At 33.5% G+C, this 45871-nt stretch carries 35 protein-coding genes and 1 pseudogene; 16 read left to right on the forward strand and 20 right to left on the reverse strand.

The window, feature by feature from the left end; translation table 11 throughout:
* Positions 1-1437, forward strand: a 1437-nt coding sequence (locus VKY41_RS09555) for a T9SS type A sorting domain-containing protein (RefSeq protein WP_500814224.1), incomplete at its 5' end; no start/stop codon positions are given.
* Between the two features lie 79 nt (positions 1438-1516).
* On the opposite strand, the gene VKY41_RS09560 is transcribed toward VKY41_RS09555, so the two are convergent.
* The 5 genes from VKY41_RS09560 to gcvP all read right to left on the reverse strand — a co-directional run bounded on the left by VKY41_RS09560 (position 1517) and on the right by gcvP (position 7851).
* The gene (locus VKY41_RS09560) at positions 1517-2359 is read right to left on the reverse strand and encodes a glycosyltransferase family 2 protein (protein WP_500814225.1); all 843 of its coding nucleotides are present in this window, start codon (positions 2357-2359) and stop codon (positions 1517-1519) included.
* A gap of 80 nt (positions 2360-2439) precedes the next feature.
* The gene (locus VKY41_RS09565; RefSeq protein WP_500814226.1) at positions 2440-2976 is read right to left on the reverse strand and encodes a class I SAM-dependent methyltransferase; all 537 of its coding nucleotides are present in this window, start codon (positions 2974-2976) and stop codon (positions 2440-2442) included.
* Positions 2976-3764, reverse strand: a complete 789-nt coding sequence (proC, locus tag VKY41_RS09570) for a pyrroline-5-carboxylate reductase (protein ID WP_500814227.1) — start codon at positions 3762-3764, stop codon at positions 2976-2978. Before proC ends, VKY41_RS09565 begins: the two co-directional genes overlap by 1 nt.
* 1 nt (position 3765) lies before the next feature.
* Entirely contained in the window at positions 3766-4824 is a 1059-nt protein-coding gene (locus VKY41_RS09575) for a 3-oxoacyl-ACP synthase III family protein (protein WP_500814228.1), read from the reverse strand.
* A gap of 177 nt (positions 4825-5001) precedes the next feature.
* Positions 5002-7851, reverse strand: coding sequence for an aminomethyl-transferring glycine dehydrogenase (gene gcvP / locus VKY41_RS09580; RefSeq protein WP_500814229.1), 2850 nt, complete (start codon positions 7849-7851; stop codon positions 5002-5004).
* A gap of 187 nt (positions 7852-8038) precedes the next feature.
* Between gcvP and VKY41_RS09585 the strand changes: the two genes are divergently transcribed.
* Positions 8039-8872 carry a UbiA prenyltransferase family protein gene (locus tag VKY41_RS09585; protein ID WP_500814230.1) on the forward strand — a complete coding sequence of 278 codons (834 nt, stop codon included), beginning with the start codon at positions 8039-8041 and terminating at the stop codon, positions 8870-8872.
* Positions 8873-9126: 254 nt separating this feature from the next.
* Here the strand turns inward: VKY41_RS09585 and VKY41_RS09590 are convergent, their stop codons facing one another.
* The 4 genes from VKY41_RS09590 to VKY41_RS09605 form a co-directional block, all read right to left on the reverse strand.
* Positions 9127-9681, reverse strand: a complete 555-nt coding sequence (locus VKY41_RS09590; protein WP_500814231.1) for a sigma-70 family RNA polymerase sigma factor — start codon at positions 9679-9681, stop codon at positions 9127-9129.
* Positions 9682-9721: 40 nt separating this feature from the next.
* The gene (locus VKY41_RS09595; RefSeq protein WP_500814232.1) at positions 9722-11758 is read right to left on the reverse strand and encodes a M3 family metallopeptidase; all 2037 of its coding nucleotides are present in this window, start codon (positions 11756-11758) and stop codon (positions 9722-9724) included.
* Between the two features lie 213 nt (positions 11759-11971).
* Entirely contained in the window at positions 11972-12454 is a 483-nt protein-coding gene (purE, locus tag VKY41_RS09600) for a 5-(carboxyamino)imidazole ribonucleotide mutase (RefSeq protein ID WP_500814233.1), read from the reverse strand.
* Between the two features lie 2 nt (positions 12455-12456).
* Entirely contained in the window at positions 12457-13611 is a 1155-nt protein-coding gene (locus VKY41_RS09605; RefSeq protein ID WP_500814234.1) for a 5-(carboxyamino)imidazole ribonucleotide synthase, read from the reverse strand.
* A gap of 92 nt (positions 13612-13703) precedes the next feature.
* On the opposite strand from VKY41_RS09605, the gene VKY41_RS09610 reads away from it, so the two are divergent.
* The 5 genes from VKY41_RS09610 (at position 13704) to VKY41_RS09630 (ending at position 18020) form a co-directional block, all read left to right on the forward strand.
* The gene (locus tag VKY41_RS09610) at positions 13704-14849 is read left to right on the forward strand and encodes an adenylate kinase (RefSeq protein WP_500814235.1); all 1146 of its coding nucleotides are present in this window, start codon (positions 13704-13706) and stop codon (positions 14847-14849) included.
* A gap of 79 nt (positions 14850-14928) precedes the next feature.
* Positions 14929-15927 (forward strand): GTPase ObgE, encoded by a 999-nt coding sequence (gene obgE, locus VKY41_RS09615; protein ID WP_500814236.1) that lies wholly within the window; start codon positions 14929-14931, stop codon positions 15925-15927.
* Between the two features lie 6 nt (positions 15928-15933).
* Complete coding sequence (locus VKY41_RS09620) at positions 15934-16647, forward strand: ion transporter (protein WP_500814237.1); 714 nt, start codon at positions 15934-15936, stop codon at positions 16645-16647.
* A gap of 43 nt (positions 16648-16690) precedes the next feature.
* Entirely contained in the window at positions 16691-17209 is a 519-nt protein-coding gene (locus VKY41_RS09625) for a DUF4136 domain-containing protein (protein ID WP_500814238.1), read from the forward strand.
* 85 nt (positions 17210-17294) lie between these two features.
* On the forward strand, positions 17295-18020 hold the full coding sequence (locus VKY41_RS09630) for an SDR family oxidoreductase (RefSeq protein ID WP_500814239.1): 726 nt from the start codon (positions 17295-17297) through the stop codon (positions 18018-18020).
* Positions 18021-18147: 127 nt separating this feature from the next.
* Here the strand turns inward: VKY41_RS09630 and VKY41_RS09635 are convergent, their stop codons facing one another.
* The 3 genes from VKY41_RS09635 to VKY41_RS09645 form a co-directional block, all read right to left on the reverse strand.
* The gene (locus tag VKY41_RS09635) at positions 18148-19542 is read right to left on the reverse strand and encodes a T9SS type A sorting domain-containing protein (protein WP_500814240.1); all 1395 of its coding nucleotides are present in this window, start codon (positions 19540-19542) and stop codon (positions 18148-18150) included.
* 4 nt (positions 19543-19546) lie between these two features.
* Positions 19547-20002, reverse strand: coding sequence for a hypothetical protein (locus tag VKY41_RS09640; protein ID WP_500814241.1), 456 nt, complete (start codon positions 20000-20002; stop codon positions 19547-19549).
* A 116-nt stretch (positions 20003-20118) separates the two neighbouring features.
* Positions 20119-26136, reverse strand: a complete 6018-nt coding sequence (locus VKY41_RS09645) for an alpha-2-macroglobulin family protein (RefSeq protein ID WP_500814242.1) — start codon at positions 26134-26136, stop codon at positions 20119-20121.
* A 139-nt stretch (positions 26137-26275) separates the two neighbouring features.
* Between VKY41_RS09645 and VKY41_RS09650 the strand changes: the two genes are divergently transcribed.
* The 3 genes from VKY41_RS09650 (at position 26276) to VKY41_RS09660 (ending at position 29896) form a co-directional block, all read left to right on the forward strand.
* Complete coding sequence (locus VKY41_RS09650; RefSeq protein ID WP_500814243.1) at positions 26276-27229, forward strand: tetratricopeptide repeat protein; 954 nt, start codon at positions 26276-26278, stop codon at positions 27227-27229.
* Between the two features lie 148 nt (positions 27230-27377).
* Positions 27378-28733: a UDP-N-acetylmuramate--L-alanine ligase gene (locus VKY41_RS09655; protein ID WP_500814258.1), complete on the forward strand. Its 1356-nt coding sequence runs from the start codon at positions 27378-27380 to the stop codon at positions 28731-28733.
* Between the two features lie 95 nt (positions 28734-28828).
* A complete protein-coding gene (locus tag VKY41_RS09660; protein WP_500814244.1) occupies positions 28829-29896 on the forward strand; it encodes a methyltransferase in 1068 nt (355 codons plus the stop codon).
* A gap of 23 nt (positions 29897-29919) precedes the next feature.
* Here the strand turns inward: VKY41_RS09660 and VKY41_RS09665 are convergent, their stop codons facing one another.
* Positions 29920-30372 (reverse strand): DUF1569 domain-containing protein, encoded by a 453-nt coding sequence (locus VKY41_RS09665; protein WP_500814245.1) that lies wholly within the window; start codon positions 30370-30372, stop codon positions 29920-29922.
* A 48-nt stretch (positions 30373-30420) separates the two neighbouring features.
* Here VKY41_RS09665 and radC point away from each other — a divergent pair, with 48 nt between their 5' ends.
* The 4 genes from radC (at position 30421) to VKY41_RS09685 (ending at position 34111) form a co-directional block, all read left to right on the forward strand.
* Positions 30421-31119, forward strand: a complete 699-nt coding sequence (radC, locus tag VKY41_RS09670) for a RadC family protein (protein WP_500814246.1) — start codon at positions 30421-30423, stop codon at positions 31117-31119.
* 117 nt (positions 31120-31236) lie between these two features.
* Positions 31237-32547 (forward strand): polysaccharide deacetylase family protein, encoded by a 1311-nt coding sequence (locus VKY41_RS09675; RefSeq protein ID WP_500814247.1) that lies wholly within the window; start codon positions 31237-31239, stop codon positions 32545-32547.
* Complete coding sequence (locus VKY41_RS09680; RefSeq protein WP_500814248.1) at positions 32528-33217, forward strand: YjjG family noncanonical pyrimidine nucleotidase; 690 nt, start codon at positions 32528-32530, stop codon at positions 33215-33217. The genes VKY41_RS09675 and VKY41_RS09680 overlap by 20 nt, the downstream gene beginning before the upstream one ends.
* 39 nt (positions 33218-33256) lie before the next feature.
* Positions 33257-34111: a hypothetical protein gene (locus VKY41_RS09685; protein WP_500814249.1), complete on the forward strand. Its 855-nt coding sequence runs from the start codon at positions 33257-33259 to the stop codon at positions 34109-34111.
* Here the strand turns inward: VKY41_RS09685 and VKY41_RS09690 are convergent.
* Positions 34108-35385 carry a replication-associated recombination protein A gene (locus tag VKY41_RS09690; RefSeq protein WP_500814250.1) on the reverse strand — a complete coding sequence of 426 codons (1278 nt, stop codon included), beginning with the start codon at positions 35383-35385 and terminating at the stop codon, positions 34108-34110. The genes VKY41_RS09685 and VKY41_RS09690 overlap by 4 nt on opposite strands.
* A gap of 203 nt (positions 35386-35588) precedes the next feature.
* On the opposite strand from VKY41_RS09690, the gene VKY41_RS09695 reads away from it, so the two are divergent.
* Entirely contained in the window at positions 35589-36371 is a 783-nt protein-coding gene (locus VKY41_RS09695; RefSeq protein ID WP_500814251.1) for a rhomboid family intramembrane serine protease, read from the forward strand.
* 65 nt (positions 36372-36436) lie between these two features.
* Here the strand turns inward: VKY41_RS09695 and rlmB are convergent, their stop codons facing one another.
* The 6 genes from rlmB to VKY41_RS09725 form a co-directional block, all read right to left on the reverse strand.
* Positions 36437-37171 (reverse strand): 23S rRNA (guanosine(2251)-2'-O)-methyltransferase RlmB, encoded by a 735-nt coding sequence (gene rlmB, locus VKY41_RS09700; protein WP_500814252.1) that lies wholly within the window; start codon positions 37169-37171, stop codon positions 36437-36439.
* A gap of 69 nt (positions 37172-37240) precedes the next feature.
* On the reverse strand, positions 37241-38104 hold the full coding sequence (locus tag VKY41_RS09705; protein WP_500814253.1) for a hypothetical protein: 864 nt from the start codon (positions 38102-38104) through the stop codon (positions 37241-37243).
* Positions 38105-38137: 33 nt separating this feature from the next.
* Complete coding sequence (locus VKY41_RS09710; RefSeq protein ID WP_500814254.1) at positions 38138-38998, reverse strand: hypothetical protein; 861 nt, start codon at positions 38996-38998, stop codon at positions 38138-38140.
* A gap of 14 nt (positions 38999-39012) precedes the next feature.
* The gene (locus VKY41_RS09715) at positions 39013-40452 is read right to left on the reverse strand and encodes a SusD/RagB family nutrient-binding outer membrane lipoprotein (protein ID WP_500814255.1); all 1440 of its coding nucleotides are present in this window, start codon (positions 40450-40452) and stop codon (positions 39013-39015) included.
* A 17-nt stretch (positions 40453-40469) separates the two neighbouring features.
* Entirely contained in the window at positions 40470-43616 is a 3147-nt protein-coding gene (locus VKY41_RS09720) for a SusC/RagA family TonB-linked outer membrane protein (RefSeq protein WP_500814256.1), read from the reverse strand.
* Positions 43617-43736: 120 nt separating this feature from the next.
* Complete coding sequence (locus VKY41_RS09725) at positions 43737-45446, reverse strand: POTRA domain-containing protein (protein WP_500814257.1); 1710 nt, start codon at positions 45444-45446, stop codon at positions 43737-43739.
* A 337-nt stretch (positions 45447-45783) separates the two neighbouring features.
* Between VKY41_RS09725 and VKY41_RS09730 the strand changes: the two are divergent.
* Positions 45784-45871 (forward strand): annotated as a pseudogene (locus VKY41_RS09730) (30S ribosomal protein S12); the annotation flags it as partial.

The following is a 45871-nucleotide window of genomic DNA, read 5'->3' on the forward strand; positions in this document are numbered from 1 at the left end:
ACTACGAATCCATTTAATTATAATTATTGGAGTTCACCTGTAAATAGAGGAGGAGCTTGGCAAATTGGAAATTTAGAGCAAAAAGAAGGTTCCGTAATTTTTAATGCTGCTCATACTCCCCCTGTGTCAACTACCAATCCAGTTACAATAAGTAGTAGATGGCTGTATACTTATGACGCATCTGAGCTCTATAATAATGGAATAACAGAGTGGGTTCGAATTAATAAAGATACACCAATTAAGCCTGGTATAGGTTATACTATGAAAGGATCTAAACGAGGAGACACGTATAATTCTAATTTAACTGAAGAATATGTCTTTTCTGGTCGAGCAAATAGCGGTGAATATATTCATGCAGCTGTTAATAACAACGATTTTTTAATTGGTAACCCATATCCATCTGCATTAAATGCTGAGCAATTTATTATTGATAATTTGGATGTAATTGATGGGACCTTACATTTTTATGAGCACTTTGATGCTAATAATACGCATGTTTGGAGGAATTATCAAGCAGGATATGCTTCTATTAACCTGATGTCAGAGACAGCTGCACCTAAATATACCGATGCAGGAGGGTCTAAAGGTGCGCCAACTAAGTACATTGCAGTCGGTCAAGGTTTTTTTGTAAATATTGACTATAAAGGTGTTGATAATGGTCTGCGAACAATCAAATTTAATAACGCTCAACGCGAATTTGCTAAAGAATCTAATGGAGGTTCTGTTTTTTACAAGAATGAAAATTCTAATGAAATTATAGATAACAGAACTAAATTTTGGTTGCATTTTACAGATGAAACAGGTAGAGCAAGAGAGATAGCTTTAGGTTATGATGAAAGAGCATCTATAGGTTTTGATAGAGGGTTTGATGCTATTGATTTTAGTGATTTTCCAGATAGTATGTTATGGTATACACCTGAAAACTTATTAGTCATTCAAGGTTTAAATAGTTTTAGTGTAGAAGATGAAATACCGTTAGCTATAAAAATTACAACTCCGGGCATCTATACTATTGGACTAGATAGAATGTTAAATTTCCCAGAAAATACACCAATTTATTTAAAGGATAACCTAAATGGTAGCTTTTATAATTTAAAAATTGATTCTGTGTCTATTCCTTTTGAAGCGGGCACATTTAATAATAGATTTTCTATAGTATACCAAAGAGATGCTTTAGGGATGCCAACCTTAGAGGAAAATCAGTCAGTATATGTGAAATTCAACAAAAACACCGATACAGTTACATTGTTAGGAATTGACAATTTAAATGAGGTTAAAACCGTATACATGTATGCTATGGATGGAAAGCAGGTTAGATTATATGAAAATATAGAGTCTAAAGCTTTTGATGTATCTCATTTAAATGATGGAGTTTACATTTTAAAACTTGAAATGTCCTCTGGGGCAATCAAAAACATCAAGTTTGTAAAGTATTAAAATATCAAATATCAAATATTTCAGACCTTTCAGATTCTTAAAATTTGAAAGGTCTTTTATTTTAGTTGTGTAAAATTGGTTATTTACCAATCATTCCCTGCCAACGAAGTTTTCTAATAAATTTGCCTTGTGCTTCAGAAACTAGAAAAGGAAGTTTTTCTCCTTTCGCTTTAAAAAAGCCTTCCATATAATCTATAAATAGTTTAGAGCTTCTTTTTTTATACGCCAATTTTAATGCCGAAATAAGTGTGATTATAAAACCATAACGCATTTTATACATGGCCTCGCCTTGTAGATGTTTAGAGGCTTTATTATAGCTGGTTCCTGTAGGTTTTAAATGTTTTACATGAAGCGTTTCGTCGGTTAGTAACTCCCATCCATAGAATTTAGCAAGTAGCTCATCAACGGTGTCCCAACCCATAGATGGTTTTAGTTGTCCTATTTGTTTAAAGCATTCTTTTCTGTAGGCTTTTAATGCACCACGAATATGATCTTTTCTAGTTAGATTTTCTAAAACCCATGTATTATTTTTTTCAATATAACAAAACCCAGAAGCCATCCCAAGTCTTTCATTTGAATTAAAATGAAATGCTAATCTTTCTAGATAATTAGGTGGGAATATTAAATCTGCATCGAATTTACAAATAACATCGAAGTCATCATCAAGAATTTCAAATCCCTTATAAAAGGCGTTGATAATTTTTGAACCAGGTAAATGCTTGTTAGAAGATGTGCTGTTTACTAGAGAAATCCAATGGTATTTTGAAGTAAATTTCTCAACAAGATCTTTGGTGTTATCTGTGGAATTATCGTTCACTACAACCACTTGTTTCGGCAATAGGGTTTGGCTTACCAAAGAAGCTAAAGTTTGCTTTATATAAGTGTCTTCGTTATGAGCAGGAATAATTATACAGAATTTCATTCAGTAAATCTCAATATAAAATATCCAAATTCCAAAGATTTAGAATATTCGATTAATAAAAGGTTCTGGAAATTGATAAGTTAAATGTTGGCTTTGTTTACTCTTTCAGCATAAACAATATAATATCTAGGAGTAAACCAACGTAAAATAGGTCTGAATCCAATTTTTTTAGTAGGATTGGTCCATTTTTGCCTAGCAATTATTTTCCATCCTGCTTTTTCTAGTAACCAATCAAATTGCCAATCTTCAAACTCGTGGTAGTGCCTGTCTCGCATATCTGTTTTGCTTCTGTATGCCGAAGAAAACCATAGGTTTAATGGAACACTGGCTACAAGTTTATCTGCTTTTATTGCTTTTAAAACAGTAAAAGGGGAGAGAAGATGTTCAAAAATTTCAAAAGCAGTTACTACGTTAGCTTTTGATTTTTCAATAGTTGAGGTGTTGACGTCTAAATCTTCGCCCTTAGTGTTTTCAACTTTAAAACCATGGTTTTTCATGATTTCTGTAAACGGATTTTCAACACCTAAATCTAGAATGTTAGAATTCGGTGAAATGTGTTTCTCTAAAAAAGTAGCAGTTAGTTTAAAACGCTTATTGGGATATGTTTTTTCGTACATTATTTTGAAATATTATCAAAAGAAGTTTTAATTCCTTTTATAAGTGCTGAGCTAAACCCACTATGCTCCATTTCATTTAACCCTGCAATTGTACATCCTTTAGGGGTGGTAACCTTATCGATTTCAGCTTCTGGATGATTTCCGTTTTTTATAAGTAATTCCGTTGCTCCTCTTACGGTTTGTGTGGCAATTTGTGTTGCGGTTTGTGCATCAAAACCAATTTCAATTCCACCTTGAATCATACCCCTAATAAATCGCAATACATAAGCAATTCCACAGGCGCCTAGTACTGTTGCGGCATCCATAAGTTGCTCATTAATTACAAGCGTACTTCCTAACGAATTAAAAATTTCAGAAACTTCTTTAAGTTCTTTTTCAGAAGCGTTTATAGACGCTAAACAGGTTATAGATTCATTAACTGAAGCAGCCGTATTAGGCATTGCTCTAATAATTGAAACCTTTGTTTTAAGTGTTTGAGATATGTTTTCAATAGAAAAGTCGCTCACCACAGAAACTAAAATTGCATTATTAGTAATATGAGAATCAATTTGTATTAGTACTTCTTTTATTTTGTATGGCTTGACCGCTATAATGATGATATCTGATTTTTTTACAGCCTCTAAATTATCACTATGGACAGTAACACCTTGAGTTTTTAAAAAGTTAAGATGCTCTGTTTTATTGCGAGTTACGGTAATATTTGAAGGGTTGTAGTTTTTGCTTAAAAGACCATTTACAATAGATTGACCCAAGTTTCCACCTCCAATAACAGTAATGTTTTTTGACATATTAAAACTTATAAGTGATAGCGTTTATATTCATGCCTGCACCAACACTAGCAAACATAACTATATCTCCTTTGTTGATAGAATGACCTTCAAGTTTTCCTTTTAATATTAAATCTAATAAGGTAGGAATGGTCGCTACACTTGAGTTTCCTAGCTTACCTATGGACATTGGCATAATACCCTTTGGCATTTCCATGTTATAGAGTTTATAGAAGCGCTGAACTATAGCTTCATCCATTTTTTCGTTGGCTTGATGAATAAGGATTTTTTTTAAATCACCAATTTGATATCCACTTTGGTCTAAACAGGATTTCAGTGCAGGTGGCACATGGTTTAAAGCAAATTCATAAATTTTTCTACCATACATTTTGATGTATTTACGTTGATCTGTAACTGCCTGATTGTTTGTTTCGCCGAAATAAATAAAATGAGCTTCATCTAAGGCATAGGTGGCGCTTTCATGATTTAATATACCGCCTTCTTCATTGGTTTCTTCAAGGACAACAGCTCCAGCTCCATCGCTATAAATCATGGAATCCCTATCGTGTTTATCCAGAACACGTGATAAGGCTTCAGCTCCAATTACCAAACATTTTTTAGCAATTCCGGCTTTTATAAACGCGTTAGCTTGGATAAGACCTTCGTTCCATCCTGGACAGCCAAAAAGTACATCGTAAGCTACGCATTTTGGGTTTTTAATTCCAAGAAGATGTTTAACTCTTGATCCAATACTAGGGACTGTATCGCTCTGTTCTGTGTTGTGTTTAACATCACCGTAGTTATGTCCAACAATTATATAGTCTAGATCTTCTTGATCTATTTTAGAATCTTTAATCGCTTTTTGGGCTGCAAAAAAAGCTAAATCTGAAGTGTTATGATGATCCTCAGCATAGCGTCGTTCACCAATTCCTGTTATAGCTTTAAATTTCTTTATTATAATATCGTTATGATGATTGATGGACGTACCATCTTCATTTAGAAATTCATGCTGAATAAAATCTTCATTCTTTGCTACATTATTAGGTATGTAACTGCCGGTTCCTGTTATTTTAATTGCCATTAAAATTCTATTAAATATTGGGCTAAAGCTAAATTAATTATAATATTAATGCTAACATATTCAATGATAAATTATTGTGAAGAATTTACCTTGATTCACGATTAATACAAACTTATTGTTTTTTTTAGTAAAATAAAAGCCCTCATTTTGAGGGCTTTTATGTGATTAATTTTAAAGTTATGCATCCATATACTCTTCAATAGGAGCGCATGTACATATTAGGTTTCTGTCTCCATAAGCATCGTCTACACGTCTTACAGTTGGCCAGAATTTATTATCTCTTACGTATTCTAAAGGAAAGGCAGCCATTTCTCTTGAATAAGGCATATTCCATTCAGAAGATGTTATCATCTCCATGGTATGAGGAGCGTTTTTAAGTACGTTATTCTCATCGTCCTTAGATGCTGAGTCTATTTCTTTTTTAATTGAAATCATCGCGTCACAAAAACGATCCATTTCAGCTTTACTTTCGCTTTCTGTTGGTTCGATCATTAAAGTTCCTGCAACTGGGAAGGATACTGTTGGCGCATGAAAACCGTAATCCATTAAGCGCTTAGCAATATCTGTTACTTCAATACCATTGGCTTTAAAAGGTCTGCAATCTACTATCATTTCGTGTGCTGCACGACCACATTCTCCAGAGTATAACGTGTCGAATTGACCTTGTAAGCGTTGTTTTATATAGTTTGCATTTAAGATGGCTGTTTTAGTAGCGTGGGTTAATCCCTCGGTACCTAACATTTTAATGTAGGCATAAGAAATTAAACATACTAAAGCTGAACCAAAAGGTGCGCTAGAAATAGCCGTAATAGCTTGATCTCCTCCAGTTTTTATAATTGGGTTTCCAGGTAAAAAGGGAGCTAGTTGTTTTGCAACACAAATTGGACCAACACCAGGACCACCTCCTCCGTGTGGAATAGCAAAGGTTTTGTGTAAGTTTAAATGACAAACATCTGCACCAATATTTCCAGGATTTGTTAATCCTACTTGGGCGTTCATGTTGGCACCATCCATATAAACTTGTCCGCCATTATCATGGATTATTTGGGTAATTTCCATAATTGCAGATTCGTAAACACCATGGGTAGAAGGATAAGTTACCATAAGACAAGATAAATTATCTTTATGTAATTCAGCTTTCTGACGTAAATCTTCTACATCTATATTTCCTTTGTCGGTAGATTTAGTTACAACTACTTTCATTCCTGCCATAACAGCACTTGCCGGATTGGTTCCATGAGCAGAAGAAGGAATTAAACAAATGTTTCTATGATGATCTCCACGTGATTCATGGTAAGCTTTAATAACCATTAATCCAGCATATTCACCTTGTGCTCCAGAATTAGGTTGTAATGAGGTAGCTGCAAATCCTGTGATTTCAGTTAGCTGATTTTCTAGTTCTTTTAAAATAGTTTGGTAACCTTGTGCTTGTTCAATTGGAACAAATGGATGAACATTCCCCCAGTTAGGAGAGCTTAAAGGCAACATTTCAGCAGCTGCATTTAACTTCATTGTACAAGAACCTAAAGAAATCATCGAGTGATTTAACGATAAATCTTTACGCTCTAATTTTTTAATATAACGCATCAATTCTGTTTCTGAATGATGAGAGTTGAAAACATCTAAAGTTAAGAAATCAGATGTTCTTTTAAGGTTTTCAGAAATGTAATTTGCTTCTAAAAACGATGTTACTTTTATAGGGTCTTTTACAGCTGCTTCAGCAAAAATGGCAATAATTTCATTGGCATCTTTTAGGTTGGTAGTTTCGTTAATTGAAATGGTTACCGTATTAGCATCTGGGTAAAAGAAATTAACTTCGTGTTTTTCAGCAATAGCTTTTATTTTTGAGGCGTTAGCTTGAATGCAAAGTGTGTCGAAAAATGACGTGTTTGTTTGCTTAAATCCAAGTTTTTCTACAGCATTTGAAACAGTTGAAGCTGTATTATGAACTTTATTAGCAATAAATTCCAAGCCTTTTGGTCCGTGATATACGGCATACATTCCTGCCATAACTGCTAACAACACTTGAGCTGTACAAATGTTAGAAGTAGCTTTATCACGTTTAATATGTTGCTCACGTGTTTGTAAAGCCATACGTAAAGCTCTGTTGCCATTTACGTCTTTTGTTACTCCAATTATACGTCCTGGAATATCTCTTTTGTAAATTTCTTTTGTAGCAAAATATGCAGCGTGTGGTCCGCCGTACCCCATTGGAATACCAAAACGTTGCGTTGTTCCAACTACTACGTCTGCACCTAGTTTTCCAGGAGCTTCAAGCATGACAAGACTTAAAATGTCCGCTGCAACAGCTACTTTTATTTGAGCGCTATTTGCTTTTTCAATAAAAGATTTCAGGTCGGTAATTTGACCGTTTTTTCCTGGGTATTGAAGGATAGCTCCAAAGTAATCTGAAGAAAAATCAAATGACTCTTCATTTCCAACCACTATTTCTACACCAATAGGAGTAGATCTAGTTTGAAGTAAGGATAAGGTTTGTGGCAAAACATTTTCTGAAACAAAGAATTTATTTACACCATTTTTTTTCTGATTTCTTTCTCTAACAGCAAACAGTAAGCTCATAGCTTCTGCTGCAGCTGTACTTTCATCTAGAAGCGATGCATTGGCAAGTTCCATACCTGTTAGGTCTGAAATCATGGTTTGGAAGTTTAATAAAGCTTCCAATCTTCCTTGAGCTATTTCTGCTTGATATGGCGTGTATGCCGTGTACCAACCTGGGTTTTCCAAAATGTTACGTTGAATAACTGGAGGCAAAATGGTTGGGTGATACCCAAGTCCGATATATGTTTTGTATGTTTTGTTTAATTTAGAAAGCTCATGAATATGTGTTAAATATTCATATTCACTCATTGGCTCGTCTAAGTCTAATGGTTTTTTTAATTTAATACCATCAGGAAGTGTTTCATAAATAAGTTGGTCTAAAGATTCAACTCCAATGGCCTTTAACATGAGCTTTTGGTCTTCTTCTCTTGGACCAATGTGGCGAAGTGCGAAATTAGTTGTGTTCATTAAAATTTAGTTGCGTTAAGTGACCGATTTCTCGGAAATTCCGTTGAAATATCCCATCAAATTAAATAAAATGATCGACTATTTATTAAACCGCAAAATTACGGAATAATTCATGTTTTAGTGTTAATGAAAACTAAAGTTTTTAACCAATTGGAAAGGTTATTAACACTTTGTGTACTTTTGTTTTATGGGTTTGTTGAAACAGATATTCAATTTTTATTTAGACAGTAGTGTTCACGTGGCTTTGGCTGTGTTTTCCTTGTCGTGGATAACGCTCCTTGAATTCCATATTCCTTATGACGAATCCGTACTTTTTTTTATTTTTTTTGCTTCTATATCTGGTTATAACTTTGTGAAGTATTTTGGTCGCGCTCGTTTCCATCATAGAAGTTTAATGAGCCGGCTTAAATTAATTCAGGTGTTTTCGTTGCTGTGTTTTTTATTGATGTGCTATTATGCTTGGCATTTAGAACTTAAAACCCTGCTTTATATAATTGGTTTTGGTTTGCTTACTTTTTTATATGCTGTTCCTGTTTTACCAAAAAATAAAATTGATGATAGACATAAAACACTGCGAAATGTAAGTGGAATAAAAGTGTATGTTATTGCTTTGGTATGGTCTGGAGTAACAGTTTTATTACCATTATTGAACAATGATTTTCCAGTAAATGCAGATGTTGTAGTGACGGTATGTCAGCGATTTGTTTTTATTATTGCTTTAATGATTCCGTTTGAAATTAGAGATCTGAGCTACGATAGTTTAAGGTTGGCAACTATTCCGCAGCAAATAGGAGTTAAGAAGACTAAAATAATAGGCGTTCTTTTATTGATGATGTTTTTCTTTTTAGAACTTTTTAAAGATGAAACAAATGCATACCAACTTTTAGCTCTAATGATGACTGCTTTTATATGCTTACTGTTTGTGGTTTTCGCTAAAACCAATCAGGGTAAGTGTTATAGTGCGTTTTGGACCGAAGGCGTGCCAATATATTGGCTAATTTTATTGCTTTTGTTTCTTTAATTCCTGTTGAAGATTTTGTTGTAAATTTTGTTTCTCAGAAGGAGCTAAACAGGTTATTTGAGACGATTTAATAACTTCAGTTAGCTTAACATTTCTATTTACGTAATTCCGTGTTATATGACACCAAAGGCAACGAAGCTTTAGTTTGAATTTCTCCCAAGCAGTTGCCTCGTTGTACTGGACTTTGTCACAAATATGTTTTGCCTCATTACAGGAAATAAATAAAAAAGATTTTTTCTCTACTTGTCTCATCGTTATTTAAACCAGTTTTTTTCCATACATTCTGCCATAGCTATTCTTGCTCTATGAACAATAACCCAAAGATTAGACGCCGTGATGTTCAAATCATTACAAATGGTTTCAGTTTCTAAACCTTCTATGGTTTTCATTCTAAAAACTGTGGCTTGTTTTGAAGGAAGCTTACTTAAGCAGTTGAAGATGGCGTCACCAAGTTCGTCGTTAATAATAGAGTCTTCGGCTGTTTTATAATCTGCATCTGCCACCCTTGTTTCCAACCAAGAGCCTTCATCGTCTTCGGAGTTGAATTCGATTTTAATTTCAGCTTGGCCTTTAATTGAATTTATTTTTCGATAGTGGTCAATTATTTTTCTTTTTAATATTGAAATAAGCCACGTCCTTTCGCTAGCTTCACCTTTGAAATTCTTCATAGATTTTAAGGCGGCAAAAAAAGTATCCTGAACTAAATCTTTGGCCTTTTCTCTATCATTTACACGTGAAATAGTGAAATTGAAAAGATAATCGGAATACTTGTCAATCCATTTGTTTGGATTTATAAAGTGTTTAGACATGATTCATTTGCAAGGGTTTATCAAAAATAGAATAAAAATTCTACTTCTCTATTAATCCAGCACGTTTTAATAAGGCTTCAGGTTGTGGTTCGTGGCCTCTAAAGCGCTTGTAGAGAACCATTGGGTCTTCTGTTCCTCCTTGGGATAAAACATGTTCTTTAAATTTAGTAGCAACCTCCTTATTGAAAATGCCTTTTTCTTTAAATAATTCAAAGGCATCTGCATCTAATACTTCTGCCCATTTATAGCTGTAATATCCAGAACTGTAACCTCCTTGAAAAATATGAGAAAAAGACGTACTCATGCAGTTTTCGGCTACATCTGGATATAGTTTTGTGTTTTCAAAAGCTTCCACTTCATGAGCTTTAACGGAAGTTATTTTCTCTGGTGAGTCTGTACCGTGCCAACTCATATCTAGTAGGCCAAAACTTAACTGACGCAAGGTTTGCATGCCTTCGTGAAATGTGGATGAAGCTTTAATTTTTTCAATGAGATCCATAGGAATGACCTCTCCCGTTTGATAGTGGGTTGCAAATAATTCCAAAGCTTCTTTTTCATAACACCAGTTTTCTAGTACTTGACTTGGTAATTCAACAAAGTCCCAAAAAACACTTGTTCCTGAAATGCTAGGGTAGGTTGTGTTAGCTAACATGCCGTGTAATGCGTGCCCAAATTCGTGGAATAAAGTGGTTACCTCATTAAAAGTTAAAAGTGAAGGTTTGCTTTTTGTAGGTTTGGTGAAATTACAAACTATAGAAATATGTGGACGAGAGTTTTCTCCATTTTTAACATATTGCGGTTTGTAAGAAGTCATCCATGCGCCATTTCGTTTTCCTGATCTAGGAAAGAAATCTGCGTAAAAAATAGAAACTAGTTCACCTTTGTCGTTTGTTACTTTATAAGTTAAAACATCTTCATGGTATTTATCGATGTTTGAAATTTGTTCAAAGTGCAGTCCATATAATTTTTCTGAAATTGTAAAAACCCCTTGAATAACATTCTCAAGTTTAAAATATGGCTTTAGTTTTTCGTCGTCTAAATCGAAACGTTTTTGCTTTAATTTTTCAGCATAATAAGAACCATCCCATTTTTGTAATAGATCTATACTATCTAATTCTTTTGCAAAATCTTTTAATTCATCATATTCCTTTAAAGCAGCTGGTTTAGCTTTTTCAAGAAGTTCGTTTAAAAAGTCTTCAACTTTTTCAGGAGTTTTTGCCATACGCTCTTCAAGTACAAAATGAGCATGCGTTTTATAGCCTAATAAATTAGCTCTTTCATGACGAAGTTTTACAATTTGTAATACAATTTTCTGATTGTCTAAATCATCATTTTTAAATGCTTTGGCACCAGAAGCTATGGCTAATTTTTTTCGTAAATCTCGATTGTCAGCATAAGTCATAAATGGAATATAACTTGGGTAATCTAAAGTGATTAACCAGCCTTCTTTTCCTTTTGATTCTGCTAATTGTTGAGCAGCTTCTTTTGCGCCTTCAGGTAAACCAGATAAATCGTCCTCATTAGTTATTAGCATTTCAAACTTATTAGTTTCTGCTAACACATTTTCGCCAAATTTTAATTTAAGTTTGCTTAACTCCTTGTCTATTTCTCTTAACTGTTGTTTTTTGTCTTCAGGTAAATTGGCTCCATTTCTAGAAAAAGCTTTATATTTTTTATCTAACAATGTTTTTTGTTCAGTTGTTAAATCTAAACTGTCTTTTTCTTTATAAACAGCTTTTACTCGTTCAAATAGCTCTTCATTTAAAGTAACGTCGTTACTGAATTCCGATAACAGAGGGGAGACCTCTTGAGCAATTTTTTGAATTTCTTCGTTAGTTTCGGCAGAGTTTAAATTAAAAAAGATACTTGAAATCCTATCTAATTCTTCCCCTGAGAAATCTAACGCTTCAATTGTATTTATGAAATTTGGTTTCTCAGAATTGCTTGTTATTGCATCAATTTCTTTTCTTGCTTTTTCTATAGCTATTTCGAAAGCAGGTAAAAAATGCTCGTTTTTAATTTTAGAAAAGGGAGCTGTTTGAAATTGTGTATCGAATGGTTTATTAAGGATATTCATTTTTATTTAGATTCTTAGTATTGATAATCAGAGTCTTAAATTTCCTACGTGGAAGGTAAAATTGTGGTTATTAACTTTATTTTATGATTCTAATAGGAAAGAAATTAGATTTATGTGTTTATTTTTGCATCAGATTTTTCATGAGAGTTTTAAGTGACTCTTTAAAATAATTGATTAATAGCGTTTAAAACCTCGACCACAAGTCGGGGTTTTTTACTTTAAATCTTTAGCAGATTCCATTACTTTTGCTTTAAGTTCTTCTTTATAAGCAATGATTTTGTCTAGAACTTTAGCATCTGAACTTCCAATTATTTGAGCAGCCAAAATCCCAGCGTTTTTTGCACCATTTAAAGCTACAGTGGCTACAGGAACTCCTCCAGGCATTTGTAAAATAGAAAGTACGGAATCCCAACCATCAATAGAGTTACTGCTTTTTACAGGAACTCCAATTACAGGAAGTGGAGATAGGGAGGCTATCATACCAGGCAAGTGTGCTGCACCGCCAGCTCCTGCAATTATTACCGAAAAACCGCGAGTATGTGCGTGTTTGCCATAATCGAAAAGTTTTTCTGGTGTTCTGTGTGCTGAAACAATATCAACTTCTACTTCAATTTTAAAATCTTTTAAAATATCTATAGCTTCTTGCATAACTGGAAGGTCACTTTTGCTTCCCATAATAATTCCTACTTTGCTCATGTTTATTCGCTTATTACTTTAATCGTATTTTTAACTTGTTCGGCAATTTTACGTGCCTCATTTAAATCTTCGTTCACTATGGTTACATGTCCCATTTTTCTAAATGGTCTAGTTTGCTTTTTTCCGTAAATATGTGGAGTAACACCAGGCATTTTCATTATATCTTCAATGTTTTGGTAAACTACATTTCCTGTGTGTCCTTCAGCTCCAACTAAATTTACCATAATTCCGCCTGCTAAACTTTCGGTTTTACCCAAAGGTAAATTTAGAATAGCTCTTAAATGCTGTTCAAATTGCGAGGTGTAGCTAGACTCAATAGTGTGATGCCCTGAATTATGTGGCCTTGGAGCAACTTCATTTACTATAATTTCATCATCATGAGTTTGAAACATTTCAACTGCTAACAAACCAACATGATTGAAAGCATTTGACACCTTTAAGGCAATGTCAGTGGCTTTTTTTGTTATTTTATCGTCTATTCTTGCAGGGCAAATAACATATTCTACCTGATTAGCTTCTGGGTGAAACTCCATTTCAACCACAGGGTAAGTTGCAACCTCTCCATTAGAATTTCTAGCTACAATAACAGCTAGTTCATTTTTAAACGGAATCAATTTTTCTGTTATACATTCTACATTTGGTAAATCTTTTAAATCTGCTTCAGATCTAACGATTTTTACTCCATTTCCATCATAACCAAACTGAGAACTTTTCCAAACAAAAGGAAATTCCAAACCACCATTATTTACTGCATCCAAAATTTCGGAAGCATAAGCAAATCTTGAAAAGTCGGCTGTAGGGATGTTATGGTCTCTATAAAATAATTTTTGAGTAGCTTTATTCTGAATGGTACGCAGTGTTTTGGCTGAAGGATAAACTTTTACGCCCTCTTTTTCTAAAGCTTCAAGGGCGCTCGTATTTACGTTTTCAATTTCAAATGTTAGCACATCTACCTGTTTTCCAAAGTTGTAAACCGCATCGTAATCCATTAAATCACCCAAATGAAATTCGTTACAAGCTATTTTGCAAGGAGCCTCATTGCTAGCGTCTAGAACAGAAGTGTAGATGTCGAATTTTCTGGTGTCGTAAAGTAACATTTTACCAAGTTGACCACCACCTAGAATACCTAATTTAAATTTTGAAGAGAAAAATTTCATTGATTCTATTTTGCACAAAAGTACGAATCAAATGCCTTTGAAAAAACTAAATCTAAAACAATCTAAATGAGAATTCGTAAAACGTTACTCAAATGATTATCTTTGCCTTTCTAAAAAAAATAAAACTAGTGGTTAAGCTTCACGATTTACAATTTAAACCATTTATTTCTGAAGAAGAAATACTGCAAACTGTTGAGCGAATGGCGCAAGAAATTGCCAAAGAACTTAAGGACGAAGTACCTGTGTTTATTGGTATTCTGAATGGTTCGTTTATGTTTGTTAGCGATTTTGTAAAAAAATATCCAAAACCGTGTGAGGTTACTTTTATTAAATTAGCATCCTATGAAGGGGTGAAATCAACTGAAGATATTCAGCGGTTAATTGGATTAACCCAAGATTTAAGTGGGAGAACTGTGGTGGTTTTGGAAGATATAATTGATTCTGGGAACACCTTGGAAGAAGTTCATAGAATATTTAAAAATGAAAACGTTAAACAACTGATAATTGCCACGTTATTTCATAAGCCGACCGCGTATAAAAAAGATTTTAAATTACATTATGTAGGTATTGAAATACCAGATAAATTTATTGTAGGATATGGATTAGACTATAATGGTTTGGGTAGGGATTTGCCGGAAATATATCAACTAAAAACAACACAACACATGACTAACATCGTGCTATTTGGCCCTCCAGGCGCAGGGAAAGGAACTCAGGCAAACTATTTAAAAGAAAAGTATAATTTAGTGCATATTTCCACAGGAGATGTATTTCGTTTTAATATAAAAAACGAAACAGCCTTAGGAATGATAGCAAAATCTTATATGGATACAGGTGCCCTAGTTCCAGACCAAGTAACAATCGATATGTTAAATGCAGAAGTTGAAAAAAACTCCGATGCTAAAGGGTTTATTTTTGATGGTTTTCCACGCACAAATGCACAAGCTGAGGCTCTAGATAAACTAATGGACTCTAAAGATTCGCAAATTGATGCTATGGTTGCTCTTGAAGTTGAAGATGAGATTTTAGTTCAACGTATATTAGAAAGAGGAAAAACAAGTGGTCGTGCAGACGATGCTAATGAAAGTATAATTAGAAATAGAATTAAAGAATACTATAACAAAACAGCTATACTAAAAGATTATTACTCAGTTCAAAATAAATATTTTGGAGTGGATGGTGTTGGAAGTATTGAAGAAATTACCAAGCGCTTAAGTTTGGTAATTGATAAGTTATAAATTGATAAGCCCTGAGACAACAGGAATTAAAACAAAAAGTTTCATTTAATACAAGCTCCACATTGGTGGAAAAAAGAATATGACAGAAGGGAATTTCGTTGACTATGTAAAACTGCATGTATCTTCCGGAAACGGAGGTAAGGGTTCTGCGCATTTACACCGCGAGAAATTTATTGAAAAAGGAGGTCCAGATGGTGGAGATGGAGGACGTGGAGGTCATGTTATTATTCGTGGAAATGCCAATCTTTGGACACTTTATACTTATAAATTTAAAAGACATTTTAAGGCCGATCATGGTGAGCATGGCGGGAAAAGTAGAAGCACAGGAGCTGATGGTAAAGATGTGTATATGGATGTTCCTTTAGGAACATTGGTAAGGGATAGAGAAACTAATGAGGTTATTTTTGAAATTACCGAAGATGGAGAGGAGAGAATTATTGCTCAAGGAGGTCTTGGAGGTCGTGGTAACTGGCATTTTAAAACATCTACAAATCAAACACCAAGATATGCACAACCAGGAATTCCTGGCCAAGAATTAGATATTGTTTTAGAACTTAAATTATTAGCCGATGTTGGATTAGTAGGTTTTCCAAATGCAGGGAAATCAACTTTGCTTTCTGTAGTTAGTGCCGCAAAACCTAAAATTGCCGATTACGAATTTACTACTTTAAAACCCAACTTAGGGATTGTAGAATATCGCGATTTTAAAACCTTCGTTATGGCAGACATTCCTGGAATTATTGAAGGAGCTGCTGAAGGAAGAGGTTTAGGACATTATTTTTTGCGTCATATTGAAAGAAACTCGGTTTTATTGTTTTTAATTCCAGCAGATGCTGACGATATCAGAAAGCAATACGATATTCTTTTGGATGAGTTGAAACGTTACAACCCTGAAATTCTTGATAAAGAACGATTTGTTGTAGTTTCTAAAAGCGATATGCTTGACGATGAACTAAGGGCAGAGTTAAAGGCAGATTTAGATAAAACGCTTCCTGTGGAATATATGTTTATCTCATCGGTAGCACAACAAGGACTAACCGAGTTGAAAGATAAACTTTGGAAAATGTTGAATGCGTAATTGTTTATGAGGCAACGAATAAAAAACATTGTTGAGATAAACGACAACAAAGCTAGTAGGTTTTTTGCTATCTTTATTCAAGTACTTATTTTAATCTCTATAGTAACCTTTACCTTAGAAACTACTCCTAATTTAGAGCCGAAAACACGTTCTATCTTATTTTTCATAGAGGCTTTCTGTGTTATTGTTTTTACAGTAGAATATTTTTTACGGATTTATGTTTCAGATAAAAAGCTAAAATTTGTATTTAGCTTTTACGGTATTATAGATTTGTTGGCCATTTTACCGTTTTACTTAAGTTTTGGTGTCGATTTACGAGCATTAAGAGCCTTACGTTTTTTAAGACTTTTTAGAGTTTTTAAATTAGTTCGTTACAATCGCGCTTTAAACCATTTTAGTAAAGCCATAAAATCTGCCAAAGAGGAAATACTACTGTTTCTTTTTATTACCTTAATCTTAATTTATTTTTCAGCAGTTGGTATTTATTATTTTGAAAATGAAGCACAGCCTGAACACTTCTCTTCTATTCTTGATAGTTTGTGGTGGTCTATTATTACCCTAACTACGGTTGGCTATGGAGATGTTTATCCCATTACGGCTGGAGGAAAAATATTTACATTCTTTATTCTATTAATCGGTTTAGGGATTGTGGCCATTCCAACAGGAATTATTTCTTCAGCGCTTACAAAATCTGTGGATCCTAAAGAAACAGAGAAATAATTTAGACTTTTTATAAAGAGGATTTCTTATCTTTAAAAGAAAAATGAAAAAGTTAGCCTCAATATTCTTCCTTTTTTTCTTCTCCTGTGGTGTTAGCATTAATTACGACTACGAAAAAGGCACAGATTTTTCCAAATATAAATCTTACAGTTACTATTCTAATATGAATACAGGACTGAGCGAACTAGATGCTAAACGATTTTTTAAGGTCTTAGATTTCGAAATGGGGTCGAGAGGTTTTACACTTTTAGAAGATTCAGATTTTATCATACGTATAGAGAGTTCTACCTATCAAGAAAACCGAAGTAATTCATCAGTTGGAGTAGGTGTTGGAGGCGGTGGTGGTAATATTGGCGGCGGTATTTCAGTGGGAATTCCTATTGGCCAACCCAATATGTCTAGACAAATTAAATTTGGATTTTTCGATGCAGAGACCAATCAGTTATTTTGGCAAGCTATTTCCACTGAAACAGATGTCCCAAGAGATAATCCTCAAGATCGAGAGGACAAATTTAAGCAGATAGTCGAAAAAGTTCTTAACGGATTTCCTCCTAAGAAGTAATAATAACTTTATCATTTTCATAACAGTCCAAAATCTCTAAGCTGTGTTTCATTTTGTAACTTTGGTTTCATTTAAAAATTAGATTATGGAATCATTACAAAATAAAGTTGCGTTTATTACAGGAGGTACCAAGGGAATTGGATATGGTATTGCTTTGTCCCTTTTAAAGCAAGGAGTTCACGTTGCTATAACAAGTAGAAGTTTGGCATCGGCTCAAGAAGCTGCTACACGCTTAAATCAGGAGTCGAAAACTTCTGCTAAAGCTCTTGGTTTAGAAGCTGATGTTAGAAAATTAGCAAGTCAAGAAGCGGCTGTAAAACAAGTTGTTGATACGTTTGGAAAGTTGGATGTTGTAATAGCAAATGCCGGATTGGGTCATTTTGGTAATATTGAAGAATTGACTTCAGATCAATGGCATGAAACCATTGATACGAATTTAACAGGTGTTTTTAATTCCATTAAAGCTAGTATTCCTGCATTAAAAGAAACAAAGGGATATTATATAACTATTTCAAGTTTAGCTGGAACTAATTTTTTTGCAGGTGGTTCAGCTTACAACGCAAGTAAATTTGGTGTTACCGGATTTACTCAGGCCGTGATGTTAGATTTAAGGCAGTATGGAATTAAAGTAAGTACTATTATGCCAGGTTCTGTTTCGACATATTTTAATGGCAATGAGCCAGACGAGAGCGATGCATGGAAAATTCAAATTGAAGATATTGGAGAACTGGTTGTAGACTTGTTAAAAATGAATCCAAGAACTTTGCCTAGTAAAATAGAAGTTAGACCGAGCATGACTCCAAATAATTGATTTTTTTTGCTTTACTAATTAATACAGAAAAAATCTCTGGATTGGTGTTTTAATAAATTCTGAATTCGAAAAAAAGGAGGCTTTCCTGAAAGCCTCCTTTTTAGTTTTATTAACTTTAAATGTTTAATTAGTTTTTAACCAGTTTTTTATTAGCAATAAGCACCTTGTTCGAATAGAAATTAACAAGGTAAACCCCAGAACTAAATGAACTGATATCAATTGTTGGATTTTCCTTATTAGAGATGTCTGTAGCCAGTATTTTTTTTCCATCTAGGCTAACTATTTCAACAGTTAAGTTGGAACCTAAGGTGCTTTTATAAGAAAAACTTACAAGGTCTTGCGATGGATTAGGGAACATACTGATGCTTAACCTGTTTTCCTCGCTTGTAATTTCAGTGATACCTATTGTTGAAATATTTATGTTCCAAGTTACTGAGTAAGCGTGTACCGTTTCGTGATTTGTAACCCTTAGCAACGGTGTATTGTCAGTTACTACTACAGTAAGCGTATTGTTTTCTTCGTTTAAATCGGTTTCCGACAGGCTTATGTTGTCTACATTTGATGCGAAGTTATTTGAATTAAGTGTCCATGTGCTCTCTAATGTATTTGGTGAAGGAGTAATGAGAGATAAGCTAAAATCTAAAGGGAAACTTGGGTCTTCTATTAAACTGCTATTTGGTAAATAGGAATCGATTGGGGTTACTAAATCGTGTATTTTTTCAATAATTCCTTCTTTACAAACAGAACAAAAAGGGTAGCCTAAAAAACGCATTTTACAACCTTGATGTGGTCTAAACCATGTGGCTTCGGATCCAGTTGAACCATAAGGATATATTCCAACACCATTACTACTCATCCAATTAGTCCATTTTACTAGACTAGAGTTTGTTTCTTGTGTCATGTTTATTCCTTCTTCGGCTAATAAATCTCCTGGATAGTATTCATCTTTTAAGTTTATAAGCGAATGGCCAATTTCGTGGATTGCTATTTCACTCGAGTTATCTCCGGTTGAAGCTATTGGGAACATACCACCACTACCTCCGTAATAAGGAGAGTTAACAAGAATTAAACCTTGGTCATAAAGTGGGAAATTATCGGCTAAAACACTTGTAATAGCCGCCGAATTTTCCGTGTACAACAATCTGTGTACATTATAGCTGTCGTAGCTAATTCCAAAATAATTATCTACACTTAAAACAGGAACATTATTATAAGCTTCTTCGTCTGAAGCGGTTCCTGGATGGCTAGCTCCACTTTCATTTGAAGGAACTTTTATTATATAAACATTAAAATAATTGCTGTATTCCTTAAAAGGGGATTGGCTGAACATATCTGTAACAAAGTTGTTTGCATCTATACCAAATTTGGTAAAATCACTTGTTTGGTAACCATCTCCCATGATAACTATATTAATACGATTATCATCATTGCCTGATTGTCTTATGTATTCGCCTTCAAAAACTTGGGTGTAAGAAATTTGAAATGTAATTAAAGTAAGAATTGAGAGTAATGTTTTTTTCATATAATTAAAGTTTGGTAGAAAGCAGCTTTTTTTGTTTTTCGCCTTTAGTAACCTCACGTAATTCAAGGTACTGTGTGTTTTTTATAAAAGGAGCCCTTATTATAAATTGGGAACTATCTAGTTCGATGAGACGTTTCTCTAGATTACCGGAGTCATTTACGTATTCAACTATTCGTTTTAGAGGATTTTTAATGTTTACCACTTGTAAGACCGTTCTTTTATTGTCTAAAAATGTACATTTTAAGTCTCCTTCAGTTGTATTTAAGTCGTTATTGGAATATCCTTTAATTTTTCCATCCACAAGTTTATGATTTAGAAAGCTAACTTCTGTTTCATTGCCCTTATTTTTTTTGATTTTATAAGTAACAAACACGATTCTATTAGGTTCTTCTTTTTCACTAGATTGTTCATTAACACTAGCACACGAATGGATTAAGAATAAAAAGATTAAAAATTTCAAAGAGTATTTCAACTTAGCTTTTCAAAATAGATTAATAGTGTACAAAGTTAATAATTAAAGTGTTAAGTTAACAACAAATAAATAGTTATGAAATTCTTTTTTATTTTTAAAAACTATCAATCTACAGAAATTCTAACTCCTTCGCTATGACTACTGAATTCTGGTGCGTACATGCTTTGAATAGTTGTAATTCCATTGCTCATATTTCCAGCATTGCTAATACGTAAATCGTACTCAAAAACGTAAATACCTTTAGGTAAATAATCAAAAAAGAAATTAGTGGCGGCATCTTTAGTGCTTTGATAATAACCTAATCCATCTTGCCATTTGTATTGCGACAAGACATTTAAAGGTTCTAAGCCACTAGCACGCATATCTTTCATGTGTAGGAATTCCATATCTCGATTACTTGATAATTCAATTCGTACACGAATTATATCACCGATGTTTAGTTTAGTGTTTTCAGTTATTTCAGAAATCTCTTCACCTAGATCTGTATTTGTTTTTAAGAAAAGTTTTTTCTTAAGAGTTAAAGGTGTTTCCGCTGAAGATATTTTATCTAAATCTTCAAAATATTGCCAGTATAAACTACCCCAAGCAATACCTTCACCTTTTTTGCTTAAACTTACATCTGCCATATCTGGCTTAATATTACTTCCAGTCCAAGAGGTTTTGTAGTATCCAGTTCCGGCCTCTACTTTTACGTCTTCTAGACTAGTTGGTTCAATTTTGTTTCCTCCAATTACTACATCAACCATATCGGTTACTGAAAGCCAATCGCTACCTTGAAGTAATAAGGCATACACAGCTTCGGTTGTTGCTTTAGTTGTTTTCCAACTGTTTGTCTGTTTGTTTTTAAGAAGCCAAATTTTTAGGTTATCGATAGTTTCAACATCCTTTTCAATTTCTGAGAAGGCTTCTATCATTAAGGCCTGTGTTTCTATTGGAGCTTGATACCAATACCAAGATGATGTATTTTCTTTCCAATACATTCCTAATTCGTCATTACTAATGCTGTTCTCTTTTAATGACTTTAATATTTTTGATGCTGTAGTTTTATCTTGTTGTCTATGTGAGATTAAAGCCATTAATCCTTTTGAATATAATGATTGACTAGTCCAATATTTCTGAATTTGAGATTGATAATATCGAATGATGGATTCAACTTCTTTTGATTTTTTTAAATCAGGAAAAAAGCTTCTCATGTATAAATAATGTAACTGTGTGTAGCTTAAATGGTTTAAGTTTAAATCTGCTTTCGAGTTGTATTTGGTAATGTTCTTGTATTCTTGAACAAACTCTTGGTCCAAGTAAGCCATAGCTTTTGTAATGATTGAATTTTCGCTATTATTTGAAGTGACTTGTAGTTTGTTTAAATGACCAAAGCCTGAAATGATATGTTGTGTGATATATCTATTAGGTTTGCCACCTTGGAACCACGCCCAGGCGCCATTACTCATTTGATTTTGTTCTAATTTGCGAATGTTTCTTTCTAATTCGCTTGTCATTTTGTTTAAATCGAAGAGCAGAGCTATTCGTTTCTTTTGTTCGGTTTCGTTTTGTGCATCACGTAACCAAGGTGTTTCTTCAATTAAAATAGATTTTAACTCTTGATTCTTTTCTAAATTGGAAAGAAGTGCATCGGTGGAAGCCCATTGTTTAAATACCTCTTTAATTCTAGGATTTGAGTTTGCAATATAACTAGCTAGAGAGTTTGAGTAATAACGACTGAATATTTGTTCATTACAATCGTATGGATATTCCATTAAATAAGGAAGGGCTTGAACCGCATACCATGCAGGATTTGAAGTTATTTCTAAGCTTAATTTATGATGTTTCAGTGTTGTTGAACGATTAGTCTTAAGTTTATCTAAAGTAAAGGTCCTTGTTTGGTTAGAACGAACCCACATTGGTAGAGTTTCAGTAACCAAGATTCTATTTGATAAAACAGGAAGTGCATTTTGTTCACCATCGCTATAACTACCAGCTTTTGCAATTATTTTGTACTGTACAGCAGCTATATTATCTGGTATAGATAAGTTCCATGACACTTCTGTATTTCCTTCTCCATCTACTGTAAATGTTTGTATGTTATTTGTGTTGTTTAAAGCCGTATCAATTGCTTTTCCATTGGTTGCGTCAAATAATTGTAAAATAGCTTGACCTGAAAGTTCGTTTTCAGTCAGGTTTGCAATTTTGGTGCTTATGGTAATTTCATCGCCTTGACGTAAAAAACGTGGCGTATTTGGTATAACCATTAAGTCTTTTTGAGTTACCGCTTCTAGACTCGTTATAGTAGATTCTAAGTTTTTGGTATGTGCTAATAACTGCAATTTCCATTTAGTTAAAGCTTCTGGTGAGGTGAAACTAAAACTTACATGCCCTTTTTCATCTGTTTGTAATTGAGGAAAGAAAAATGCTGTTTCCTGAAGGTTTGTACGAACTTTAATTTCAGAGAAATTTTCCTTCCCTTCACTTGGAGATTCTGGAGATGGAGGGTCAGGTATGGTTATAGAACTTTCTTCGTCTACAGCTATTTCAAGCATACTATCTTCAACTCGATTCATTGAATGAGCCATCCCTTCGGTTTTCGATCTTAACATTAATTCAGGATAACCGTATCCAAAATATAGTCCAAACCAATTAAGTTGATCGTAGTTAGTTTGTGGGAAGTACCTGTTATTTCTAATTCTGAAATTTTCAGTTCTAAAATTTTCTGTAGAAAAGCTGTTTCTAGCATTTCGGTTGTAATTAGAGTAATAAACCGATGCTTGAATTGGATTAAAACTCCAATTATGAGTTCTAAATTGGTCTAAAGACATATCATACATACTAGCCAATAACTCCGCAGAAACTTGTTCTCCCTTTGGGCCTTTAATTTTGAAACTCCATGTTTCGTCTTGTCCAGGCTCTAATTTGTCTCTAAAGGTTTTGGTTTCAATTTCTAAATCGGATTTAGGATAAGGAATAGAAATGCTCTTTGTTTCGGAGCTAAAACTATTTTGATAAGCGTAGCTATAATGAACAGCAAAGCCTCCTAAGTCTTCTTTGGAAACAGGAATTTTTAAAGTTTCCTTGTTGTTATTTAGTTTTATGATATAGGTGTTTACTATGCGTTTGTTTTTTTCAATTTCAACTGTTACAGTTAATTTTTCGGCAGCTGAACCTAAAGTGAGCTCTACAGTGTCGTTAATATCATAATTATCTTTATTAGTGGAAATACTAAAAAGTTGCTTGTCTGCCAAGGTTTTATCAGTGTGGCTAAAAAGAACTGTTCTTGTTTGATCTTTTACTTCTTGACCAAATTTGTCCTTGCTTTCTAATTCAATAATATATTGTCCTGAATCCCATTTTTTGATATTTCCCAGTTCAAGCTCTTTGGACTTTTCTGTATTGAAAGATTTTTCAAAAACAAGCTCTCCTTTTTTCCAATTTGTAGCATTGTCTTCATTATTATAGGCTTCATAAGGAAACTTGTTTTTAAATTCAGTTTCAGAAAGAAGTTGGTACTTTGGAGCGCTCCAAGGTCTTGGGCGTAATACGAAATTAGGAGCTTGAAGCTTGTAGATTTTTATGTTTCCTTCAGCAGGAATAAATTCTCCATTCAGATTTTTAGTGTCAATATGAAGCTTGTGATCTTTTCCTAATTTATTTAATGACTCCTTGGTTGTAACTGTAGCAGTTAAAGCATGGTAGCCCACATTAACTACGGTGGTTGCCGAACGTGTTTCTCCATTTAAATCGGTAACATCTGCAATTACTTCATAATTAAATATAGGAAGGTTATCTTTGTCTACACTAGTGTCAGGAATTGCTTTAAAGGTAATTTCAAATTCACCCTTGTCATTTGTAGTATTTTCACCGTGAATAATTTCTTGAGGTTCGCTAAAATAAGCTGGTCTGAACCAATAGTACCAGCGAGGAAATTGAACTTTTCTATGTACTCTATAAATTACTTTTGCATTGGTTATATTACTTCCAGCATAGGCCAAAGCATGACCTTTTATGGTAACAGAATCATTAATTTTATATGAGTCGGTTATTGGATTAAATTTGGCTTCAAATTTCGGTCGCTTGTATTCTTCAACGGAAAAATAGTTGGTTGCCCGCAATGCAACATTATTTGAATTTGATTCTAGTTTAATAGAATTTTGGCCTGTTAATCCGGAGTTTGGCAATATGAATTCACCAGAAACAGATCCAAATTCATTAGTAACCAACTTCAATCGTTTAAGCTCTTCGTTATTTACATTGTAAAGAATGGCGTTCAAAGTTGTTTTAGGTAGAACTGAGGATTTTTGGTCCTTTTCGCTGCGTAAAGCAATGCCTTTAAAATATACAATCTGTCCTGGTCTGTAAATACTTCGGTCTGTAAACACGAAACCTCTATATTGTTCTTGAACTTCTCTTGGTTCGTATTTTTTATTTAAATAGTAATATCCAAAATAAGCCTTCTCTTCGGAACAAGTTGCCTCAATGGTAATATTGGACCAATTAAAATCGCCTTTAATTAATTCAATTTCGCCTAAATAATTGGTCGTGTAGGTTTTGTTATTTTCGGTGTTTTTATAGTTTTTTATATAATGGAATTTAACCTCAAGGTTGCTTAATGGTTCACCTGTGTTTCGATTTATAAACTGATATACTTGCTTGTCGTGTCCTGTTTTTTCAACAACACCAATATTAGTAACCTGTAATGTTGTATAGGCAAAAATATTATTCTCTAAATTGGTTTTAGCTACTATTAAATAACGCCCATTGTCTAATTTAGGTACTAGGAGTTCTGTACTGTGTTCCTGGAAGTCTAATTCATTTTTTAAATTGCTTTTCCACGAGTTATCTGCTTTTAGTTTATTAATAAAATCCAGTTTTTCTTGCGTTTTGTAGATTTCATTAAAAGATTTAAATTGTTTTTCAGAGATTGTATAAATGCTAAAATCTAGAGTATTTAAGTTCTTATAAGTCACTAAAATTTTGGAATCTTGTTGTATAGGTAAATAGTTTTCTGCAACAATACTCAAGGACTCTTGCTGTATTTGATTTAATAGGATTTGACTTTTTTCGGCAGCTCTGCTTTTAGGGAATTCTTTAATAATACTATCACATAATTGGGCAGCTTCTTTAATCTTCCAACGATTTTCTTCATTAATTAGTGTCCGATAATCTAAACCTTTTTGATAGTAAATAGTCGCAATTTCAAAATTGTATAATCCAGAAATTTCGTGTGATTTTACCTGCTCAATTTCCGATTTATAAGCTTGAATTAATAAATGGTCCTTATTTTGAAAGGTGGCATGTTCCTTAACAAAGTTGTAACGTAGAATATTTACATCTGCCAACGCTTCTAGGTTGTTTTCTTTTAAGTGAAATAAAATTAATTCCTGATATACTTTTAAAGCATGTAATTCTAACGAAGTTGAGTCTTGAGCTTCGATTTTTAAATTTGAAAAACTCTTGGCATCTCCTAAATAGACTTCATTATCTATTTGAAATTTATATGCAGGTTTGGTAATGCTGTTTTCGGTAGTTTCGTAAAACGACAAAGCATTATGAGCTAATAAATCAAATAAAGTGGGTCTAAATAATTTTGAGTTTTTTTGCTCTAAAAGTATTGCGGAATACCTGCTTAAATCTTCTTTTTGTAGTAGTGCGCTGTTTTTTAGTGAATTGCTATAATGTAGCTGGATTTCATTAAAAATAGTTTGTAAATCCCAAGTCCTAAAATCGGTTGCAATTGTTTTATCTTCTAACTTTGTTCTGTTGTAAAAGGTGTATCTGTTCTCTTGAAAGTATTGCCAATAAATGGTTGCAAGCATATTTTCCAAAACGTTTTTTATAGGTGCTTCGTTTTTTGAAATTGCTGTTTTAAAATCATTAACAATTTTTAATTGGGCTTCTTCCTCTAAAATTAAAGCGTATTTGCTTTTAAATAAAAGGCTCTTTATTTGTTGAGGTTTATTATTTTCTTTTATGGCTAAGGCTTCAATTTGTTCTACTACTTTTAAAGCAGATTTAGGGAAATTGTCACTATCAAGTATTTCTACTTGTTTCCATAATTTTTCGAATTGTTTGTCTTGTGCTTGCGAAAATTGAGCAAAAAGTATGATTGTTAAGATGGCTATATAGTTTTTCATGAGAAAATATTTGTGATAGGATATACTCAAATTACGTTCCAAAAAAATGGATGAACTAGAAAAGTGATATCGCTTGTGTGAAAATACTCATTTTTTTAATGGTATATAAACATTACTTTTGTTATTAGCTCTCAACTATATGAAGATTTTAGTTTTATTTTTATTGATTCCGTTCTTGGGCTTCTCACAGACTTCCTACCCTGATTTAGAATTCTTATTGGAACAGAAAAACTATAAAAAAGTTGAACAATTGGCAGGGGTTATCGTTGCTAATAATTCAACGGATATAAAAGCCATTGAATTATTGGGAGATGCCTTTAGTTACCAAAAAAAATGGGATGAAGCCATTGTACAATATAAAAAACTAACCAAGTTAAAACCTGAAGTAGCAAACTATCATTATAAATACGGTGGCGCCTTAGGTATGAAGGCGCTGTCGGTTAATAAACTTACGGCATTAACTTATTTAAGCGATATTAAAACAGCTTTTTTAATGGCTGCCCAATTAGATAAAACTCATATTGAAACCCGATGGGCTTTGGTGGAGTTGTATATGCAATTACCAGGCATAGTGGGTGGAAGTCAAAGCACGTCGTTGAAGTATGCCAATGAGTTAGAACAACTCTCCAAAGTAGATGGGTATTTGTCTAAAGGATATATTTTTGAATATGCTGACGAGCCAGAATTAGCAGAACTGTATTATAAGAAAGCCATCCAAACAGGAGGATCTATTACATGTTATACCAAATTAAGTGAATTTTACGAAAAGCAGAAGCAACCAGAGAAAGCTATTTTAAATATAGAAGAAGCACAAACAAAATTACAGCGTAATGCTTTACATTATCAATTAGGAAAAGTGTCTGCTGAATATAATGTCCAATTGAAAAAGGGTGAAGCTTGTTTAAAAAGCTATATAAAGAATTATGCTCCTGAAGATGGCGTTCCAATAGCGTGGGCTAATTACAGGTTGGCACAAATTTATAGTCATAAAAACAATAAAAGTGAGGCTTTGAAGTATATTGATTTAGCAATAAATGAACTTCCAAAGATTAAGGTGTTTCAAGAGGAAAAGCGTGCTATCCTGAAACTTTAATTTCTTAGACAAGGTTGTTATAAAAAATCGGTGTTTTTATTGCGGAACTTTTAATTAAGGATTTTAGCAATCTAGCTAAACATCGAGCAAAATTATTCGCAAGTTTCTCTCAAAAAAAGTATCTTTGAAACCACTACAAAATACAACCATGAACGTACATTTTATAGCTATTGGTGGTTCCGCCATGCACAATTTGGCCTTAGCCCTACATAACAAAGGATATCAAGTAACAGGAAGTGACGACACTATTTTTGAACCTTCTAAATCTAGATTAGAAGCCAAAGGGTTGTTACCAAAAGCTTACGGTTGGTTTCCTGAAAAAATAACTAGCACACTAGATGCTATTGTTTTAGGGATGCATGCAAAGGCAGATAATCCGGAACTTTTAAAAGCTCAGGAATTGGGACTTAAAATTTATAGCTACCCCGAATTTTTGTACGAACAATCCAAGAACAAAACACGTGTGGTTATTGGTGGTAGTCATGGGAAAACCACCATTACTTCTATGATTCTTCATGTCATGCATTATCATAATCGCGATGTTGATTATATGGTTGGGGCACAATTAGAAGGTTTTGATGTTATGGTAAAACTAACAGAGGAAAATGACTTTATGGTTCTTGAAGGGGATGAGTATTTGAGCTCGCCTATAGATAGACGACCAAAATTTCATCTTTACAAACCAAATATTGCTTTGTTGAGTGGAATTGCTTGGGATCATATTAACGTGTTCCCAACTTATGAGAATTATTTAGAGCAATTCAGCATTTTCGTGGATAGTATCGTAAAAGGAGGTAGTATCACCTATAACGAAGAAGACCTAGAAGTTGTAAAAGTAGTTGAAGCTAGTGAAAATACTATTAGAAAACTGCCATATCAAACCCCAGAATATACGGTTGAAAATGGACAAACTCTATTGGAAACTCCCGAAGGACCTTTGCCTATTGAAGTTTTTGGGAAACACAACCTAAACAACTTAGCGGGAGCAAAGTGGATTTGCCAACATATGGGAATAGACGAAGACGATTTCTATGAGGCTATTGCCACTTTTAAAGGAGCTAGTAAGCGATTGGAAAAAATTTCAGAAACTAAAAATAGTGTTGCTTATAAAGATTTTGCTCACTCACCTTCAAAAGTTCAAGCTACTACTCAAGCTGTAAAAGAGCAATACGTGGATAGAACTTTAGTAGCTTGTTTAGAATTACATACGTATAGCAGTTTAAATGCAGAGTTTTTAAAAGAATATAAGGGAACTATGGATGCAGCTGATGTTGCCGTAGTTTTTTATTCACCACATGCGGTAGAAATTAAAAAATTAGAGGAAGTTACACACGAGCAAATTGCTAAAGCTTTCGATCGTGACGATCTAATTATTTATACAAATCCAAACGACTTTAAAAACTTTTTGTTTTCGCAAAACTTTAAAAACAAAACTTTGTTGCTTATGAGTTCAGGTAATTATGGCGGCTTAGATTTTGATGAAGTTAAGGGATTAATTGAGTAATGCTCATCCCTTATTCAAACATTTAGATAATAGTTTACATATTGTAGTAATCGGCAGACAACATTGCCTATCTTTTCGAAAAAGAAAAGCAATTAATGATGACAAACATAAAAGTAAATAAGCCGGAGCCACTTTTGTTTGATGAAAAAGTAAAATCGTATAAAAATGGCGACAATGTTTCATTTGTTTTTAAAGTATTAGAAGCAGGAAACTATATTTTAATTGAAGATTTTTATCATAGTGGATTAGAACTTCTTCAGGAGCTACATAAGTATCTAAGTAAAAAGTTACCAAACAAAACGTTTCAAGAGCAACGAGAATATCGGCAGCAATACCACAGATTATCCAATTTAATTTTATTGGAAGTTGTTGATTATAAGTTGGTTGTTAAAAAGTCGCCTAGTATTGGTTGGTTGCAAAAACTATATCCAGAAAATAAAGAGTTTTTGTTGTCATTCCCTCAAATTCAAGGATTAAACAGTTCTTGGCAGTGGTATCAAAAAGGAGTTCATATTCCTGTATTGAGAAATAAAATACATCCATACTATGGAACCTATTTTCCTACCCGTTTTGAACACCTAGAACTTTTCGATAATTGGCTGAACCGTTACCAAGGTTCTAAAAAGTCAGCATTAGATATTGGAGTAGGATGTGGAGTTTTATCTTTTCAAATTCTAAAGCACGGTTTCCAAAAAGTATATGGAACGGATATAAACCCTAACGCCATTATTGGATTAACAGACTTTATTGAAAACACAAAATTATCAAGAAAGATTGAATTGGATTTTGGTCACCTTTTTGGTAAGTGGAAAAATCAGACTGAACTCATAGTTTTTAATCCACCTTGGTTGTCTGAATCCCGAGACCTAGATAGAATGGATAAAGCTATTTACTATAACAATACTCTTTTTCCAGATTTTTTCGAAGGAGCCAAGCAAAGACTTTTGCCGAATGGTAAGCTCGTTCTATTATTTTCAAATCTAGCTCAAATTACAGATCAGGCAGCCGAGCATCCAATAGAAAAGGAATTAGCCCATGGAGGAAGGTTTCTATTAGAAACTTATCTGAAAAAATCAGTAAAATCGGCTTCTAAACTTACCAAACGAGATCAATATTGGAGGGCCAAGGAAGAGGTTGAACTTTGGGTGCTTATAAACAAGTAGTTTTTCTAGTAGTTGCTTAAAATTTAAACGCCAAACTGAGTTAAATGATGATCTAGATGTTTGTACTGCATTTTTCCCCATTGATCGGTATTGAATTTTCCGAATAGTGGATGTAGAGGCCAATTAGTATTATCCTGTTTTTTAGAGAACTCATTGAGGGCGTCAATCAATTTGCTTTTTTCAATGGTAAATTCTTTTGTGTCTGCTATTCTAAACTCCCTAACCGTTCCCAAATTTTTCTGCCAAGGTTTATCGTTATACATTAATGGCTTAAATAGCTTAAACATGAGTTTTTTGGGAAAACTAATTTTCGTGTTTAATTGTAAATTCCCGTTAGCTACTTCTAAGGGTTTTTGGCAATGAGCTAACATTTGGTTTACATTCATTTTTCCCCATTTGGCTTGTGATTTTTCATTCAGATTATTAATTCTAGTTAATATATATTCTTGACTTTCAGTATTAAACAGTGAGTTCATAATTGTATTTTTTTTGCTTCTGTAAATTACAATAATTATATTTACTAGATGCAGGGGAAATCAACAACATTTACTATTAAAAACTGGAACCAAAACGACCAGCCACGAGAAAAACTTCGCGACAAAGGCAAAGCTAGCTTAAGTGATGCGGAGTTGGTGGCCATACTTATTGGGTCTGGAAATAAAAATGAAAGTGCAGTCGATTTAAGCAAGCGCATTCTAGCTAGTGTTGATAATAATCTCAATGCATTGGGTAAACTCTCATTGAAACAGTTAATGGAATTTAAAGGCATTGGAGAGGCTAAATCAATTACAATTGCAGCGGCTTTGGAGTTAGGTAGAAGAAGAGGAGGAGAGGAGGTTTTAGAGAAAAAGAAAATAACTTCTAGCCAATCAGTGTTTCAAATTATGCAGCCTATTTTAGGAGAGTTGCCTCACGAGGAATTCTGGATTCTGTACTTAAATAATTCCAATAAAATTATTCAAAAAAATCAATTAAGCAAAGGTGGAATTACCGGCACTTTAGTTGATGTTCGTTTGGTACTTAAAAATGCTTTGGAAGTTGGAGCAGTTGGATTAATTTTGGTTCATAACCACCCCTCTGGTACCTTAAAACCTAGTGAAGCCGACAAACAAATTACTGTGAAGTTAAAACTAGCTGGAGAAAGTTTGGATATTAAAGTGCTTGACCACGTTATCATAACCGAAAAAGCCTACTTTAGCTTTGCTGATGAGGGTTTTCTTTAGCTGTGAATTCATAGTATAATTTCAAAAAGTATGTTGATTGAGTTTTAACTTATGTTTTTGAGTTTAATCTGTCTTTCGGTCAACATAAAATCTTAAATTTGGAATCTATATTCATCTATGTTATTAGTTTATACGCATAAAATATCACCTCGATTAAAATATTCCTTTAAACAGATATTTACAAGAATATTAGGGATTCCGGTTAATTTCACTACTACTGTCGAGGAGTTTATAGCTCATGATAGTCTAAAAATGTCGTACGCTAGACAACCTTTAAGTAACGAGATTTTTGTGAGGAGTCATGAAATTTTATTTGAACAAGGAATTTCTGATGTTGACATTCATGTACAAGATTGGGAGGAGACCAAATGTTTTTTTTACACGGGTGAAAAAAGCGCCATTCCTTTTGATATTTTTTCGGCAGCTTTTTATTTGTTAAGTCGCTATGAAGAGTATCTGCCACATGTAAAAGATCAATTTGGCCGTTTTACTGCCAATGAAAGTTTGAGTTTAAAGCATGGATTTCTACATCAACCTGTAGTTGATATTTGGGCTTATAAATTTAGAAAAGTCTTTGAGCAAAACTATCCAGATTTTCAGTTCCCTGAAAGACGGTATTCCATAAAACCAATTATTGATGTGCCTTCAGCCTATAATTTCAAGTTAAAAGGAATTATAAGAACTTTTGGAGGTACAGTAAAAGACCTATTTACGTTTAATTTTAAAAGACTATACTATAGGTATATGGTTCTTTTTGGCTTAAAGAGAGATACTTATGACACTTTTAAATACATTATAAACAAACAAAAACACAGCAATTATAAGTTTTTATTTTTCTTTTTAATAGGTGATTATTCTACTTATGATAAGGGCATAGATCCTCAAAAAAAGAATTTTGTAACCTTAATCAAACAAGTAGCAGATTATTGTCGCGTTGGATTGAAAGTTTCCTATTTTGCCTTAGAAGATGTTAGCATGCTAAAGCGTGAAAAATCACGTATGGAAGCTATTTTGAATAGTTCTTTAACAGCTTCTAGGCAGTCATTTTCTAAACTTAACTTGCCAGAATCTTATAGAAATTTAGTTGAGGTTGAGGTTTTAGAAGATTATACCATGGGCTATGTTAATCACGCCGGTTTTAGGGCAGGTACTTGCACCCCATTTTTCTTTTACGATTTAGATTACGAATTGCAAACTCCATTAAAAATTACCTCGTACCATTTACTCGATTATTCCTTGTTGAAAATACATTCACTTTTAGACAAGAAAAAGGCTTTAAACGAGTTAATTAACGAAGTGAAAAAGGTGAATGGTGAATTTGTTCCTGTGTTTCATAACTATACTTTTAGCGATGTAGATAGATGGAGAGGTTATAAAGAATTGTTTAATATTATTTTAGATTCAGCAGATGAAAATAAACGGAATTAAGGATGTTTTTTTCGATTTAGATCATACCCTTTGGGATTTTGATAAAAACTCAGCGTTAACATTCGATAAAATATTTAAAATCCACAACGTGACTTTAAATTTGGAAGAATTTTTAAAGCACTACGAGCCTATTAATATGGAATATTGGAAACTTTACAGAGAGGGTAAAATAGACAAAGAATCCTTACGCTATAATAGATTGGACGATACTTTTAAAAGAATTTCCTTTCAAGCAAATAGTACTTTAATCAATAAACTGTCTGATGATTATATTGCATATTTAAGTTCATTTAATCATTTGTTTTCAGATGCCGTAGATGTCCTAAGGTATTTACAACCTAATTATCAACTTCATATTATTACCAATGGGTTTCAAGAAGCACAAAAAAGTAAGCTAAGGAATTCGAATATTCATCATTTTTTTAAATCGGTTACGGATTCAGAGGAAGTAGGTGTTAAAAAACCAGACCCAAAGATTTTTAGTCATGCCCTAAGTAAAGTAAATGCTACTCCAGAAACTAGTATTATGATTGGAGATAATATAGAGGCAGATATTGAAGGAGCTATTAATTTTGGCATGGAAGCTATTCATTTTAATTATTTAAAAACCACAGTAAATCAACCTGTAAAACAGATAAACAATTTAATTGAATTAAAATTATTTTTATAAATTATGTTTATGTTTACACGAATTAAAAAGTCACTCAACATGTTTAAGAATTTTCTAATACTAGTAATTGTTTTTGCGTCATTATCATCATCTTCCTTAGTGTTTTCGCAAAATAGTGTCAATGATTATAAATATGTTATTGTACCAAATAAATATGATTTTTTAGATAAAGAAGATGAGTTTCAACTGAATTCAATTGCTCATTTTTTATTTAATAAGTATGGTTTCATAGCCATTAAAGAAGACGAAATATTCCCAGAAGACCTGATGTTTAATCCATGCTTGGCGTTAAAGTCTGATATGATTGATGATTCTAGTGCTTTTAAAACCAAGTTAAAGGTTCAATTAAAAAACTGTAAGGGAGAGGTCGTTTATGTTTCCGAACCTGGCGAGAATTTTGAAAAAAAGTATGACATTGCTTATAACAAAGCTTTAAGATCTGCTTTTTTATATGTGAAAGATTTAAATTATAAATACAAGCCAAACGAAATTATTTTAGCTATGGGAAGTGCTAAAAATGAAGCTTCAAGAGAAGAAATAGCACAGCTTAAGGAAGAAATTGCAGCTTTAAAAAAAGAAAAGGAAACCCAAGTAACTGAAGAAACCATTGTAACAGAGACTCCAATAGCCACACCTGTTAATAAGGAGGAGAGTGAACAAAAAAACAATAGTGTAGTTAAAACACCTTTATTATTTGCTCAGAAAACGGAGGGAGGTTACCAGTTAGTTAATGCGTCTTCCAAAGTGGTTATGGTTCTTTTAAACACTAGAAACCCTGATGTTTTTATGGTTCAGGGAAGAAATGCTATGGTTTTTATAGAAAATGGTTTATGGATTTTATCTGAAAATAGCGGGAGCGAAGTTGTAAATTCTACACTTAATATCAAGCTTTAATACTTGTATTTATCCTTCCAACGTAGTTTTAAAAATTCACGATGGGCATTTTCTCTTGAATTATTTCCTGGATTGTACAGTTTTGTATTTTTTATTTCTTCAGGTAAAAATTCTTGTTCTGCAAAATTGTTTTCATAGCTATGTGCATATTTGTAATCTTCGCCATAACCTAACTCTTGCATAAGTTTTGTGGGTGCGTTTCTAATAGCTAGAGGAACCGATAAATCTCCTGTTTGCTTTACAAGTTGTTGTGCTCTATTAATGGCTTCATAAGCTGCATTACTTTTTGGAGAACATGCTAAATAAGTTGCGCACTGACTTAAAATAATTCGGGATTCTGGGTAACCAATTGTAGTTACTGCTTGGAAGGTGTTATTTGCCATTATCAGTGCTGTAGGATTGGCGTTACCAATATCCTCGCTAGCCAGTATAAGTAACCTTCTAGCAATAAATTTTACATCTTCGCCACCTTCAATCATTCGTGCCAACCAATATACAGCTCCATTAGGATCACTTCCGCGTATAGATTTTATAAAAGCTGAAATTATGTCGTAATGCTGTTCTCCAGTTTTATCATAACGAACCGTGTTGTTTTGAACTTTTTGTAAAACAGACTCGTTTGTAATGGTTATTTTATCTGACATTTCAGAATTTACAATCAACTCAAAAATGTTCAATAACTTCCTGGCATCTCCACCGGAAAGACGCAATAAAGCTTCTGTTTCCTTTAGTTCTATATCTTTTTGAGATATGTGTTCGTCTTTTTCAATTGCACGCATTAAAAGTGCTTCTAAATCGGCTTTACTGAAAGAATTTAAAACATATACTTGACAGCGTGACAAAAGTGCGGGGATTACTTCGAAACTAGGATTCTCCGTTGTAGCTCCAATTAAGGTTACCCAACCTTTCTCGACTGCTTGTAATAAAGAGTCTTGTTGCGATTTGCTAAACCTATGGATTTCGTCAATAAAAAGGATGGGGTTTTTGGTTGTAAACAATCCGCCACTTGTTTTAGCTTTTTCAATCACATCTCGTACATCTTTTACACCGGAACTTATGGCGCTTAAGGTATAAAATGGCCTTCCTGATACCGTAGCAATAATATGAGCCAAGGTGGTTTTGCCTATTCCTGGTGGGCCCCAAAGTATCATGGAAGGAATTAATCCTTGTTTAATTTGTTTTGTTAAAGATCCGTTTTCTCCAACCAAATGTGTCTGACTAATATAGTCTTCTAATGATTTTGGTCTTAGTCGTTCTGCTAATGGCTCGTTCATAATGTAAAATTACTATATTCCTACGAAGGCGGGAATTTTAAGTTCAAATTTTTTAGATTTTGAGTTGTTATGCTGATTTATAAAAATAGTCATAAATGGAATGGAATTACTTGACCAAGATGTATTTCAATCTATATACATGACAATTTATCACGAAATCCAATAATGGTCGTTTATTTGTAATAATTAATTTAAATTTAACTATGAAATCGGACGAACAATTTCAATTTTCTAATAATGTCATTTTGGCTCCCATTTTTATGGTTCTCCTAATTTGGTTGGTTTTTTGGGTTGAGGTTCGTTTTGGTTTTAATTTTACAAAATTGGGTGTCTATCCACAAACTTTGAAGGGGTTACGAGGGATTCTTTTTAGTCCCTTTATTCATTCAGGAATAACACATTTGTATCATAATACAATTCCCTTATTTGTTTTATCTGCTTCCTTATTTTATTTCTATAAACCCATAGCTTGGAAAGTAATGTTCTATGGTATTTTACTGTCTGGAATTATAACTTGGAGCATTGGAAGACCATCTTACCATATTGGTGCTAGTGGTTTAATTTATGTGTTAGTAAGCTTTACTTTTTTTAAGGGTATTTTAGCAAAGCACTATCGTTTAATTGCCTTGTCATTATTAGTAGTTTTTCTTTATGGGAGTATGATTTGGTATGTATTACCCATTAAAGAAGGTGTTTCGTGGGAAGGACATTCAGCAGGATTAATAACAGGCTTGCTGTTTGCTTTTATTTTTAAAAGAGAAATTGCTCGTCCAAAAAAATATGCTTGGGAGGAGGAAAACTATAATGAAGCTGATGATCCTTTTTTAAAGCATTTTGATGAAAATGGGAATTTTATTGAAATCCCTGAACCTGAGATCCAGCTTGAAACAGATTCTGAAGTTGATACGGATTCAGAAAACATAATCAAGGTTAAGCAGGAGGGAGGTCCTACCATTCATTATTCCTTTAAGCCTAATAAAGATTGATTATAATACTTTGTTTTTGAAGAGGATTCTATTCAGTTTTGTTTATAAATTCTGTAATTAAGATATTATAGTCTTTGTCTTAGAACTTCGTACAGCATAACTCCACAAGCAACAGATACATTAAGCGATTCTATTTCTCCTAACAGAGGAAGTTTTGCCTTGGCGTCTACCAACTTTAAAACAGACGGATTAATTCCTCGTCCTTCCGATCCCATGATTATAGCACAGGGTTCTTTAAAGGATACGTCATAGATTGTGTTGTCTGTTTTTTCGGTAGCTGCTATTACTTTTATTCCTGAAGCTTGCAAATGAAACATGGCATCTTTAATATGATCCACTTTACATAAAGGCACTTTAAACACGGCTCCTGCACTTGTTTTTATGGTGTCGCCATTTACTGGTGCACCTCCTTTTTTCTGAAATATGATTCCATTAACACCAGTACATTCAGCTGTTCTTATAATGGCACCAAAATTTCTAACATCGCTTATTTGGTCAAGTAAAAGAAATAAAGGGGTTTTACCCGACTCTATAACGTTTCCAACTAAGTCTTCGATATCATGGAAAGCAACTGGTGATATCTGTGCAACGGCTCCTTGATGGTTTTTGTTTGTTAATCTATTTAGTTTTTCCACAGGAACATACGAGCTAGATATGTTTTCTTTTCTAACTAAAGCATCTAATTCGTTGTATAATTCTCCATGTAACCCTTTTTGAAGAAAAACTTTTTCAATAGTTTCTCCTGAATTAATGGCCTCAATTACGGCTCTTAAACCAAATATTTGTGTGCTGTTTTCCATAAAACAAATGTATAAAAAAAACCATCTCTTTCGAGATGGTTTTCAATTAATGTAATATTAATTTTTTTATTATAACTGTGTAACAGTGTATGAACTTCCTTGAATTTCAACCATAGCCATAAAGAAATAAGTTGTTAATGCTGTTCCAGGTGCATATGCATCAGTAGTTAATGATGTGCTGTCCACAAAACTACCAACATTGGTAGTTCCACATTGTGTGTAAGAAAGTGTAAGTGGAACTGCAACTCCAAGTCCTAGTGAAGTAAATGGATTTTCATAAACATCCGCAATAAGAACATATTGTCCATCAGGTAATCCAGCAATTAGTCCAGTTTCTGTACAATCACTTGTTCCAGCTAAATAATCTACGCCATTAGTTGCTACGTCCAAAATTAATAGATCAAGGTCCATGTCACAAAAGTCTATATTATTGTATGTTCCTTCCCATGTTAAAGAAACTTCAAGTAGATCTTTTTCCCAAATAACGTCCATTGAAAATGGATTAATATTTGCATTTGCTACATTAGCAGGTGCACCAACAGTTAAAGTTTCACCTCCTCCTGAAAGGGTAGTTCCACAAGTTCCTGGCCAAATTGTTACATTTGTAGTTGCCGAAGTAGTATTTGCTTTAAGAACAATAGTTCCTAGGCTGTAGTCAGCATCATCTGCATTACCACCCGTTTTAACTAATGGAATGTGAATATCAGCAAGTACAGATTCAGGAATAGAAGCAGAAACAGTAATTGAATAACCTGCTTCTGGGTCTATATCACTCTCATTAACAACTACTGAGTTGCTATCAGTACTTAAAGTTACCGTAGGACTTGTATAATTAATCATACTAGCACCTGTAGCGTCGTCTTCACTACAAGAAGTAGTAAGAACACCTGCTGATAGAGCAAATAAGAATAATAATTTATTTATTTTTTTCATAATTATTTTAGTTTATAATTTTTTATTAACTGCTTAATTTCTTGTGTATGTAGAAGTATATGTTCCACCAGACCATGAGAAGAAATCATCTGAATGTTCCAGAGTTAAAATACCAGTATCTTGATCCCAAGATCCACCAGTTATACAACCAATACCATTACTACCACAAAATGTAGGTCCATCACCAACTTGGTTTACTACACCACCACAACCAACAGAAATACTTCCATCATTTTGGAGAGTCGTATTTGCTGAACAAAATTGTAATAGTCCACCATCTGCTGTTTCAAGATACCATGTTCCGTCAGGGTTTTTAGATATTGCAACAGTTTGAGGGTTAGTACAAACACTATTAGTCATTGTGTATGTTCCTGTTAAATCATAAGCACAGTTAATTGTTAGAGTAACACTACCCATACTTCTGTTGTAAAAATACACGTCTCCATCATTTTGATATATTTTTACTCTAAATGTAAAAGTATCACCAATTCTTAATTCATTAGCAGCTACACCTGTTCCAGCAACGAAATCGTCAATAGTGGTATAATTGAATGAAAAAGGAAGGGTTGTAGTTTCAGCTACAGGTGTTCCTTCAACACCTTGGTTTGCATCTCCGTTATGAAACTTTACTATTTCAAATTTCGATACATTATCTAAACTTCCTAATACTTTATTAATTTCAAAATATAACCCTATCTCAGAGAATAAAACGTCAGCTTCCTCAATTGGAACACCAGCTTCAGGAGATCCTAATAATGAGCCTCCAGAATTCTTTACACTTATAATTAAGCCTGCTTCATCTTTTGCAGGAACATTATTATCAGGGTCTGTATCGCAACCTACCATCAAGGTAAGTGCGAATAACATTGTAAATAAATAATTTAATTTTTTCATTTTTCTTTTTTTTTTTAGTTCATCCACCAAACTGGTGAAGTTAATTTATCTCCTCCTGGTAAGTTGCTTACAGCAGCATTATAGCTAGCAGCATTTAATGACTTCTCTATTACAGGATAAGTGTATCTAGAAGGAATCTCATTAATGGCACCATCGATAGCAGGAGTTAAAACAGGGAATCCAGTTCTTCTTAATTCTGTCCATGCTTCAAAACCTTGGCTGTATAATGCTAACCATTTTTGTGTTGCAATTTGCTCAAGCGCTATTGCAGGTGAAAAAACAATTAATCCAGAATAGTAAGTATCCATAGCTGCACCTTCATTATCATCAAAACTTGATTGTATTCCAGCTTGATAGTAAGCAGAAGCAGCGGCATTACCACCAGAGATATAACCTTTAAATGCAGCTTCAGCTAATAAAAACTGTAATTCAGTATAGCTTAAGAATACTGCAGGAAGTTCTGGTTGTAAATAGAATTCACCTAAAGCAGATACATTAGCGTAGTTATAGTCGTTGTTTGGTACATTTTGAAATCCTGAAGGCTTCCCTCTGTAAATTCCATCTGCATTTTTTTGAGCCATAACCGGTAGTCTATTATCCATAGGCCATCCTAATGAACCGTCCATTCTTTCAACTACTTCACTATTTATTTTCCACTCATTTCTAGTTCCAAATACTACTGATTCGTAAATTGGGTTAGCATTAGGAGCAGCAGATAAATACACTAAGTTAGCGTCATCTGCACTAGAAGAGAATAATAAACCACTGTTAACTAAAGCTTGCATTTCTGAAGCTCTTAAGTCTTTTGCAGATATTCTCATTAAAGCTCTAAATTTTAATGAAGCAGCAAATTTTCTCCATTTAGAAACATCACCACCATACATAATATCTTGGTTAGAATCTAAATTTCCATTTGCAGGATCTAACTTAGCCATAGCATTATCTAAAATGCTTAAACATCCATTATAAACTTCTTGTTGGCTATCATATTTAGGAGAGATGTTAGTTGCTCCTTGTAAAGCTTCTGAAAATGGAACGTCTCCGAAAAGGTCAGTTAACAATAAGAATGCATAAGCTTTCATTGTTAAAGCTGCACCTTGAGCAACTTCATTTTCTTCTATTACTGCAAGATCATACATTGCATTCGCATCAGCAGCTACACTTTCGTATAAAGTAGCCCAAACGCCTCCAATAGCACTCTCTCTTGGTAAATATCTTTCCTCATCGTTATATTGAACTTTAGCAAAGTGCTGTGCCCAACAAGAACCCATATCACCACCATTAAAGGTGCTGTACATTACGTTCCCTGTACTTCTAATCATACTTCCTAAAAGTAATTCTGAAGGAACAGATGTAGGATCGTTAGGGTTACTATTTAATTCTTCAAAGTCTTTATCACAGCTTACAAACACCAAGCCTATGAATAATAAGACAATTAAATTTATTTTTTTCATAATCTATTTTTTTAAAATTAGAATTTAAGGTTAACGTTAAATGAAATACTTCTTGCAGAAGGTAATTGACCAAATTCTAAACCTTGGTTTCCGTTAGAGTTGCTGAACGCACTTTCCGGATCAATATGTGGTACTTTCTTGTAAAGGAAAGCAATGTTTCTAGCTGCAACTGATAAGTTAACATCATCTATAGCAATATTTGATAACCATTTTTTAGGGAATGTATAAGAAACTCCTACTTGTCTTAATTTTATATAAGATGCATCAAATACTGAACTTTCAGCCACACTGTTAGAGAAAGCTGCTTGGTTGTAACCTTTAGCATCAACAACTACGTTATTAGGAACATACACTGGGTTAGCAGCAGTACCGATATTCATAGTACCTTGACCAACTACACCAGTCTCACGACCTTGGTTAGTTTCTTCAAGAACACCAGCATATCTACCCCATGTAGTTGTCATTGAGTAAATATCTCCACCCATTTTTCCATCTACTAAAGCATTTACTCTGAAGTTTTTATAAGAAACAACTAAGTTAGCACCACCAGTCCAATCTGGAGTTACGTTTCCTAATACTTTACTTCCTCCGATTACAGGTAATCCATTGTTGAAAAGAATTTCTCCGTTTGGAGCTCTTTCGTATGCAGGACCTACGATACTTCCGTAAGATTCTCCAACTCTAGCTTCAATAGTAGTACTCCATTGTCCTCCTAATACTAAAGTTTCTAAGTCTCCTAAAGAAACAACTTTGTTATCGTTTTTAGCATAGTTTAAATCTAAGTCAACTTGCCAATCACTAGTTTTAAGTAATGTCGCACCTAATTGCACCTCAATACCTTTGTTTCTCATTTCTCCAACATTTTGTAGAGATGATCCACTTCCTGTAGAAGATGATAATTGAACGTCTACAATTAAGTCTTCAGATGTTTGATCGTAATAAGTCATATCAAAACGTAATCTGTTTTCAAATAATCTTGCATCGATACCAAACTCGTGTCCACTTGTTGTTTCAGGTCCAATTTCTGGGTTGTTTATTGCAGAAGGTAAGAAAACAAAGTTTGTTCCATCCCATCCGTCACCAGCAAATTGGTAAACATCTTGTAATCTGTAAGCTCCTAAAGCTCCAGTACTACCTACTTTAGACCAACCACCTCTTAATTTTAATAGAGATACAGTTGATTTATCCATGTTAAACATGTCACTTAATACAGCACTTACTGTTACCGATGGGTAGAAGAAAGAGTTGTTATCTACTGGTAATAAACTAGACCAGTCGTTTCTTGCAGTTACATCAACAAATAACATGTTTTTGTATCCTACTTGACCAAATCCATATACACTGTTAATTTTTTGTTCAGCATAAGTAGCTCCATAAATAGGATCTACACCAGTTTTTACGTTACTTACGTTGTATAAACCTGGTAACTCTAATTGAGGAGCTGCAGCATGAATTAAATCATTCTTTCTGTACATAGTGTTTCCACCTGCATTTAAAGAGTAAGTAAGATCTTCTGTAATGTTTCCAGCAGAAGATAATAAAATTTCGCTGTTAACCTCGTTGAATGTTCTGTCAATTACTCTGTAGTAACCTTCTGGAGTATCGTTAGATCCTTTTGCTTTGTTTTCTCTTGTTTGAGATTTCCAGAAATCTACACCTGTTTTACCAGAAATAGTTAACCAGCTAGCAATATCATAAGAGATATTTACACCACCAATGATACGGTCTTTGTTGTATCCATTTAAGTTAGTGTCTAAGTACCAGTATGGGTTATTTTGGAATACGTTGTTCCAGTTTAAAGGAGTACCTGCACCTGCAGTGTTTGCTGGAGCTAATGGTAAGTTTTTGTAATCTTTTAAAGCTTTCCAATCTACGTTACGTCCACCCCACATCATTTGTTGTACTGGGTTTGCGTTACTATAACCAACAGTTACTAAGTTGTCAGCTTCAGATTTAATGTATTTTGCGTTTAAAGAAACATTCATTTTTTCACCAACTTGTAATGAAGTAACACCTGCGATGTTGTATCTTCTAAAGTCAGTGTTTGGAACCATACCTTCTTGATCTAATAACCCTAAAGACATTCTAAAGTTAGCTTTATCGTTACCACCTGTAAAAGATATGTTGTTGTTTAAAGTAAGTCCAGTTTCGTAGAAATCTTTAATGTTGTCTGGTTTAGATACCCATGGAAGAGGTGCACCATCAACTGTGTAAGAATTCCATTGTACGAAGTTGTATCCAACGTCTAGAGCAGGACCCCAGCTTTCGTCAATTCCACCATCTCCAGATTGACCATCAATATACTCAAAGTAGAAAGGGTTTCCACCTTGTCCGTAAGAGTTTTGGAAGTCTGGTAATAAAAGAGGGTTCTCGAAAGAAGCAGAAGAACTAAAAGTAATTCCTAATTTATCTTTAGAAGTTGATCCTTTTTTAGTTGTGATAACAATTACACCGTTAGCAGCACGTAAACCATATAACGCAGCTGCGTTAGGGCCTTTAAGTACTGTTACAGATTCGATGTCATCAGGGTTAACGTCTGCAGCACCGTTTGGTAAGTCAAATCCACCTCCGTTATCAGCAGTACCGTAGTTAGAGTTGTCAACAGGAATACCGTCAATTACGAATAAAGGTTGGTTGTTACCAGTAATACTAGATGCACCTCTTAATACGATTCTTGAAGAAGAACCTGTTGCACCTGAACTGTTTGTAACCTGTACACCAGCTACTTTACCTGAAAGTGAGTTTACTACGTTTGTCTCGTTAGACTCAGCAATATCATCACCTTTCACTTTTTGGACAGCATATCCAATTGATTTTTCCTCTTTTTTGATACCTAATGCTGTAATTACTACCTCGTCGATAGCAGTTACATCAGGCGCCATACTAAAACTCATGTTGCTAGAAGCTCCAACAGTCATTTCTTTTTTAGTATAACCCACAAAAGAGTAAGATAGGACGTCTCCAGTACTAGCAGTGATGGAGTAATTCCCATCAAAATCTGTCTGTGTACCGTTCGTCGTACCCTTTACAATAATATTAACTCCAGGAAGAGGTAACCCGTTTTCATCGGACACAGTTCCTGAAATTGTCTTTTCTTGTGCAAACGTTAATTGCACAACCAACGCTAGGAATAGCGTTAAAATTCCACTAAACTTTGTTTTCATTTTATATTTTATTTGAATTAGTCTTCGCCAAAAATCATAATAAAAAGTTAATTAAACAATAATAAAGGGTTAAAATTTCATTTTTTTTTGAAATAAGAGTGAATTAACCTTAAAATTCCCCTAAAAAAATGCGGTTAGGCTCAAGTGGACTTGAGAATTTGAGAATTTGAAGCTTTGGTTTTCGGTTTTGCCATTTGCAAAATTAAACTTTAATAAGCCTGCTTTAGTAATAAGGCCAAATCCAAAGCCAAAACTGTAAAGTTTTTCTTTTTGATTCAGAAGGTCGTTTTCTAAGTAGGCAAAGTCTATTATGGAGTGTGCGTATAAACTATTGTTAAAAACATATCTGTACTCGGTGTTAAATACGCCAAAGAGGGTTGCGAATAAGCTGTTTTCTTCAAAACCTCTTATGGAATTAATTCCACCAAAACGTGCTAATTCATTTTCAAAGTAATTATCAGAAATTAATCCGAAACTTTGCAGTCCTAAATAGATGTTGTTTTTTTGATTTAAATTAAAGATGTGATAGGCATCGAGAGATATTTGGTGTTGCTTGGTGTTTTGTTTGTTGTATTCTCTTTTTCCTGTTTCAACTTGTAAATCAAATTCGGTGCTGATGTTAAAAAGGAAGTTGTCCTTTTGTCTTTTAATATGCTGAAATCTGATATTGTAGAATACTGTTTTGTAGTCTTTAATGTAGGGGTTTCTGTAAATGGAATCTAGCAAATTGTTAGATTGGATAGATCTAATTCCAGCAAATAATTTGTTTTTTGGATTTAATTGGTAAAATATCTTTGCACTTTGGTTAGCGGTAGAATAAGAGGAGTCCTTTTTCAATAAGTGTAATTCTAATTCAGTTCCTAAGGGTGTGCCAAAAATATAGGGTAAATTAAAATTAGCATTAAAGGTTTTTTGTTCGTTCTCGTCACTTTTATAAACCAACCTAAAAGACTCGCCATAATTTAAGTTGTTATTGAGTTCTAGATTTAGATAGCCGCTAAATTCTAATGTGTTGGATTCTTCATTGGTACCAAAACCAATAAAACCATCAAAATTATTACTCTTCAACTTGTTTAAAAAAAGGTACAAAGTTGTGGAGTCTTTTGTGAATAGGATTTCTGGATCTGTTAGTTGGTTTGCAAATTGGAGTTCGTTTAAGTTTTTGACCTGATTTTTAATTTTAGTTAAATTGAAAAGTTCCTTTTCCTTAATTTTCAAATAATATTTTAAATAAGACTTCGGAAATTTCTCATATCCCTTAATTATTATTTTATCTATTTGTCTTTTTTGAATGTTTTTTGAAGTTCTTAAGGAAGCTTGTATTTCTTCCTCTTCAATATTTAAACTAAGGTTGGATAATTTTATAGAATTAAAAGGGTCTCCTAATTCCGATAATTTCAAGTTAATATGTTCCAAGGTTTTTTCTGCTTGGTGTATGGGGATTACAAAATAATTATCGTGGATATTATTCGAAATCGAAGAGATTATCTTTTTTGGTAGTAAGCTATCAGAATAAAATATTTTTAGGTTTTTGTATTTTTTGTTTAAACTGAAGGTTGTTGTAAGTAAAGAGTCTGTTCTTTCAGTTTTTACTAATTGATGTTCAATATAACCAAGATGGTCTAATCTGTTTTTGAAATTCGATAACTCTATGTTTACCGATTCAAAGTTTTTGTGAAGCTTTTTATACTTTAGTGAATCTATAGTTTTCGTTTCCGTACTGTCACTTCCTATTAATTTTAAATACAGTTCTTGTCCTTGAGCCTTTTCTGAAAACAAGCAGGAGGTAGAAATATAAAGTAGGAGGAATGTGAAAACTGATCTTAACACAGTGTATAAAATAATTAGAGTTGTAAAACTAAAGTAAAAAGTAACTTTGCCATGTTTTCTATAGAAAAATTTTTATTTAGAATTTTATGAAAATGAAAAATGAAAATGGCTTTTCGTTTCTGAAATTATAAAACGTTTTTTTTATTCAATTATTGGCTGGTTCTATTTGTAGTCTTTTACTGCTGTATCTCCCAATTTTTATAAAAACTAAGGTTGGTTGAGAAAAAAAATAGCATAATATGTGAAAATTAATCTCTTAAGGTTTGAAAAATTAAAATATTATCCTACCTTTGCACCCCTCTAATAAGAGGTATTTGTAAAATATTATAGAAAATATATGCCAACAATTTCACAATTAGTACGAAAAGGAAGAACCAAAATAGCCAAGAAGAGTAAATCGGTTGCTTTAGATTCGTGTCCACAAA

Source organism: Xanthomarina sp. (genome assembly GCF_035306605.1).
GTDB lineage: Bacteria > Bacteroidota > Bacteroidia > Flavobacteriales > Flavobacteriaceae > Xanthomarina.

Coding starts and splice junctions, on each gene's coding strand:
- VKY41_RS09705 (WP_500814253.1), bottom strand. CDS start 38,104: ATGAAAAAAATAAATAAATTATTATTCTTATTTGCTCTATCAGCAGGT.
- VKY41_RS09585 (WP_500814230.1), top strand. CDS start 8,039: ATGGGTTTGTTGAAACAGATATTCAATTTTTATTTAGACAGTAGTGTT.
- VKY41_RS09680 (WP_500814248.1), top strand. CDS start 32,528: ATGAAAATAAACGGAATTAAGGATGTTTTTTTCGATTTAGATCATACC.
- VKY41_RS09595 (WP_500814232.1), bottom strand. CDS start 11,758: ATGAATATCCTTAATAAACCATTCGATACACAATTTCAAACAGCTCCC.
- VKY41_RS09685 (WP_500814249.1), top strand. CDS start 33,257: ATGTTTAAGAATTTTCTAATACTAGTAATTGTTTTTGCGTCATTATCA.
- VKY41_RS09650 (WP_500814243.1), top strand. CDS start 26,276: ATGAAGATTTTAGTTTTATTTTTATTGATTCCGTTCTTGGGCTTCTCA.
- VKY41_RS09715 (WP_500814255.1), bottom strand. CDS start 40,452: ATGAAAAAAATAAATTTAATTGTCTTATTATTCATAGGCTTGGTGTTT.
- VKY41_RS09630 (WP_500814239.1), top strand. CDS start 17,295: ATGGAATCATTACAAAATAAAGTTGCGTTTATTACAGGAGGTACCAAG.
- VKY41_RS09610 (WP_500814235.1), top strand. CDS start 13,704: ATGATTATCTTTGCCTTTCTAAAAAAAATAAAACTAGTGGTTAAGCTT.
- gcvP (WP_500814229.1), bottom strand. CDS start 7,851: ATGAACACAACTAATTTCGCACTTCGCCACATTGGTCCAAGAGAAGAA.
- radC (WP_500814246.1), top strand. CDS start 30,421: ATGCAGGGGAAATCAACAACATTTACTATTAAAAACTGGAACCAAAAC.
- VKY41_RS09590 (WP_500814231.1), bottom strand. CDS start 9,681: ATGTCTAAACACTTTATAAATCCAAACAAATGGATTGACAAGTATTCC.
- obgE (WP_500814236.1), top strand. CDS start 14,929: ATGACAGAAGGGAATTTCGTTGACTATGTAAAACTGCATGTATCTTCC.
- rlmB (WP_500814252.1), bottom strand. CDS start 37,171: ATGGAAAACAGCACACAAATATTTGGTTTAAGAGCCGTAATTGAGGCC.
- VKY41_RS09625 (WP_500814238.1), top strand. CDS start 16,691: ATGAAAAAGTTAGCCTCAATATTCTTCCTTTTTTTCTTCTCCTGTGGT.
- VKY41_RS09645 (WP_500814242.1), bottom strand. CDS start 26,136: ATGAAAAACTATATAGCCATCTTAACAATCATACTTTTTGCTCAATTT.
- VKY41_RS09565 (WP_500814226.1), bottom strand. CDS start 2,976: ATGTACGAAAAAACATATCCCAATAAGCGTTTTAAACTAACTGCTACT.
- VKY41_RS09575 (WP_500814228.1), bottom strand. CDS start 4,824: ATGGCAATTAAAATAACAGGAACCGGCAGTTACATACCTAATAATGTA.
- VKY41_RS09620 (WP_500814237.1), top strand. CDS start 15,934: ATGAGGCAACGAATAAAAAACATTGTTGAGATAAACGACAACAAAGCT.
- proC (WP_500814227.1), bottom strand. CDS start 3,764: ATGTCAAAAAACATTACTGTTATTGGAGGTGGAAACTTGGGTCAATCT.
- VKY41_RS09710 (WP_500814254.1), bottom strand. CDS start 38,998: ATGAAAAAATTAAATTATTTATTTACAATGTTATTCGCACTTACCTTG.
- VKY41_RS09660 (WP_500814244.1), top strand. CDS start 28,829: ATGATGACAAACATAAAAGTAAATAAGCCGGAGCCACTTTTGTTTGAT.
- purE (WP_500814233.1), bottom strand. CDS start 12,454: ATGAGCAAAGTAGGAATTATTATGGGAAGCAAAAGTGACCTTCCAGTT.
- VKY41_RS09655 (WP_500814258.1), top strand. CDS start 27,378: ATGAACGTACATTTTATAGCTATTGGTGGTTCCGCCATGCACAATTTG.
- VKY41_RS09675 (WP_500814247.1), top strand. CDS start 31,237: ATGTTATTAGTTTATACGCATAAAATATCACCTCGATTAAAATATTCC.
- VKY41_RS09605 (WP_500814234.1), bottom strand. CDS start 13,611: ATGAAATTTTTCTCTTCAAAATTTAAATTAGGTATTCTAGGTGGTGGT.
- VKY41_RS09695 (WP_500814251.1), top strand. CDS start 35,589: ATGAAATCGGACGAACAATTTCAATTTTCTAATAATGTCATTTTGGCT.
- VKY41_RS09560 (WP_500814225.1), bottom strand. CDS start 2,359: ATGAAATTCTGTATAATTATTCCTGCTCATAACGAAGACACTTATATA.
- VKY41_RS09665 (WP_500814245.1), bottom strand. CDS start 30,372: ATGAACTCACTGTTTAATACTGAAAGTCAAGAATATATATTAACTAGA.
- VKY41_RS09720 (WP_500814256.1), bottom strand. CDS start 43,616: ATGAAAACAAAGTTTAGTGGAATTTTAACGCTATTCCTAGCGTTGGTT.
- VKY41_RS09635 (WP_500814240.1), bottom strand. CDS start 19,542: ATGAAAAAAACATTACTCTCAATTCTTACTTTAATTACATTTCAAATT.
- VKY41_RS09690 (WP_500814250.1), bottom strand. CDS start 35,385: ATGAACGAGCCATTAGCAGAACGACTAAGACCAAAATCATTAGAAGAC.